Below are 53,993 nucleotides of genomic sequence, written 5' to 3'. Positions count from 1 at the left end.
ATTACGTGAGGTGATTGGTTGCTTGGATCGTTACGCCGCGTCGACGAGCACGAGCTCGGAGTCTTCGAGAGCCGTGATCTTCAGCTTGTCCTCGTCGCGGATCGCGGCGCCGTCGCGGGCGTTGACGCGCACGCCGTTGATTTCGACCGCGCCCGCCGCCGGCACGAGATAAAGGTGGCGCGACTTCTGAGCTGAATACTCAGCCGTTTCGCCGGCCTTCAGTGTGGTCGCCAGCACACGCGCATCGGCGCGGATCGGCAAGGCGTCCTTGTCGTTCTCGTCGCCGCTCGCGATGGTGACGAGCTTGCCGGAGCGGTCCGCCTTCGGAAACGGCTTCGAGCCCCAGGTCGGCTGGCCCCCGCGCGCCACAGGTTCGATCCAGATCTGGAAGATCCGGGTCTTGGTCGGCTCGAGATTGTATTCGGAGTGGCGGACGCCGCTGCCAGCGCTCATCACCTGCACGTCGCCCGCTTCGGTGCGGCCCTCGTTGCCGAGGCTGTCCTGATGGGTGATCGCGCCCTCGCGCACATAGGTGATGATTTCCATGTTGGCGTGAGGATGGGCGGGAAAGCCGGTGTCCGGCGCGATCTCGTCGTCGTTCCACACCCGCAAGGCGCCGTGACCCATGTTGTTCGGGTCGTAATGGCCAGCGAAGGAGAAATGATGCTTGGCCTTGAGCCAGCCGTGATCGGCGCCGCCGAGCTTTGCGAAAGGTCTGAGTTCGATCATCTGCGTAATTCCTTGTGTAATTCCTTGGGTTGAATGGGTGGCGCCTGGATCAGGCGCCGAACCCGCCGTCGACGTTGAGCACCGTGCCGGTGACGAAGGAGGCTTCCGGGCTAGCGAGGAACACGACGCCGGCGGCGACTTCCTCGGGGCGGCCGAAGCGCTGCAGCGCGTGCTGCTTGCGCTGCGTCTCGGCGAACTCGCCGCCGTCCTTCGGGTTCATGTCGGTGTCGATCGAGCCGGGCTGCACCACGTTCACGGTGATGCCGCGCGGGCCGAGGTCGCGTGCCGCGCCCTTGGTGTAGCCGACGACGGCCGCCTTGGTGGCGACGTAGTCGGCAAGGCCCGGGAACGAGGCACGGTCGGCGAGCATGGAGCCGACGGTAACGATGCGGCCGCCTTCGCCCATCAATTGCGAGGCCGCGCGGATCGCCGCGATCACGCCGTGCACGTTGATGGAATCCTGCCGTTCAAGCGCAGCCGTATGGGCGTTCGCATCGTCGATCGCGCCGCCCGCGGCAACGCCGGCATTGTTGACGAGGATGTCGAGATGGCCGAATTCCCTGGCGACGTCGTTGACGAGCTGCGTCACGTCCTTGGCCGAGGCCTGGTCGGCCTTGAAAGCGCGAGCCTTGACGCCGCGGGCCTTGAGCTCGGTAACGACCGCCTCGGCCTTTTCGGGCGAGGCGACATAGCTGATGGCGACATCCGCGCCTTCATTGGCGAGAGCGCGGGCCGAGGCCGCGCCGATGCCGCGCGAGCCGCCGGTGACGAGGGCAACCTTGCCTGAGAGCTTCTTGGTCATTGGATTTCTCCATTCCGTGGGTTTGCGATTGACCCTTGGATAAGCCTCCGCCTGTGGTATAGAAATAGAAACTGTTGAAACGCATTGTTTCCTTAAATATCCCAATTGGACCGGCTCCCATGGCAAAACTCCCCGATTTCGAGGCGCTCGCGATTTTCGCAAAAGTCGTGGAATTACGGTCGTTTGCAGGGGCCGCGAGCGAACTTGCGATGTCCAAGGCAACGGTGTCCAAGGCGGTCACGCGGCTGGAGGAACGGCTCGGCGCCCGGCTGTTCAACCGCACCTCGCGGCGGCTGGCGCTGACCGACGCCGGGCACAAGCTCGCCGAACGCGCCACGCGTCTGCTCGTCGACGGCGAGGCGGCCGAGAACGAGGCGCTGGCGCAATCGGTGGCGCCGCGCGGCCTGGTCCGGCTCGCCGTGCCCATGACGTTCGGGATCAAGGCGGTGGCGCCGCTGCTGCCGGAGTTCTTCGAAACCTATCCGGAGGTCTCGGTCGATCTGCATCTGAGCGATGCGACCATCGATCTGATCGGCGAGGGTTTTGACATGGCGGTGCGGATCGCGCGGCTGCCGGACTCTTCGCTGATTGCGCGGCGGCTCTTCACCATGCCGCGCTTCACGGTGGCCGCGCCGTCCTATCTCAAGAAGCATGGTCGGCCGACGCATCCGATGCATCTCGCCGAACACAAATGCTTCAGCTACGCCTATCTCTCGACGCCCAATGTCTGGAACTACACCAATTCGGCAGGCGAGCAGGCGAGCGTCCGTCCGGGCGGACAGCTTCGCGTCAACAACGGTGAAGCCGTGATGCCGGCGCTGATCGCCGGTCTCGGCATCGCCGAGCTGCCCGAGTTCATCGTCGGCGAGGCGATTTCGTCCGGCGAGGTTGAGGTGATCCTGAAAGACTGGAAGCAGGCCGAAGGTGCCGTGCATCTGGTGACCCCACCCGGCGGCCCGCGCCCCGCACGCGTCGAGGCGCTCGGTGACTTTCTCGCAGCGAAGCTGCCGGGCACCTGCAAGCGGCGGCCGAAGAAGGGTGTCAACAAAGCGGGGTAGATCCCTTGGTGGGCACGGCGCGTTGCGCCTTTGCCCACCCTACGTGATCTCGCTAGTCTATCCTGCAAACGGCTATCGTAGGGTGGGCAAAGCGAAGCGTGCCCACGCCTTTGCTTGATGGGATCGCAGATGTCTCGATATCGGCGCGCACAGGGCAGCACGTTCTTCTTCACGGTCGTGCTCGCCGACCGTTCAAGCACTCTTCTCGTTGATCAAGTTGATCGCCTGAGGCGAATTTATCAGACCGTCCAGCAGCGCCGCCCGTTCGAGACGGTCGCTATCTGTATCCTGCCCGACCATGTCCATGCCATTTGGTCGCTTCCAGACCACGACGTCGATTTTTCGTCGCGTTGGAATCTGATCAAAGGCGGCTTTTCCCGAGGGTTGGAGCCGCAGGAATCCTCGGCAAGCAAGCTTCTCAAGCGTGAGAAAGGCATTTGGCAGCGCCGGTACTGGGAGCACGCCATTCGCGACGACACCGATTTGGAGCGTCACGTTGATTACATTCACATCAATCCAGTGAAGCACGGTCTCGTCAGGCGTGTGCGCGATTGGTCTTTCAGCAGCTTTCATCGCTATGTTGAGCAGGGCACCCTTCCCGTGGATTGGGGAGGGGATGTGCGGGATATCGCGGGGCAATTCGGCGAATGATGGTGGGCACGCTTCGCTTTGCCCACCCTACGGCATCTCGCCTTGTCGTTCGACTACGACACCTTCACGCCGTTGATCGCGACAATGCGCAAGGCTGGCTTCAGCGTCCCCTCCAGCTGCGTCTTCAATTCGTGCACGCGTGGGTCGTTCGAGCGTGCCGCGCAGGCGGCGTATTGATGGACCGATTGCGCCAGCGCGCGCCGCGCTTCCGGTGTTCGCGTCAATTCGGGCTTTGAAAGCCGTAGGACGATCGCTGCGAGATTCACCAGCATCTCGTCCAGGGCGACGTCGATGGTCGCAAGATTCCGCATCACTCACTCCCTCAAGAGGGCAACAGCGGGTTCACGGATGCGTTCCTGACGGGGCCGGACATGGTCAATGCTTCGTTAATGCCTTGTTCTTGCCGCGTGGCACGCTAGGCTGGCGAAACAAAAGAAAATCGGGGGCGAGGGGACCATGATGGATCGACGCGATCTCTTGCGTGCCGCTGCGGCATTGCCGCTGTTGCGGGCTGCCTTACCTGACAAGGCCTTCGCGCAAGCCTATCCGGTGCGCAACATCACCATGATCGTGCCGTTTCCGGCCGGCGGACAGGCCGATCTCGCCGCGCGCCCGGTGGCGATGGCGCTGGAGCGGATTCTCGGCAAGCCCGTCATCGTCGACAACCGCGCCGGCGGCGGCGGCGGATCGGTCGGCAATGCCGCGGCGGCGCGCGCAGAGCCCGACGGCTATACGCTGCTGATGACACTGTCCTCGCTCGCGGTGCTCCCCGAGGCCGACCGGCTGTTCGACCGCCCCGTCGCCTACGAGGTCTCGCAGTTCATGCCGATCGCGCGCGTTCTGGCCGATCCCACGCTGCTCGCGGTGCCGGCCTCGGCGCCGTGGAAGACGGCGCAGGATTTCGTCGAAGATGCGAAGAGGCGGCCGGGCCAGATCACCTACGGCTCGTCCGGTCCTTACGGGACGCTGCATGTCGCGATGGAGATGTTCGCGAGCAGCGCCGATATCAAATTGCTGCATGTTCCGTTCCGCGGCGCGGGCCCGGCGCTGACCGCGCTGCTCAGCGGCACCGTGCAGGCGATAGCAGCCGCGCCCGGCACGCTGAAGCCGCAGGTCGACGACGGCAAGCTGCGCGTGCTCGGCAATTGCGGCGCACAGCGCATCGCGAGCTTCCCCGACGTTCCGACCTTCCAGGAGCTCGGCTACAAGGACGTCGAGATGTACATCTGGGCCGGGCTCTTTGCACCGAGTGCTCTTCCTGCGCCGGTCGCGAGCCGCCTGCGCGAAGCGATGGCGCAGGTGATGACGAGCCCGGATGTGCTCAGGAGCTTCGAGGCCTCGGGCAGTCTGGCCGCCTATCAGGACGCGCCGGCATTCTCGCAATTCGTGGCGACGGACAGCGCGCGGCTGATCGCGGCGGTGAAGAAGATCGGCCGGGTGGAATAGGTTCCCGCCGCACTTTCACATTTTTTTGTTGGTTCAGAACCTGACCGCGTCTCATTGATTGAAGACAAATCAAGGGAAACGAGAAGGATCGGGACATGCGAACAGAGCGAATTGCGCTGGGTCTGGCGCTTGCAGTCAGCGGCATCGTCGCGCAGGGCGCGGCGTCAGCCCAGGACTATCGCGGCACAATGGAACAGCAGATGGCGTGCACGCCGGATGTCTGGCGCCTTTGCAGCGACCAGATTCCGGATACGAACCGCATCGTGGCCTGCCTGCAGCAGAACACGCCGCAGCTTTCGAGCGCATGCCGGGCGGTGTTCCAGTCGAACAACCAGGCTCAGCCGCAGCAGCCGGTCCCGCGCGGCCGGGCTGTGCCGCCGCCGCGCTACAACAATGCGCCGCCGCCTGTCGCCGCGCCACCACCGCCGCGACCCTATTATGATGATGACAACGACTAGCGCGTGATCCGGAAAAGTGTGATCCGATTTTCCGAACAGGTCATGCTCAAGCAATAGCCTGAAGCGCGATGACAATTCATCGCGACATCTTCGCGCCTTGGGCGCGAAGATGCGGTCGCAACCGCCTCACTCCCGGCTCGTCTGGCGCTCGCCCTTGCTGTTCGACTCTGGTCGCTGCCGGAGCGCTGTCCGCAAGAGGGCACCGAAGAGTATTGCTGCGACCGGCCAGTGGAACCAGATCTTGTGCATGCCGGTGAAAACGTTGATCAGAATCAGAAAGCCCGAAACCGTGAGGGCCACTGCAACCGGGCGGGGCAGCTTCGCCAGCCAATCCGAGACGAAGCCCATCCAATTGGATGGCTCCTGCCTGTCGCCAATCCATCGCGCGCCGGTTTCCGAATTTGCAATTGCCCGCCCCTGGGGAGCGAGGCTTTCGTCAACCGGGAAGCTCCGTCGCCCAGCGCTTTGGCCGCTCACGGACACGCGATAGCTGGTCATGGGAGCAACGTTCTTCATTGGTCGCTGGCCGAGACAATCGAAGCCAACGGACAGTTTGTTGTGCACCTGATCGTAGACGGAACTCGAGATCACGACGCCGCCGGGTTCGGCGAGCTCTTGCAGCCGCGACGCGATATTGACCCCGTCGCCATAGATGTCGGACCCGTCCACCATCACGTCGCCGAGGTTGATGCCGATGCGAAACCGCATCGGGGGCGCGTGAGTTGGCTCCGAATCCTGGTTGGAAATTTCCTGCTGAATTTCGACCGCACATTGCACGGCCTCGACGACGCTGGCGAACTCGGCGATCACAGCATCGCCCCAAGTGTTCACGATCCGGCCGTCATGACGCTCTACCAGTCCCGCAAAGGCCGCGCGGTAGCGGCGCAGCGTCTCCAACGTTCCGGTCTCGTCTGCTTCCATCAGGCGAGAATAGCCCTGCACATCAGCGCACAGGACGGTGGTCAATCGTCGTTTCACCTTGTCGTCGGTCATGGTCCATATGGTAGCCTTCCTGACCGGCAATTGCATCAGGCATCGCATCTGGCCCCAACGCGGCTCAACGACCGGTCGTCCCGTCCCGAAACCGTCATAACCGGGCAACGAATTGCGGCCAGCCAGGTGCCAAAACCGATCTGGCGCCCTCCGCGCCGCGGTTCACGAGCACAGGCCGGAGCCGCCTTAAGGCCTGTGCTCGCAGACATCGACCCATTCGGCCGCGGTCAGCTCGGCCATCCGCTCGGGCGTGATACGCACGGCGCTATGGGTCGAGCCTGCGGCCGGCACCACCACGTCGAACGCCCTCAGCGATACATCGCAATAGATCGGCAGCGGCGACTTCAGTCCGAACGGGCAGACGCCGCCGACCTCGTGGCCGGTAATCTCGGCGACCTCCTCCAGCCCCAGCATCTTCGGCTTGCCGCCGAACGCAGCCTTGACCTTCTTGTTGTCCATGCGCGAGGTGCCAGCGGCGACGATCAGGATCACGCGCTCGCCGATGCGCAACGACAGCGTCTTGGCGATCCGACCGGGCTCGACGCCATAGGCTTCGGCGGCCAGCGGCACCGTGGCCGAGCTGATCGGGGATTCGATGACGGAGATGTCGGGGGCTCTCTCGGCGAAGAAGGCGCGAACGGATTGCAGGCTCATTCCAGTCAGCTCATTCCAAACTCATGGGCGGGCGGCGATGCTTAGGCGATCGTCGGCAGTTCCGAGAGCGCGCGGACACGATGATCCGGCGCGAACCCAAGCTCGTCCATCTGGGTCCGGATCGCCTTGAACATCGTCAGCGGTGCCACGAGTTCGTTCTCGACGCAAGCCAGCGCCATCGCCTCGGGCGTCACGCGCTCGATCCAGGCGACGTTCAGCCCGAACGACTTTGCGCCCGCGACGTCCCAGGGGTTGGACGAGACGAACAGAACCTCATCCGGCCTGGTGCCGAACGCCTCGCCGATCAGGGTGTAGGCCTCTGGAGATGGCTTGAAGACCTTCTTCGCATCCACGCTGATGGTGGCATCGAGCAGACGGTCGAGCCCGGAATTGCGCACGAGCGCATTCAGCATGTCCGGACTGCCATTCGAGAGGATGGCGAGTTTTCGCGGCTTCAGCGCCGCAAGCGCGGCGGCTGCATCGGGATAGAGATCGAGATGCAGATATTTCTCTATCACCCGCTCGAACGCTTCGCCTTCATAGGCGAGGCCGAGCAGGCGCAGCGTATAGGCGAGCGAGTCGCGCGTGATGGCGCCAAAATCCTGGTAGCGCCGCATCAGTGAGCGCAACCAGGTGTATTCGAGCTGCTTGATCCGCCAAACTTGCGTGATGATCTCGCCATAGCCCGGAAAAGCATCCTCGGTGATCTCCGCCACCGACTGGATGTCGTATAGCGTTCCGTAAGCGTCGAAGACGACGGCCTTGATGCTCATGGCTCGCTCCTTTGGGACTTTGCGGTGGCGCACGGACAATACCGAAACGGCCCGGTACTCGACAAGGTCGGAACCTTCTTCAAGCAATCGTCACCCCGTCGACCTCGCGCAGCAGATTGACACTGCCGCCGGCAGGCGTTTAATTCAGGCTACGGGGATTTGCGATCTCCCCGCGAGGCGACATGCCCAAGTATCGCGTCCTGGTCACCAAGGACGCCGCATGTCTTCTTTCATCTCGATCTCATCAGAGAAATTGTCCGGTCAATTGGTGCCGCCAGCGCGCCGACCTCGTCGATGTCCGTATCGATAGGGATCGCGCGGTCTATTTGCGCACGCGACAAGACGGCGAGCACCAAGAGCTAGCGAGCACGCGCGGGCAAGTCGGGGACGACGATGACCTGGAGGACTCCATGACGACGAATACCGACCGCCGAGACTTCATCAGGGGCGTGGGGGCCGCCGCGGCATCGACCGCAATACTCGCGGGGACGCAAGCCCTTGCGCAAGCCAATCAGCCAACAGGAGCCAGGCCAATGACATACCAGCCCAAGCCGATGCCGTTCGATCCGAAATCCATTGCCGGCATCTCGGAGAAGGTGCTCGTCAGCCACTACGAGAACAACTATGTCGGTGCCGTAAAGCGACTTAACGCGATCGGAACGCAACTCGCCGAGCTCGACTTCGCGAAAGCTCCGAACTTCGTCATCAACGGCCTGAAGCGCGAGGAGCTCGTCGCGTCAAACTCGATGATCCTCCACGAAATCTATTTCGACGGGCTTGGCGGTGCCGGCAAGCCGAGCACACCACTTGCCGACGCGATCGCGCGCGATTTCGGCAGCATGGAGCGGTGGCGCGCGGAGTTCTCCGCCATGGGCAAGGCCGAAGGCGGCGGCTCCGGCTGGGTGATTCTTTCCTACTCACCGCGCGACAAGCGGCTGGTCAATCAGTGGGCCGCCGACCACACGACGACGCTGGCCGGCGGACGCCCCGTGCTGGTGCTCGACATGTATGAGCACGCCTATCACATGGATTATGGCGCGGCGGCCGCGAAGTATGTCGACATCTACATGGAAGCGATCAAATGGGACAACGCTGCAACATTGTACGATCAATACAGGCGGGAAGCTTAGACGTCGTACAAAAAATGAGCGTAGCGCTGTTGGGGACGGCGTTGTTCCTATTGTTGGTCGGAGGAAACGCGATGGCAGAAACTGTAAATTTTGACAACGCAGCAACCGGCGCAGCGCCCGAAGGCTGGACTCTGACGATGACCGGTCGTGGCCAGCCCAAATGGACGGTCGAGGTGGAGCAGACGGCGCCAAGCAAACCGAACGTCCTGAAACAATCCGGTCAGGCGACGTTTCCAGTGGCGCTCAGGAACGGTACCAGCATCCTGGACGGGTTTGTCGAGGTCAAGTTCAAGGCGATCGCAGGCTCCGAGGATCGTGCGGCCGGTATTGTCTGGCGCGCAAAGGATGCCGACAATTACTATGTCGTGCGGGCCAACGCGCTCGAAGACAATGTTGTGCTCTACAAGACGATCAAGGGTGTTCGCAGCGCGCTCGATATCGTCGGCCGGAAAGGCGGCTATGGCGTCAAGGTATCGGTGCCATCAGGTCAATGGCATTCCCTGCGTTGCGAATTCGCAGGAAAGCTGTTCAAGGTAACGTATGACGGCAAGCCGATGTTCGAGGTCGAGGACGAATCGATCAGGGACGCCGGCATGATCGGCTTGTGGACCAAGGCCGACAGTGTCACCGTATTCGACGACCTGACATACGGTGCGCTGAACTAGGTTAAAGTCGGCGTCGACCCGCTCGCGTCGGAGAAACCATGCTCGCTCGAACCCTGCTTGCGGCCACCGTCCTGTTGATGCTCGCGCACCCGGCAAGGGCGCAGGAGCCGCTCGCGACCTACAAATCCCTGAGTCCCGAGCTGGCGCTTGATCTGGCCCGGGCATCGCTTGGCGATTGCCGATCACGCGGGTACCAGGTCGCCGTCGCGGTCGTCGATCGCTTCGGGGGGACACAGGTGATCCTTCGTGACAGGTTCGCAGGTGCTCACACCGTTTCAACGGCCTCGGGCAAGGCGTGGACCGCAGCAACATTCCGTACCAGCACCACCGAACTGAATGCCGTCAGCCAACCTGGCATGATGCAGGCCGGTATCCGCAACCTCCCCGGCACGGTCATTATAGGTGGCGGATTGATTGTCGAAGCGGGCGGTTCGCTGGTCGGAGCTGTCGGTGTGTCTGGGGCGCCGGGCGGTGATGCTGACGAAGCCTGCGCCAGGGCCGGAATCGACGCCATACGCGACAAGCTGGAGTTCTAGGGCCGCCTTGCCCGCCTGAGCGTGAGGGCTTCGGCAACCGGTCGAAGCCCTCAATGCGCGGTGGCGATGAATACGCGGTTAGATTCCCAGCAGTTTTCGCGCGTTGGCCTTCAGCACCTTCGGCCGGATCTCGTCGCGGATCTCGATCTTGGCGAAGTCCGACAGCCAGCGGTCCGGCGTGATCACCGGCCAGTCCGAGCCGAACAGCATTTTGTCCTGAAGGATCGAGTTGATGTAGCGCACCAGGATCGGCGGGAAATACTTTGGCGACCAGCCCGAGAGATCGATGTAGACGTTCGGCTTGTGGGTCGCGACCGACAGCGCCTCTTCCTGCCAGGGGAAGGAGGGATGGGCGAGGATGATCTTGAGGCCGGGGAAATCTGCCGCGACGTCGTCCATGTACATCGGGTTCGAATATTTCAGCCGCATGCCCATGCCGCCGGGCATGCCCGAGCCGACGCCGGTCTGACCGGTGTGGAACAGCGCGATCGCGCCGCCATTGTTGATCTCTTCGTAGAGCGGATAGGCCATGCGGTCGTTGGCGTAGAAGCCCTGCATGGTCGGATGGAATTTGAAGCCGCGCACGCCGTATTCCTCGATCAGCTTGCGCGCCTCGCGCACGCCGAGCTTGCCCTTGTGCGGATCGATCGAGACGAACGGGATCAGGACGTCGAGATGGTCGGAGGCAATCTCCAGCATCTCCTCATTTTTATAGCGCCGGAAGCCGGTCTCGCGCTCTGCATCGACCGGGAAGATCACCGCGGCGATGTTCTTGGAGCGGTAGTAGGCCGCGGTCTCCGGCAAGGTCGGCGGATGCTTGTGCGGCGACTTGAAGTAGTCCGCCATCTGCGCCTGGAAATCGTCATAGCCGTCGTCGGGATGGGTGCCGCAGGGCTCCTCGGCGTGGGTGTGGATGTCGATGGCGACGACATCGTCGATGTTGGGCAGCTTCAGCTTCGGCATTGGTTTCCTCCCGACGGGTTGCCGAATTGATTATATGATATAACGAATTTGGCAAGGCGTTGCTGGAAGCAAAACCGCCGCCCGCGAAAGTCGTTGCTGTGCTTGGCCTCTGGGGAGCCAGATCGGGCCGATCCGGCCGCTTCTACTGTGCATGGGGTTGTTTTCCAGAATTTGCTGGCCCGGAACCGGGCAGTTAACATTGACAGCCGGTCCTCCCATGCCTTAAGAACCGCCCCGTCCCGGGCGGTCGGTCCGCCAGCGGGAAAGATCTCATTTTGCCACATTCGCGCGTGCCGAAACGGTAGTGCCGAACACGGCCTTTCGAACGTTCAGGATTCTGCCATGAAGGTCCGTAACTCGCTGAAATCGCTGCGCGGTCGCCATCGCGCCAACCGCCTGGTCCGCCGCAAGGGCCGGGTCTATGTGATCAACAAGGTGCAGCGCCGCTTCAAGGCTCGCCAGGGCTGATATTGCCCTCGCGGTCGCCTCACGCGCGCCCCGCAACACCACGGCTCACACGAGTTTGACGCCGCCTTTGCTTTGCAAGGGCGGCTTTGCGCGTCTAGACTTTGACCATGGCAGTGAGATTCCCTTTCGTACGCACCCTGTGTGTTGCCCTTGTTCTGGGTACAGCTGGCCTTACTCCAGCCCTGGCGCAGAAGGAGCTTCCGGCCCCGCCCGGCAAGGAGCAGAAGAAGCTGCCGGAGGCGCCGGCCAAGCTGCCCAAGGTTGATCGCTCCAAAAATCTCGATTTCCTGTTCGGCGCGCTGAAGGCCGCGCCCGACGAGGCCAGCGCCAAGCATGTCGAGGCGCGGATCTGGGCGATCTGGATCCAGACCCCGAGCGACACCGCATCGCTGTTGATGGCGCGGGCCAAGACCGCGGTCGACGCGCAGAAGATCGACATCGCGATCAAGCTGCTGGATTCGGTCATCAAGCTCAGGCCCGACTACATCGAGGCCTGGAACCGGCGCGCCACGCTCTACTACATGCAGAATGACTACGGCCGCTCGCTAGCCGACATCCGCGAGGTGCTGATCCGGGAGCCCCGCCATTTCGGCGCGCTCGCAGGCCTCGGCATGATCATGCAGGAGGTCGGTGACGAGAAACGTGCGCTCGAGGCCTACCGCAAGGCGCTGGCCGTCAATCCGCACCTCGAGAAGATCCCCGATCAGGTCAAGGCGCTGACCGAGAAGGTCGAAGGCCGCGACATCTAGCGGACAAGTTGATCATTTCCCGAGTGATTGCAGCGTGCGCGGATTAACCACGATCACACGTGCAGCGTTCTCAGGGGTATTGTTGAAGCGCGCGCGGGCCTACCTGCATGGCAGGAGCACGGCCATGAAGCGTTTGATCTTTGCAGGTGTATTGCTGCTCGCGTCGGGCTCGGTGAGCCTCGCCGACGGCTTGTTCTGGGTGGTCGGCAATCGCGCCACCGGCAAATGCAACATCGTAACCAGCAATCCCGTGATCATCGGCGACATCTGGTTTGGCGACGGTCCCTACAAGTCCAGGGCCGATGCCAAGCTTGCCCGTTCGACGATCCGCGCCTGCCCCGCGGTCACGCCCGACGAGGAAAAGGACGAGGACGGAACGAACTAGCCTGCACCTAGTGCAGGACGCTGCCGGCGCGCTCGACAAGGCCGTGATCGGCGGCTGCGGCGTAGGCCTTTGCAAGCTCCGTCTCGAGATGCTCGTTGATCAGGAGCAGTGCCCGCACGGCACCGCGCAGGTCGCCGTTGCAGCTTGCCACGATCTCGTCGATCGCAGTGTCGTTGGATCTGAAGCTCATCGACATTCTCCGGTTCAAATCAGGACAAATCCTGCCGGCCTTTCCCGCATCCCCTGGGGCTTGCGAGGAGGATCGGCGCCCACCCGCGCCTAAATGGCGGAACCGACCGTGGCGATTATATGGAAACCGCGATGACGACTGCATGAAGCTGGCCCGAGGCTTGCGCGTTGCGTGGAACGCCATTGATTTTGTTGTGTTTTTCCTACTGAAATTATGCACATATCCACAGCCCCGGCATTTCAGGTGGAGCGCCGGGTCCCACGGAGCGAAACTGCCGCCCGCAAGTCTCGTAACTGCCAGGTGCCCTGGATCGCCCGGATTCCCTTCATGATCGTGATGTCAGTCGTGACCGCGCTGGTTCTGCTGGCGCTGGCCACGCAGGCCGGCGTCCTGGCCGTGCAACGCGCCTTTCCGCCTCAGGGCCGGATGGTCGAGGTCGACGGTGCTGTGCTTCACGTCGTCGATATTGGTCCGCGCGGTTCAGGCATGCCGATCGTGATGCTGCACGGCGCGAGCTCCAATCTCGAAGCGATGCGGCGTCCGCTCGGCGACCTCCTCGCCAAAGACCATCGCGTCATTTTGATCGACCGTCCCGGCCACGGCTGGAGCACGCGGATGCGGCGGCAGGATTCGACGCCGCAGATCCAGGCCCGGATGATCGACGAGGCGCTTCGTAAGCTCGGGATCGATCGCGCGGTCTTCGTCGTGCATTCCTGGAGCGGTGCGCTCGGCGCGCGGATCGCGCTCGATCATCCCGGTCGCGTCGCGGGTCTCGTCATGCTGGCGCCGGTGACCCATCCCTGGCGCGGCGGCGTCGGCCGCTACAACGAGATCATCGCAACGCCGGTGATCGGCCCGCTGCTCGCCTACACCATCACGCTGCCGATGGGGTATTTCGTCGCCGAGGCCGGCGCGCGCAGCGTCTTCCTGCCGCAAATCATGCCGGACGGCTTCGTGCAGGACTCCGCGACGCCGCTCTTGCTGCGCCCGCGCGAGTTCATCGCCAACGCCTATGACCTGGTGACGCTGAAGGAAGCTGTGACGGCGCAGGCTGCGCGCTATGGCGAGATCAAGGCGCCGGTCACGATCATCGCCGGCGAGCCCGACAAGACGGTGAAGACCGACATCCACGCGCGTCCCTTCGCCGCGATGGTGCCGGGTGCAAAGCTGATCGTGCTGCCCGATCTCGGCCACATGGTGCAGAACGCTGTGCCGGATCTGGTGAAGACGGAGATCGAGACGATGATCGGGAAAATCGTCCCGGCGCAGGCGGCCGCCGATTAAAGCGTTTTCGAGCGAAGTGGATACTGGTTCGCGTGAAGAAAACGCGCCAAAACAAGAAGCCCGAGCTTCGGTTATGATTCAATCAGAACCGAAGCTCGGGCGACCGCCGTTCACGCGCTTACTGCTTGATTTTCCCGTCCTTGTCGAACTGGGAGACGTAGGACCAGAGATTGTTGATCTCGTTCTCGTTCTTGACGCCGGCGAACGCCATCTTGGTGCCGGGGATCTTGGCCTTGGGGTCCTTGATGTATTCCTTGAACGTGGCTTCGTCCCAGGTGATGCCGGAATTCTTATTCGCATCCGAATAATTGTAGTCCGGCGCGGTGCCTGACTTGCGGCCGTTGAGGCCGTTGAGCTCGGGGCCGACCTTGTTCTTGGCGCCTTCGCCGATGGCATGGCAGGCTAGGCATTTGTTGAACGACGATTTGCCGGCCGCAACATCCTGCGCCATCGCGGCGGGTGCGGCGGCAGTCATGGTGAGGATCATCAGTGCGCCAAAAGTCAGTTTTGTCATCGGGTGCTCTTCGTCTCTTCCCTGGTGGGTCTAGGCTGGTCGGTCTTGCCTGGTCGGCAAACGACGGACCCGCCGGTTTTGGCAGGCCCGCCCGGCTTGGACAAGCCGCGAAACCATGACAGGTTTCATGCTGTCCTACTTGTCCCAGAGCGAACTCGCCGGAGATCGCCGCTCCGACTTTCGGATGGCCTACCCAAACAGGCGCGGACGTGGTTGATTTGCCGCGACAATTTGATCGTGGGCTGCGAGTCGGAAGGATATGTTATGGCCATCTTGATGCCCGCGAGCGACCAGGCCGTGCTGGCGCGCCGCGCTGAGATCGTGGCTGCATTGCGCGCAATCGTGCCCGGCGAGGGCGTGATCGACAGCGCCTCCGAGATGCGGGCCTACGAATCCGACGGGCTGACGGCCTATCGGCAGCCGCCGATGGTCGTGGTGCTGCCCGACACCACCGAGCAGGTCTCGCTCGTCCTGAAATATTGTGCCGGGCAGGGGATCAAGGTGGTGCCGCGCGGCTCCGGCACTTCGCTGTCCGGGGGCGCGCTGCCGCTGGAAGATGGCGTGCTGCTCGGGCTCGGCAAGTTCAAGCGGATCCGCGAGATCGATTTCGACAACCGCGTCGTCGTCACCGAGCCGGGCGTCACCAATCTCGCCATCAGCCAGGCGGTCGCGCATGCCGGCTTCTACTATGCTCCCGATCCGTCCTCGCAGATCGCCTGCTCGATCGGCGGCAATGTCGCGGAAAATTCCGGCGGCGTGCACTGCCTGAAATACGGCATGACCACCAACAACGTGCTCGGTTGCGAGATCGTGCTGATGAGCGGCGAGATCCTGCGCATCGGCGGCAAGTCGGCGGAGAACACCGGCTACGACCTGATGGGCGTCATCACCGGCTCGGAAGGGCTGCTCGGGGTCATCACCGAGATCACGGTGCGCATCCTGCAAAAGCCGGAGACCGCGCGGGCGCTGATGGTCGGCTTCGCGCAGGTCGAGGCCGCCGGCGAATGCGTGGCGCGCATCATCGGCGCCGGCATCATCCCCGGCGGCATGGAGATGATGGACAAGCCGGCGATCCACGCAGCCGAGGCCTTCGTCCACGCCGGCTATCCGCTCGACGTCGAAGCGCTGCTCATCATCGAGCTCGACGGTCCCAAGATCGAGGTCGACGAGCTGATCACGCGCGTCGAGACCATTGCGAATGCCTGCGGCTCGACCACCTGCCAGATCTCGACCTCCGAGGCTGAACGCAATTTGTTCTGGGCCGGCCGCAAAGCGGCGTTTCCGGCCGTGGGCCGCATCTCGCCCGACTATCTCTGCATGGACGGTACGATCCCGCGCGGCGCGCTGCCGAAGGCGCTCGCCCGCATCCGGGAGCTCTCGGAGAAGTACCAGCTCGGCTGCGCCAACGTGTTCCACGCCGGCGACGGCAATCTGCATCCGCTGATCCTCTACGATGCCAACAAGCCCGGCGAGATCGAGCGCGCCGAGGCCTTCGGCGCCGACATCCTGCGCGCCTGCGTCGAGTTCGGCGGCGTGCTCACCGGCGAGCACGGCGTCGGCATCGAGAAGCGCGACCTGATGCCCGACATGTTCACCGAGATCGACCTCAACCAGCAGCAGCGGCTGAAATGCGCCTTCGACGCGCAGGGCCTGCTCAATCCCGGAAAGGTGTTTCCGACCCTGCACCGCTGCGCCGAGCTCGGTCGCATGCATGTGCATGCCGGGAAGGTGGCATTCCCGGACATTCCGCGGTTCTGACGGTCGGATACCCGGCATGGCGGCGACATGGGACGTTCGGATCAGTGTGACGAAAGAAGCGCCGGGCAGGCCGCCGGCGAAGTCGCGCCTGCTGTTCATCGACAATATCCGCTGGTCGATGATCATCCTCGTGCTGAGCATGCACGCAGCCGACACCTACAGTCCGTTCGGCAATTGGTACTATGTCGACCGGCGGGAGACCGGCTTCGGCACGGCCCTCTTCTTCGGCATCTATCAGAGCTTCCTCCAGGCCTTCTTCATGGCCGCGCTATTCTTCATCGCCGGCTATTTCGCTGTCGGCGCCTTCGATCGGAAAGGACTTTCGAAATTTGCGCATGATCGGCTGATCCGGCTCGGCTTGCCGACTTTGCTCTACATGTTGGTGATCGGCCCGCTGACGCAGTATTTTCTGTCATGGACTTGGGGCAAGGGCGGTTTCGGCCATCAATGGCTGACCCATCTGATGGACGGCGAATGGCTTTCCGAGACGGGACCGATGTGGTTTTGCGCGGTGCTGCTGCTGGTCTCGCTCCTCTATGGCCTGATCCGCCAGACCGGATGGCGGGAGCCCGAGGTTGCGCTGTGCGGCACGGGGATTGTTCTGTTCGTTGCGGCCATGGCGGCACTCACCTTCGCCGTTCGCATCGCCGTCCACGCCGATACCTCCGTGCTCAACGTTCACCCCGGCGATCTCCCGCAATACGCTCTCATGTTCGCAGCCGGCGCCGTCGGCTATCGCGGCAATTGGATGCTTGGGCTTGCCGAGCGCTCCTGTTTCCGCTGGGGACTGTTCGCGCTGTCGCTCTCTGCGCCGCTGTTTGCAGCGCTCGTGCTGTTCGGGGGAGGCCTGCAGGGTGACACCGCGCTCTATGCAGGCGGCTTCAACGTCGTCAGTGCCGGGAAGTGCTTGTGGGAGGCGCTGGTCTGCGTCGGCATGGGTCTCTTGATGCTGGCCGTCTACCGCCGCTATTTCGACGCGCAAGGGCCGGTCGCCAAATGGCTCTCGGACAACGCCTTCGGCGTCTACCTGATCCATCCGCCGATCCTGGTCGGCTTCGCCCTGCTTCTGCACGCACTGCCGCTCTTCGCACTCACGAAGGCGCTCCTGCTGACCATGTTGGCCGCGATCGGCAGCTTGGCCGTCTCGGCACTGATCCTGCGCAGATCGCCGCTGCGCGCGATCATATAGTCGTATGCCGCGGTCCGGATCGAACCGCGGCATACGAGCTGGTGTTTACATGAGTGCGTATTGAGCCCGTTCGCGCTTCGCCAGCAGCGGCAGGGCTTCGCCGGCGATCCAGGTCTTGAAATGTGCGCTCTCCTGATGCGCCTTGAAAGCCGCCTCGTCGCGGAACAGCTCGTAGAACAGGAACTGGGCCGGATTGTCCCTGGCGCGCGAGATCAGGAACAGCTTGACGCCGTCCTCGCGCTGCGCCTCCGGCAGGAAGCGGTCGAGGATCGCGGCGACCTTGTCGGCCTCGCCGGGCTTGGCCTGCCATTGCGCGACGACGAGCAGGCCGCCGCCGTCGACGGCGTCGCTGAGGGATTTCTGCGTGGCATAGTGGTTCATGGTCCTTGCTCCTTGCTGCTGGGCTTGAGATGACGCCGCCGCCCATGGCGAGAGATAGATCGCCAGGACGGCGCCGAAGGCCCGGATCACCGACCTGCGGCTGAACGCGCGCGGCACCGGCCGCTGATGTGTCGATCGCATGCTTGTCTCCATCGGTTGGCCTCGATCGCGATCGGTGCAAGCTTGTAGCGAGGGCCTGCCGGCTTTGGTTCGCCGCTGATCGAAGTGTCGATGTCGTGAACGCTTCGATCATGATCGAAGCGTTGCGGTCGCCCGTGCAGGATCCCCGATCGCACCTGCGATGATCGCCGGCGTCACGCCGCATTTGATTTTGGCGGCGAATTTCGCTACCGCCTTTTCCCGTGGATACGCTCAGGGTCAGAGACGCCAAAGACGTCGAAGAGGTGGTGCGCGCGGCGATTGCCAACGAGCAGCCGCTCGAGATCATCGGTCATGGCAGCAAGCGCAGCATTGGCCACACGATGGCGACCAACGCCGTGCTCGACCTCTCCGCGCTGAATGCCGTCACCTCCTACGAACCCAACGAGCTGATCGTCACGCTCCAGGCCGGCGCCCCGCTGGCCGACGTGCTGTCGCTGATCGATGCCAAGAACCAGCAATTCGCCTTCGAGCCGATGAACACCGCGCCGCTGCTCGGCACGCCGGTATCAGGCACCATCGGCGGCATGATTGCGGCCGGCCTCGCCGGTCCGCGGCGGATCAAGGCGGGCGGGGCGCGCGATCACCTGCTCGGGGCGCACGCCGTCTCCGGTTTCGGCGACAGCTTCAAGACCGGCGGCAAGGTGGTGAAGAACGTCACCGGCTACGACCTCTGCAAGCTGCTGGCGGGGTCCTGGGGCACGCTGTCGGTGATGACCGAGGTCACGCTCAAGGTGATGCCGAAGCCGGAAGCGGAGCGGACGCTGCTGCTGCGCGGGCTCGACGATGCCGCCGCCAACAAGGCGATGACCGCGGCGCTCGGCTCGCCCTTCGACGTCTCCGCCGCCGCGCATCTGCCGAAATCGGCGTTCCGGGCGAAGACCGACGGGCTTGGCGACATCGCCAGCCAGGGCGAAGCGCTGACCGTGCTGCGGCTCGAGGGCATCACGGCGTCCGCCGCGCACCGCGCAGGCTCGCTGCGCGAATTGCTGGCGCCGTTCGGCACCGCGACGCTGGTCGAGGATGCGGCCTCCGCCGCATTGTGGGCCACGATCCGCGACGTCCTGCCGTTCGCGGCCGGCGGTGCAATTGGGGCCTGGCCGGTGTGGCGGATCGTTTGTCCGCCGGCTTCCGGCGCGGCGCTCGGGACCCAGCTGGTGCGCGAGACCGGTGGCGACATCATCTACGATTGGGGCGGCGGCTTGATCTGGGCCGCGCTGCCGCCGAAGGCCGATGCGCATGCCTCGGCCGTGCGCCGGCGCGCGGATGCGGTCGGCGGGCACGCCACGCTGATCCGGGCGGCCGAGGACGTCAGGCGCGGTGTGGACGTGTTCCATCCGCAGGCGCCCGGCGTCGCCGCGCTGAGCGATCGGGTCCGCGCCAGTTTCGATCCGAAAACAATTCTCAATCGGGGCCGGCTGACGCGGGGCGCTGCGGCATGAAGACCGAATTCTCACTGGCGCAGCTCGCCGACCCCGACATCGCCGAAGCCGACAAGATCCTGCGCGCCTGCGTCCATTGCGGCTTCTGCACTGCAACCTGTCCGACCTATGTGCTGCTCGGCGACGAGCTCGATAGCCCGCGCGGCCGCATCTACTTGATCAAGGAGATGCTGGAGAAGGACCAGACCCCGACGGCCGAGGTGGTCAAGCATGTCGACCGCTGCCTGTCGTGTCTGTCCTGCATGACGACCTGCCCCTCAGGGGTGAACTACATGCATCTCGTCGACCAGGCCCGGGTCCGGATCGAGCAGCGCTATCAGCGGCCGCTGACCGAGCGGCTGTTGCGCCAGGTGCTGGCCTTTGTCCTGCCGAATCCGCAGCTCTTCCGCACCAGCATGTGGCTGGCGCGGCTCGCCCGTCCGCTTGCCGTATTCCTGCCGACGCCGCGGCCGTCGGCGACGCCCGGCCTGATTCCGCGCCTCAAGGCGATGCTGGCGCTGGCGCCGAACCGTCTGCCGTCGCCGGGCCCGCTCCCGGGCAGCGTGTTCGCGGCACTCGGCAAGAAGCGCGGCCGGGTCGCGCTGTTGCAGGGCTGTGCCCAGCAGGTGCTGGCGCCGCGCATCAACCAAGCCGCCATCAGCCTCCTCACCCGCCACGGCATCGAGGTTGTCCTGGTCCGGGACGAGCAGTGCTGCGGCGCGCTGACCCATCATCTGGGCAACGACCAGGATGCGTTGGCGCGGGCCCGCGCCAACGTCGCGGCGTGGCGAAAGGAAGCGGCTGGCGAGGGGCTCGACGCCATCCTGGTGACGGCTTCCGGCTGCGGCACGGTGATCAAGGACTACGGCTATCTGCTGCGCGAGGACACGGCGTTCGCCGCCGATGCAGCGCAGGTGTCCGCGCTCGCCAAGGACATCACCGAATACGTTGCCGGCCTCGGGCTCGCGACCACTACGCGACAGGACAACATCGTCGTCGCCTATCACTCCGCGTGTTCGTTGCAGCACGGCCAGAAAATCACGGGCCTTCCGAAAGAATTGCTTTCCAAGAATGGATTCGTGGTGAAAGATGTGCCGGAGAGCCATTTGTGTTGCGGCTCGGCGGGGACCTACAACATTCTCCAGCCCGAGCTTGCGGGCCGGTTGCGCGACCGCAAGGTGGCCAACATCGCAAGCGTCAAGCCGGACATGATTGCCGCGGGCAATATCGGCTGCATGGTGCAGATTGCCAGTGGCACGTCAGTTCCGGTCGTACACACGATTGAGCTTCTTGATTGGGCTACGGGCGGGTCGCGGCCGGCACTGAACGCGTCGAGCTGAACTTTCCTCCCGAGGTGACGGCTGAAGGCGCCCGATCGACCATTGTTCGGCGGCAACAGGAGGACCACGATGGCGAAAGCGAAGAAGAAGAAAAGCAAGAAGGCCAAAAAGGCCAAGAAGGCTGTAGCGGCGAAGAAGACCGCGAAGAGGGCAGCCAAGAAGTCCGCGAAAAAGTCTGCCAAGAAGGCTGTGAAGAAATCTGCCAAGAAGGCCGCCCCGAAGAAGGCCGCCAAGAAGGCTGCGAAGAAGTCGGCCAAGAAGGCTGCCAAGCCGGCTGCGCCGAAGAAGGCCGCAAAGAGAGCGGCACCGAAGAAGGCGAAGGCAGCTCCTGCGCCGAAGCCGTCAGCGCCGGTGGCAGCTCCGGCTCCGGAGCCCGCCGCCGAGACAAGCTGGGCGATGCCTTCGTCTTCTGCGGAGCCGACGCCGGCCGAGGAGCAAAGTTAGGCCCCAAGGTTAGGGTCCAAGTCAGGTCCAAGGTGAGGGCAAAGGCTGGGTCCGTCCCGACGACAACGACCGACAACAGGAAGGCCGCGGCGGTGACGCTGCGGCCTTTTTGCATCGTCACAATGGTCGCGGTCGGGTTGTCGTTTCTCGCGTCAGTCCGATTCGTGGTGCAGGCACCACTGCACCGGCGGCTCCCGTATTAATCCGGGCGGCTCTGCGCACTTTGGAATGCAAATAATGTGATCGAGAAGCAACACAGGCGGACAACCTTCTGTGGAATCGTCAGAACGCCCAAAAAGTCGGCAGATGCCCGTGATTTTTGCTTCACGGTTCGCATCCTCCCAGCCAGATTGTCGCGGTAACGAAATTTTGCAGTCAGGTCGTACGGCCCGGGGGGCTTCCGGGAAACCGACTGTGTGGAACTGGTGATGGGGATTGAAATGAAAAAAGTGGCTTTGTTGGCAACGGCGCTGGCAATGGTGACGGGTTCGGCTTTCGCGGCAGACATGCCGGTCAAGGCTCTGAAGGCCCCGCCGCCACCCGCCTTTGACCCCTGGGATGTCGCCTTCGGCGCCGGCATCATGAGCGATTACATCTTCCGCGGCGTCACTCAGTCTAACCACAATCCGTCGGTCGCCGCCTATTTCGAGCCGCGCTACAACGTCAACAAGGACCTCCAGCTTTACGTCGGTGCGTCCGCGGAAAGCATCTCGTTCCCGAACCGCGCCGCGGCTGAAGTCGACATCTACGGCGGTATCCGCCCGACCTTCGGCATGTTCGCCTTCGACTTCGGTATCTGGGGCTACCTTTATCCGGGTGGAAGCTGCTTCGGTTCGCAGGGCACCCTCGCCCAGGGCAATTGCGGCACCGGCCTCGACAATTCGCAGGGCGCGATCGGCCTTCCGATCAACGGCAACTTCGCCAAGAAGGACGCAAGCTTCTACGAAGTCTATGCCAAGCTGAACCTCAACATCAACGATCAGTGGGTCGTTGGTTTCAACGAGTACTATTCGCCGAACTTCCTGAACCTCGGCGCCTGGGGTAACTACGCCTCGATCACCGCCAAGTGGACCGCGCCGAGCACCACGTTCGGTGCCAGCGGCGTCGGCATGTATGTGTCGGGTGAATTCGGCCGTCAGTGGCTCGGCACCTCGGACATCTTCTACGGTATTGCCGGCGACCCGCTGTACTCCAACGGCATCAAGGAGCCGAGCTACAACACCTGGAACATCGGCGTCGGCTTCACCTACAAGGTGTTCACGCTCGATCTGCGCTACTACGACACCGACCTCTCGAAGGGTAACTGCAACGCCTTCACCAGCGACTTCTCGGCCACCAACTCCAGCCCTGGTTTCGTGACGCCGATCAATGGCGGCGCGAACGCGGCCACGGCGTTCGGCTCCAACTGGTGCAGCGCGGCCGGCGTCGCCAAGCTCTCGGTCGACCTGACGGCGATGACCAACCTGAAGTAAGTTTCTTCCCGAGACGACCTAACGAGGGCGGCAGAGCGATCTGCCGCCCTTTTGCTTTGGACTTGTGGTTTGGGCTTGGGCTCGTCTGCGAGAGCGCGCGGCCTGCATGGTTCGAGACGCGCCGCAAGGCGGCGCTCCTCGCCGTGAGGGTTGAGGATCTTGCCGCGATTACAAACCTCATCCCGAGCAGCCCGCCGGAGGCGGGCGTCTCGAAGGATGGCTGCAACGAAGGTCCTGTCGAGGTTAGCCTCAGGCCTGGTGTGCCACCTCAACTCGCCGCGGTCGGCTCCTTCTCGGCCGCCGCACCGTCCTTGCCGAGAACGTGGATCTCACCGTCCTTCACCAATGCCACCTTGCGGGTGTGGAAGGCGTCGAGCGTCGAGCGGTGGCCGATCGAGACGATGGTGGCGTGCGGCAGCTTCTCCGTCAGCAGCCGGTACAGCCGGGCCTCGGATGGTTCGTCGAGCGACGCCGTGGCCTCGTCGAGGAACAGGTAATCCGGCACGTGCAGCAGGGCGCGCGCCAGCCCCAGGCGCTGCTGCTCGCCGAGCGACAGCGTCCGGTTCCAATGGCCTTCCTCGTCGAGCCGTTTTGCCAGCCGCGGCATGCCGACCGAGTTGAGCGCTTCCGCGATCTTCTCGGGCGTGATCGTGCCATGCGCGGCGGGGTAGATCACGGCGTCGCCGAGCGGGCCGATCGGAAAATACGGCCTCTGGGGGAGCATCATCAGCCTTGCCTTCTCGGGAATGGCGATTGCCCCGGTGCCGAAGGGCCAGATGCCGGCGATGGCCCGGAACAGCGTCGACTTGCCGGAACCGGAAGGTCCCGTCACCAGCACCCGCTCCGCCGGCTCGACCATGAAGGCATCCGCGCTGACCAGGGGTTCACCGTTCGGCAGCTTCACCAGCAACTGCCCAAGCGTGATTGCCTTGCCGTTCGAGGGCGCAACGCCGATGGTCGGCTCGCGCGCCGCGATGTTGGCAGCGGAGCTGACCGACATCTCGAAGCCGTCGAGACGGGCGACGATCGCGCGCCACTCGGCCAGCGAGCGGTAGGCCGTCACGAAGAAAGACAGCGCATCCTGCACGCTGCCAAACGCCGAGCCGGTCTGCATCATGTCGCCGAGCTGGATGCGTTTGGCGAAGTAGGCCGGAGCAACTACGACGTAGGGAAAGATCGTTGCAGCCTGACCGTAGCTTGCCGTGAAGGCGGTGAGGCGCTTGGTCCGGCTCATGATCGCGTACCAGTTGGCGATGACGAAGCCGAAGCGGCGCAGGAGATGCCCTTGCTCCGCGCTCTCACCTTTCAACAGAGCGATCTGCTCGGAATTTTCGCGCACGCGGATCAGGTTGAAGCGGAAGTCAGCCTCGAACCGCTGCTGCTCGAAATTGAGGTTGATGAGCGGTGCGCCGATCCAGTGCGTCAGCCCCGTCCCCAGGATCGCGTAGACCAGCGCGCACCAGACCAGAAAACCCGGGATGACGAAATCGGTGCCGTAGATGTGCAGGGGGGCCTTGTTGGACAGACCCCAGAGGATGACGACGAACGAGGCCAGCGTCACGATCGACGACAGCAGACCGAGGCCAAGGACGAGCGTTTGCTCGACGAAGTTCTTGACGTCCTCGGTAATGCGCTGGTCCGGGTTGTCGGCCGGGTCGCCCTTGAGCTGCATGCGGTAGTGCGTGGCGCTGTCGAGCCATTCGCCGAGATAGTGTTGAGTCAGCCATCGCCGCCAGCGAATCTGGAGCCACTGGTTCAGGTAAAGCTTGTAGACGGCCAGTGCGACGTAGGTGAAAGCAAGGCCGAGGAAGATCCAGACCTCCATGACGAACTCGTTGAGATCGTAGGCCTGGAGTGCGCTGTAGAACCGGTTCTGCCATTGATTGAGCAGCACGTTGATCGCCACCAGCGTCAGCTCCATCGCGATGACGACGCCGAGCAGGCCGCGGCCGGCCCATTTGTCCTCGGACCGGAAATAGGGGATGGCGATTCGCCAGACTGTCGCGAGCGTGGCGCTGATGTTCTTCACAGAGCTCTGTCTCCTGAGGGGATGTGCACAACGCCCATGGGCCAAATGGCTGAGGCAACGGCAGCGCGCTTAGACTAAAGTCGCAAGTTCAGCAATTTGCGTTGGCTTGTCGCAGCTTGCAACCCTAGCATGGGCACAACGGCGCGGGGTGGGGGCCTCCGGGACTTCGCGGGCTTGTGAGCGGACGGGAACCGCCGCACTCGCGAGGAATTCGCGTCCAGCTCGGGGGTTATCGCTTCCAGCGTCAAGCAGGTTCGGCTGTCCACGCGGGCCGCCTGCCGCAACAGGCGTGGGGGAGGAAGACCATGTGGAATCAAGTCTATGACCCGCTGCACAGTCCAGTGCTGTCGACGATCGCTGCGGCGGTGCCTGTCGTCACACTGCTGGTCCTGATCGCGAGCGGCCGCGTCAAGGCGCATATCGCGGCCATCATCGCTGTGATCCTGACCAACCTGATCGCTATCTTTATCTTCACCATGCCGACAGGCATGTCGCTTCGCGCTTCAGCCCTCGGCGTCGTCGCCGGCTTCTTCCCGATCGGCTGGATCGTGTTGAACGTTATCTTTCTCTATCAGATCACGGTTGCAACCGGCCAATTCGAGTTATTGAAGCGCGCGGTCGGCGGCGTCACGGAGGATCGGCGCCTGCAGCTATTGCTGATTGCGTTCTCCTTTGGTGCCTTCTTTGAAGGCGCCTCTGGCTTCGGTACGCCGGTCGCCATCACGGGCTCTGTCCTGATCGGGCTTGGCTTCTCGCCGCTCGCGGCCTCCGGTCTGTCGCTGATCGCCAACACCGCGCCGGTTGCCTATGGCGCGCTGGGCACGCCGATCCAGGGCCTTGCCTCGGTCACCGGGCTTGACCCCTACATCCTCGGCGCGATGGTCGGACGGCAGTTGCCGGTCTTCTCGCTGATCGTCCCGTTCTGGGTGGTGTGGGCGTTCGCGGGCTGGAAGGGCATGAAGGACATCTGGCCGGCGATCCTCGTCACCGGCGTATCGTTTGCGATCCCGCAATTCGTGATCTCGAATTACATCAATCCCTGGATCGTCGATATCGGCGCTTCGCTGATCTCGATGGGTTGTCTAATTCTGTTCCTTAGGGTCTGGCAGCCGCAGCAGCTTTGGCTGTCGCCGGCGCTGCGAGGCAGGGACGAATCGGCCGCGACCATGGCCAAGCCGGCGTCGATGGACAGAACCCCGCTCACGCAACGCGAACTCTGGACCGCCTTGCTCCCATGGATCATCGTCTGCGTCGTCATGTTGATCTGGGGCAACGGTGCGTTCAAGAGCTGGGCGAACTCCATCTTCACCGTGAACTATCCAGTTCCGGATCTGCACAACATGATCAATAAGGTACCGCCCGTGGCGGCGAAGCCGACTCCTGAGGGCGCGGTGTTCGCATTCACCTATCTGTCGTTCACCGGCACGGGCATGCTGATCGCGGCAATCATTTCCGCGGCTTTGGCCGGTTTTTCGCCGGCGAGGATGATCGTGGAATATGGCCGTACGATTAGGCTGTGCGCGATCTCGCTGATCACGATCTCGGCGATGCTTGCCATCGGCACGCTCACCCGTCTCTCGGGTGTCGACGCAACGCTCGGCCTCGCCTTCGCCGCAACTGGCGTGCTCTATCCCTTCTTCGGCACGCTGCTCGGCTGGTTGGGCGTGGCGTTGACCGGATCGGATACCGCCTCGAACATCCTTTTCGGCAACCTTCAGAAGATCACATCCGAGCAGCTCGGGCTGTCGCCGGTCCTGATGGCCGCGGCGAACTCGTCCGGCGGCGTGATGGGCAAGATGATCGACGCGCAGTCGATCGTGGTCGCCTCCACCGCCACCAACTGGTACGGCCACGAGGGCACCATCCTGCGCTTCGTGTTCTGGCATTCGATCGTGCTCGCCTGCCTCGTCGGTGTGCTCGTGACGTTGCAGGCCTATGTCTGGCCGTTCACGGCGATGGTGCTGAAGTAGCAGGCCACGCCACGCTTCAACGCAAATCCCCGCAGGGCTTCGCCGCCTTGCGGGGATTTTTGCATCCGAAGCATGATCCGGAAAAGTGCGAAGCGGTTTTCCGAAAAGATCATGCTCAAACAACAATCTGAAGCGCGATGACGATTCGTCCCAATCTCATCGCGCTTTAGCCTCCGCGAACCTTCTCAACGGCGTCGCCGTCTTATAGAAGGTGCCGCAAATCAGCTCGGTCGAGAGGTCTCATGGTTTCGCTCAAGCAGACGATGTGTTTGGCGGTTGCAATGCTGGCGATGTCCACGCTCGCGCGTGCAGAGGACGGTTTTCCGTTCGGTACCGAGATGACGCTGGAGGCCCTGCCGCAGCCGGGCTCGAAGCGGATTCCGAACATCGAGATCGGCAACAATGGCGAAGTCGTGCTGGAGCTCTGGTGCAAGGGCGGCAAGGGCCAGTTCTCGGTCGCCGGCAATACGGTGATCTTCGTCCCCGGCCAGATCCAGGACCGTTCCTGCCCGCCAGCCAGGGCGCAGGCCGACGACGAACTCGTCGCAGCGCTGGGCAGCGTTGAGACCTGGAAGCGTCAGGGCGACGTGCTGACGCTGATCGGCCCCAAGCCGCTGCGCTTCAGGACGACGGGGAATTGAGGCGCACTCGCTGTCGTGCCCCGGCTTGACCTGGCTTGACCGCGGCACCCAGTACGCCGCGGCCTCTCGATTCAACCACAACTGTCTCGGAGTACTGGATCGCCCGGTCCCGGCTCCGCCAAGGCTGCGCCGGGCCACGAGGGTGCTCGGCCGGCGAAGCTTTAGCGAAGACGGCAAGCCGGGCGATGACGGCGAGAGTGGGTGTCTGCGCCTACTTCCACACCGACTTGTCGGCGTCCCAGCGCTGGCCCTTCAGCTCCTTGGCGAGCGCCTCGATTGAGCCGTTGTCGTCGGGCTGATCGCCTTCCTCGTCGGCCGAAGCGTCATCCGAGAGGTTGAGCTTGGCGCCGCTGCTCTCATCGGCGGTCGTGGTCGAGGGGCTGCCGATCCAAAGCATCAGTTTGTCGGTCGCGCCGGGCTTGTCGGGCGAGATGAGGCCTGCAACTTCGATCGTGTCGGTGAGCTCGAGTGCCGGAAAATCCTGGTTCGGCCGCTTGAAGACGAGCTTGAGCTTGCCGGTGGCCGGGTTGAAGCCGTGCGAGACCTGCTTTGCTGCAAGTGTCCTGCTCAGCACGCCGGCGACGGCTGAGGCGAGCTTGTCCCGGCTGATCTTGTCGCCGTCGCGCCAATCGGCCGCGGCAAAGCGGATGGTGCGGTCCATCTCGGTCATGCCCGCGGTCCAGCCCGCCGCGGTGACGCCGGGCATCGCCTTGAACTTTGCCAGCAGCGCACCGGCGCGTTCCGGATCAACCGACATGTTGATGGTCTGCTCGCCGGCGCGCAGCGCGTCGCAGCCGACGGTCAGGCTCGCCAGCGTCACCTCGACGTCCTGGCCCTTCAGGCTCTTGAGGAACTCGGTCGCCGCATCCAGCTTGATCTTGACCGCGATCGCTTCCGGCGAGACGTCGGTGAAATCCTTCGGCTGCGGCGTGATGCCGTCGTCGGAGGTCTGGTTGTCCTGGAATTCCTTCTCGCTGAGATCGGAATTGTCGGGCGAGGTGACCTCGGTCACGGCCTGGCCGATCGCGATCTGGCCGCGGAACTCGAACGTGTCGCCGGCCTGTTTGCGCAGCAGCTTGACGGTGACGGGCGCCTTCTCGCCGAGGCTCTGCGTCGTACCCGTCAGGTTCTGGCCCGCGACCTGGAGATTGACGACGAAGCGGTCCTTGCGGTCGGAATTTTTTGCGATGGGATAGCAGACGTCGAGCACGGCCGCCGTCACCGTCTTGCCCTGCCGCGTCTCCTTCAGGATCACGTCGGCATTGCCGTCCATCAGGCCGTCGATCGAGGTGAAATAGCGGGTCTCCATCCCGCCCGGCGCCGTGGCCTTCGGCGACAGCTTCATCTGGGCGGATGCGACATCGGGCGAGACGGCAAGCAGGGCCGCCAAAAGGGCTGTCGAACAAACCAGAAGCGCACGCATCGATGAATCCTCGCGCAATCGAATCGGCGCGCCACCGTAGTGGGTTTTGGCCGCCGGTTGAATTGGAAAGCAGAAGGGGCAGGGTCGGCAAAAAAGAAGGCCGCCCGGAGGCGGCCTTCGCAACATTGTAACGGAACGGAGGCTTAGAAGCCGCCCATGCCGCCGCCGCCCGGCATGGCGGGCGGAGCTTCCTTCTTCGGCGTTTCGGCGACCATGGCCTCGGTGGTCACCAGCAGGCCGGCCACGGACGAGGCGTCCTGCAGCGCGGTGCGGACCACCTTGGCGGGATCGATGATGCCCTTCTCGACCATGTCGACATAGTCCTCGTTCTGGGCGTCGAAGCCGAAGGTCTCGGACTTGTTCTCCAGGATCTTGCCGACCACGATCGAGCCTTCCACGCCCGCGTTCTCGGAGATCTGGCGGATCGGGGCTTCCAGCGCCTTCAGCACGATGTTGATGCCGGCCTGGACGTCGGCATTGGCGTTGGTGAGACGGCCCACGGCCTTCTTGGCGCGCAGCAGCGCGACGCCGCCGCCGGGGACGATGCCTTCCTGCACCGCGGCGCGGGTGGCGTTGAGCGCGTCCTCGACGCGGTCCTTCTTCTCCTTGACCTCGATCTCGGTCGCGCCGCCGACGCGGATCACCGCGACGCCGCCGGCGAGCTTGGCGAGGCGCTCCTGGAGCTTCTCACGGTCGTAGTCCGAGGTGGTCTCCTCGATCTGGGCCTTGATCTGGCCGACGCGGGCCTCGATCTCCGGCTTCTTGCCGGCGCCCTTGACGATCGTGGTGTTCTCCTTGTCGATCACGACCTTGCCGGCACGACCGAGCATCTTCACGGTGACGTTCTCGAGCTTGATGCCGAGGTCTTCGGAGATGAGCTGGCCGCCGGTGAGGATCGCGAGGTCCTCGAGCATGGCCTTGCGGCGGTCGCCGAAGCCCGGCGCCTTGACGGCGGCGACCTTGAGGCCGCCACGCAGGCGGTTGACGACCAGGGTGGCCAGCGCCTCGCCCTCGACGTCCTCGGCGATGATGACGAGCGGCTTGCCCGACTGCACCACGGCTTCCAGCACCGGCAGCATGGCCTGCAGGCCGGACAGCTTCTTCTCGTGCAGGAGGATGTAGGCGTCCTCGAGCTCGGCGGTCATCTTCTCGGCGTTGGTGACGAAGTAGGGCGACAGATAGCCGCGGTCGAACTTCATGCCCTCGACGATGTCGACCTCGGTGTCGAGCGACTTGTTCTCCTCGACGGTGATGACGCCCTCGTTGCCGACCTTCTGCATCGCCTGGGCGATCATCTTGCCGATGGCTGCATCGCCGTTGGCCGAGATGGTGCCGACCTGGGCGACCTCGGAGGAGGCGGCGACCGGCTTGGCGCGCTTCTCGATGTCCTTGATGACGGCCGTAACCGCGGTGTCGATGCCGCGCTTGAGGTCCATCGGGTTCATGCCGGCGGCAACCGCCTTGGCGCCTTCGCGCACGATGGCCTGGGCTAGCACGGTCGCGGTGGTGGTGCCGTCGCCGGCGGTGTCGTTGGTCTTGGAGGCGACTTCGCGCAGCATCTGCGCGCCCATGTTCTCGAACTTGTCCTCGAGCTCGATCTCCTTGGCGACGGTGACGCCGTCCTTGGTGATGCGGGGTGCGCCGAAGCTCTTCTCGATGACGACGTTGCGGCCCTTCGGACCGAGCGTCACCTTGACGGCGTTGGCGAGAATGTCGACGCCGCGCAGCATGCGTTCGCGCGCGTCTCCGGAAAACTTGACGTCTTTGGCAGCCATTTCTTCAATCCCTCGTGTTTCGTGACGTGTCTACTGCTTGCGGAATGACCGAATGCCCGGATCGCGCGATCCGGGCATGACATTCAGCGGCTGTTCAGGCTGACGGCCTTAGGCCATGACACCCATGATGTCCGACTCCTTCATGATCAGGAGCTCTTCGTTGTCGATCTTGACCTCGGTGCCCGACCACTTGCCGAACAGCACGCGGTCGCCGACCTTGAGATCGATAGGGATCAGCTTACCGGCCTCGTCGCGGCCGCCGGGGCCGACGGCGACGACCTCGCCCTGGGACGGCTTTTCCTTGGCGGTGTCCGGAATGATGATGCCGCCCTTGGTCTTTTCCTCGGCGTCGATACGTTTGACCACGACACGGTCATGCAGCGGACGAAATTTGGATTTAGCCATGACGTTTCCCTTTGGAGGCTCGCTTCGGAAGGAATGGAAGTGGGTAGGGGCGGCGTCCGTCCACCCTCTTGCCGAGGATCGAACGGCGCGCTTAGCAATCGGGCTTTCCGAGTGCTAATAGTGCGCCCGGAAATATGGCTTGGCCGCGATCCTGTCAAGCAAGGGTGGTTAAGCGATTGGTGAGGCGGATATAGGATCGTGTCTAGAGAAACTTATTGGTCGCGCTGGCGTATAAAGGACGTCATTGCTCCGACAGCGGTTTTGCGCTTGGCTGCAGGAGGGATGCGGTCGGGGTCTCATTTGGGGGACGGTTTGCTCGGGGGAATGTCATGATCAGTTCAGCTCACGCACGCACGGTTGCCAATCTGGCGGCCGCCTCTTGCCTGGCGCTGCTGCTTGGCGCCTGCGGCGGCGGTATGAGCCTGCCGTCCTTCTCGTCGTCTTCGCCGCCGCCCGAGGCCGAGCCCGGCACCGGCCCGGAAATGCCGGCGAGCATCCGCGCCGACGAGATCGTCGGCCGCTGGGGTCTCGCCTCGTTCCAGAACCCGGCCGACCGCGCCCGCACCGAGGCCGCGGCCCGATCGCAGTGCAAAAATCCTTACGTGATCACCGCCGGTTCCTCCGGCGGCGTGATCATGCATCTCGCCGACCAGGCGACGCCGCAGGAGCTGCGCCTGAAGGGCTCGCCCAGCGGCAAGAACTACATCGGACCGGCGGGTCCCACCCCCGGCGAGCAGGACCGCGAGATCGTCTCCTTCGACGGCCGCGTCCTGATCACCCGCTTCATCGACAAGGACGCCGCCACCCGCTACGGCAACATGGTCTACGTCCGCTGCGCGCCGAGGGCGTGATCGGGGTTCGGCTCTAACCCGCGTCATTGCGAGCGTAGCGAAGCAATCCAGACTGTCTCGGCGGAGGCAGCCTGGATTGCTTCGTCGCTTCGCTCCTCGCAATGACGAGGAACAAAAAACGCCGGCTTTCGCCGGCGTTTTGTTTTTCCGTAGTGTCGCGCCCGATCAGTCGAACAGCGCGTCGATGTCGTCCTGCGAGGCGTGGCCGACGTCGCCGGCGAGCTTGGGGCCGTTGAGGAGCTTTTCGTCGTCGCTGCGGGTGTCGGCCGGCGCGGGCACATGGGCCTTGATCGCGTCGACGCCGCCCCAGATCTCCATCATCGCATTGATGTGCTGCTCGATGAACTTCATCGTGGTCATGACCTTGCTGATGCGCTGGCCGGTCAGGTCCTGGAAGTTGCAGGCTTCGAAGATCGAGATGACGCGTTCCTGGATGTCGTCGGCGAGCCGCTTCTGCTGGTCGGCCGATTGCACCTTGGACATCGCGCTGGCCGCCTGGTCGATCGATTCGGCGGCTTCGAGAATCTGCTGGGTCGCCTGCTCGGTACCGCCGACGACCGCGCCGAGCTCGCCATTGACCTTGGCCATTTCGCCGCCGTCGAAGCTCTTGCCGTGCAGCGTCGCGATCTCGCGCTTGGTGCGGTCGATGGCGTCGTGGATGAGGTCGAGCTCGACCTTCAGCTTCTCGCACTGCTCGATCTGCGCCCGGTAGGTATCGAGCATGGTACGAGCCTCGGAGAGCTCGTGGGCAGTGGAGGCGTCGATCGCCGCCATGGCTGCGCTGCCGGACAAGGGCACAGTGCCCTTCGCCATCTGTGCGCGGATCGCACGCAGCTCCGCCATGATCTCATTATGCATCGGCGCAGCCTCCTCAATCATTTCGGGGCTGGGCATCTCGCCGACAATAGCCTCTTCGACACGAAAACGTTTGCGGTGAATAGCCATCAGGAACTCCCCCCACCTCACTCACGCGTCTTTGTAGGCAGAAGCAATTTAACACGAGGTTCACAGCGGGAACTGTTGCGCGGCCGCACGCGACGGCACGAAAAGAAGCGATTAACCATGGGCCTGCGGCGTTCATCGAAAATAAACGCTGATCGCCAAATTGCACCCTCGCTCGCGACGTGGTGAATCGAAACGGCTGATACGTTTACCAAACAAAACGGCTTTTGCTCTTTATTGACCACGTCGCGGTCGCCGATCAGCCATCGGCTCTGCACGACGCATGTGATCTAGACGAAACAGTACAGAGTACGTCGATGTTCAAGAAAATGTCTGTCGCGCTGCTCGGCAGCGCTTGCACCTTCATTGCCGGCGCGAGCAGCGCCAGCGCCTTCGACAATAGTGTGCCGAACGATCCGCCTGCGGTGCTCTACCAGCCGCAGGTGCCGCCGGCGCCGGTGCGCGTCGCCTCCAATGCGAATATGGGCGGCGGCTTCATCGAGTTCCTGTTCGGTGACGGTCCCGGCCGCGGCCCGGCCTACGCGCCGCAGCAGCCGGTCTATCAGCAGCAGCCCGGCTATTACGACCAGCGCCGCCTGCCACCGATGGGCGAGCCGCAGATGCAGGGTGGATATCAGCAAGGCGCAGGTCTCCAGCAGGAGGCGGTCGATCCGCGCCAGCGTCCGTTCGATCCGAGATTCGAGAAGCAATCCGTCGACTATAGCGGCAAGGAAACTGCCGGTACCATCGTGGTCGATACGCCGAACAAATTCCTCTATCTGGTCGAGGGCAACGGCCGGGCGATGCGCTACGGCATCGGCGTCGGCCGTCCCGGCTTCACCTGGTCTGGCGTGAAGTCGATCACGGCCAAGCGGGAATGGCCGGACTGGACGCCGCCGGCGGAAATGATCGCGCGCCGGCCCGACCTGCCCCGGCACATGGAAGGCGGCCCGGAAAATCCGCTCGGCGCGCGCGCGATGTATCTGGGCTCGACGCTCTACCGCATCCACGGCTCCAACGAGCCCTGGACCATCGGCACCAACGTCTCCTCAGGCTGCATCCGCATGCGCAACGAGGACGTCATCGACCTCTATGGCCGCGTCAATGTCGGCACCAGGGTCGTGGTGATGTGAGCGCCTGACGTTCGACATGAAAACGGCCGCCTCCCGGGCGGCCGTTTTTGTTTGCAGCGCTATCGAGCAGCCTTACGCGTAATCGCTGCCGCCATCGTCTCCGCCGCCGAAATCGCTATCGTCGTCGGCCATGTCCATATTGCCGTCGTCGTGGTCGTTGTCGTCGTAGTTCTGATCGTTGTTGTTGTCCCGGTCGTTCGACGCCTGGTCGGCGAAGCCCTGGCGGGAACCGTCGTCGCGGTCGCGGTTGGAGCCGATGTCGTTGACACCGGCATCGCGCGCAAGCGAGCCGCCGGACTGGTCGCTGCCGCCCCAGGGACTTCCACCAGCACTGCGGTCGCCGAGCGCGTTGGTGTCGCCGAAGGCCTGCTGGTGCGATCCGCCCATCATGCCGCGGATGCTGGAGAGCAGCAGCGAACCGCCGACGACGCCGGCCGCGGCCGCCGCCGCGGTGCCGAGGAACGAGCCGCCGCCACCGCCCATCGGCGGGGCGCCATAGCCCTGACCCGGAGCTTGACCCGGGCCTTGGCCGTAGGCCTGTCCATAAGGGGGCGGCGCGCCGTAGCCGGGCTGCGTCTGCTGCATGGCCTGACCAGTGTTCCAGACCGACCGCGCGTCACGCGGCGGCACGTTCGGAACCGAGCCGCGCGAGGGGCCTCCGCCGAACAGGCTATCGCGCATGGTATCGAGGAAGCCGCCGGACTGCGCCTGCTCGGGCGCATGGGCCGCTTCCAGCTCCTGGATGCGGTTATGGGCGCGCTTCAGCGCTTCGTCCTGCAACAGCGTGGTCTGCACCAGCGCGTAGACCGCGCCAGGGGCCTTGCGCAGGCCATCGGAGATCGCGGCGATCGCATCGGGATCGCGCGGTGCATTTTCCAGTTTCGAAAGCCGGTCGAAAAGCTCGTCGACGAGCTGGCGTTCCTGCGGCGTCATGATCAGTCTCCCTCGCTCAAACCAAGCGCGAGGCAGATGTAGGGTTCCATTGTGGCCCCAACAGTGCCGGCCGGATTAAATTTCGGTATGCGACAAGCTGCCCGGCGGCATGTTTTCCGCCGGTTTCACCCCAGCGTGACGCCGCTGTCGGCGAGCAGGCGCGCAAACGCGTCGCCTGAGAGATAAGCGTGCTCGCGTTCGCGGACGTCCGTCATCGGATCGAGGCCGGTGAGGATGTCGTCGACGAAGCCGGGGTGGCACATCACGAGGCCGCCATCGGGGAGGCCTTGCAGAAACTGCCGCATCAACGCGCCGAAATCGGCCTCGCGCGTAAAATCATAGGCGCCGGCAAAGCCGGGATTGAAGCTGAGGCCGGCGCTGGCCGCGCGGCGGCGGAATTGCGCGCTCAGGATATCGAGCACCATGGCTTTCGGCGAGGCCAGCCGTTGAACGAGCGGCAGGTCGCGCCCGCCCTGGCGGACCCAGGCTTTGGGCGCGGCTTCGCTGACCGCATCGACAAAGCCGTCGCGCACCTGCGGATAGAGCTGCACATGCTGATGGCCGTCGACGAAGTCAGGCGCGCGCCCGAACGCTTCCGCGAACGCCGCCAGCTGCGCCTTGACCTCGTTGCGAACGAATTCGCGGTCGAGCCGGCGGGCAAGGCCGGCGCGCAGCAGCTTCGGGAACGGCATGAACATGTCGCCGTCCAGCGGTCGGAAATGCATGGTGAGCGGCCGGAACGGCGCCGACAATGTCACGTGCAGGCCGACCGCGCAGCGCGGGCTCGCTTTCGCCGCCGTCTGGAGTGCCTCGATCTCGCTGTGCTCGATCGCCGGTCCCACCATCATCACCGAGGTGGCATTGAGACGGCCGCGTTCGATCAGGTCGCGGATGGCGCGATTGACGCCCGGGCTGATGCCGTAATCGTCGGCGCAGAGCCAGATCCGCCGCAGGCCCGCGGCCGCGCTCATTCGGCGGCCGTCCTCTTCGAGGCGTCGTCGGCCTTCCCGGTCTCGAAATGCTTTTCGCTGTGCTCGGCGACGAAGTAGATCGGGCGCGCCTTCAGCTCGGACAGGATCTTGCCGATATATTCGCCGACGATGCCGATCATGATGAGCTGCACGCCGCCGATGGTCATCAGGCCGATCACGAGCGAGGGATAGCCGGGCACCTGCTTGCCCGTGGTCCAGACCTCCCAGAGGATCGAGAGGCCGAACAGGAAGGCGCCGCCGGCGAGGATCACGCCGAGCAGGCTGGCGAAGCGCAGCGGTGCCACCGAGAACGAGGTCACCCCTTCGATCGAAAGACCGAGCAGGCGCGCGGCGCTGAAGGTCGTCACACCATGGGTGCGCGGCGCCGGCTCGTAATCGACGCGGATCTGGCGGAAGCCGATCCAGCTCGCGAGGCCCTTGAAGAAGCGGTTGCGCTCCGGCAGCTGCCTGAGCGCTGCGACCGCGCGCGGCGACAGCAGGCGGAAGTCGCCGGCGTCTTCAGGGATCTTCTGGCGCGCGCCCCAATTGATCAGCGAATAGAACCCGCGCACGGCGACGCGGCGCAGGAAGGGCTCGTTGTCGCGATGCGCCTTGGCGGTATAGACGACGTCATAGCCGTCCTCGATCCAGTGCCGCACCAGCTGCTCGACCAGCATCGGCGGATGCTGGCCGTCGCCGTCCATGAACATCACGGCGCCGAGCCGGGCATGGTCGAGGCCGGCCATCAGCGCGGCTTCCTTGCCGAAATTGCGCGACAGCGACACCACCTGAACGTCGACCGCGTCGGCCGGCAGCGACCGGGCGATCGAGAGCGTCGCGTCCGCGCTGCCGTCGTCGACATAGACGACCTCGCAGGCGAGGCGATAGCGCTGCCGCAGCGTCTTGGCGAGATCGCAGATGCGCTGATGCAGGGCGGCGAGGCCCGCCGCCTCGTTGTAGACGGGGACGACAATCGACAACCCCTTCGCAGCGGCACTGGCCGCGGTGGTCGTCATGCCGGAAACGTCAGAGCCCAGCGTCATTGATCAAGGTTCCAGAGGCGTCCATGGTTCTCAGCAGCATATGGTAGCTGCCGTTTGCTGTCGCTACGCTGAACGGACCTGAGGCTCACTGCCGCAGGAATGCCTCGAGCTTCGCGAACAGCGGGTTCTCCCGGTCGAACACATAGTCGAGCGAAACCACCGAGACGGTCTCGGCGCCATGCTCGCGCAGGAAGCTCGCCAGCGCATAGAGCTGACCCGGCGGACAGTGCAGCGTCAGCATGCCCGACGAGGTCGGCCCGCCGAACGGGGCTTCGACGCCGAAGCGCTCGTGGGCTTCGCCGAGCAGGGCCGCGTCGCATTGCTTGAAGCGGGTGCGGACCTCGCGGTATTTGTTGGCCCGCGACCGTGCCGCGATGTGATCGAGGATGACGCGCGCGGTCTCCCGCGCCTGCGGTGTCCAGTCGGCATCCCTAGAGGCGACCAGATTGGCCTGGCTGCGCAGGATCACGCCGTCGTCGAGCACCCGCAGGCCATTGGCCGCGAGCGTCGTGCCGGTCGTGGTGATGTCGACGATCAGCTCGGCGCTGCCGGCCGCCGGCGCGCCTTCGGTTGCGCCCGCGCTTTCGACGATGCGGTAATCGGTGATGCCGTGGCTCTGGAAGAAGGTGCGGGTGAGGTTGATGAACTTGGTCGCCACCCGCATCCGCATGTGATGCTGCTCGCGGAAGCCGGTGGTGACGTCGTCGAGATCGGCCATGGTGCGGACGTCGATCCACGCCTGCGGCACCGCGACGACGACGTCGGCATTACCGAAGCCGAGCCCGTCGATCAGGGACACGCGCTTGTCGGCGTCCGCGATGTTCTCGCGCACCAGGTCTTCGCCGGTGACGCCGAGATGCGCAAAGCCGCGCGACAATTGCGAAGCGATCTCGCTCGCCGAGAGATAGGCGACCTCGACATTGTCGAGGCCTGCGAGCGTGCCGCGATAGTCGCGCGCGCCGCCGGCCTTCGACAGCTTGAGCCCGGCGCGGGCGAAGAACGCCTCGGTGTTTTCCTGCAGGCGGCCCTTGGAGGGAACGGCCAGGACGAATGGCGCGCTCATGACTTAAGCTCCCACCTTGCGGCCGATCCGGGTCAGCGCGTCGACCCAGACCGAGAAGCCGACCGCGGGGATCGGTTCGGCCGATCCGAGCTGGGTCATCAGCCCGTCATAGCGGCCACCGGCCACCAGCGGCTCGGCGCCGTTGCCCCTGTGATGCAGCTCGAATTCGAAGCCGGTATAATAGTCGAGGCCGCGTCCGAACGCGGTCGAGAAGCGCGTCTGCTTCACGTCGATGCCGCGCGCGGCCATGAAGCCGACCCGGCTTTCGAACTGGTCGACGGCAGCCGTGAGGTCGAGCTTCGCGTCCGTGGTGAGCGCGCGGAGCTCGGCGACGGCATCGTCGGGATTGCCTGCGATCGACAGGAAGCGCTTGAGCACCGCGATCGCCTCGCGCGGCAGCGCGCCGCCCTTCAGCGTCGACTGCTCGAGGAAACGGTCGGCGATCTCGGCCGTGGTGCGGCCCCCGACATTGGTGGTGCCGGCGATCGACATCAGATCGGTGACGAAGGCGAGCGCCGCCTTGCGGTCGGAGCCGGCGAGCGCGGCGAGCACACCCTCATATTCGCTGCGGGTCGCGGTGGTCGCGGCCGCCAGCTTCTCCAGATCTTTTTCCAGGCTGATCTTGCGGTTGAAATCCTTGACCAGGCGGCGGCGCCACACCGGATAGAGGTCGAGCGCATCGAGCAGGGCGTTGAACAGCGCCACGTCGCCGGTGCGGATCTCGACATCGCGGACACCGAAGGCGGCGGTCGCTTCCAGCGCCAGCGCCAGCATCTCGGCGTCGGCCGCGGCGCGGTCCTGGCGGCCGAACGATTCGATGCCGGCCTGAAGAAATTCGCTGGCCTGACCGCTGCGGTAGCGGAACACCGGGCCCAGATAGCTGAACCCGGCCGCCTGGCCGGCGCGGTTCGAGGTGAGGTAGTCGCGGGCGACGGGGATGGTCAGGTCCGGGCGCAGGCAGAGCTCCTCGCCGGACAGGTCCGTCGTCAGATACAGGCTCTTGCGGATGTCCTCGCCGGAGAGGTCCAGGAACGGCTCGGCCGGTTGCAGGATCGCGGGCTCGGCCCTGACATAGCCGGCCTGCGCGAACGACAAGAGCAGCGTATCCGCCCAGGCGGCGGAGCCGGCAGCATTTGAGGTGGCAGTCGCGGTCATAACAGGGGTCCATCGTCCCGGTGGAACCGGGCAGGGCGAGGGGGAGGCGAATTGGCGCAGGCCTTAGCATGGCCCGACAGCGGTTTCGACCTCCAAAGGATCAATCGCTTAATGGCTCTGGAGGTGGGACGCAGCGATCTGTCAGAAAGTATTTCAGGTATTTTAATACCTAGACCGGGGCTTGGCTTTCACTCAGTCTGGCCAGGGAGATCTCTGGGCGCATCGCCAAGCGATGCATCGGTGGAGGCCAAGGCAAGCCCTGCGGTTTCGGACACGGCGTGATCTGCGAGCTCCTCGGCAAGCTCGAGAATTCTCTGCCTCCTGCTCGGGTCCCTTATGCCGAGAAATGCCTTGATGAGCCCGAGCTCCTCGCGCCGCCGCCTGTCCGATGCAGCATCGTCGTCCATGGCCATGTCGTCCTGCGCGACACCTCAGTGCCCGTCGCTGATTTTTGTCCCCGCATGCGACTCAATGCAGCAACCGCACGCTCAACGTCACATTGAGAAATTGAGGAGGACAGGCAAGTCGTCGCATACTCATATTGGGTATGGCGGATGACCCGTTCGCTGCTGCCTTCGCTTACAATGTGAATGTTGGTTTTGATTCATGCGCAATGCATCAGATGTTATCCGGACAGTCTCGCGGCACACGCTGGCCTATATGCTGTTTTCGATCAGCGAGCTGTTCCGGCACTACGACGAATTCGATCCGCTGGACCTACTGATCGTTCATGCAATTCTCAACGCGAACGTCATCAATGTGATGAACGATCCGTCGCTGGAGGAGAGATTCTCGAGCATTCATGCGGTCGAGCCGGATGCGATCAAGCAAGGGGTGTCCCGCGCGGCGCTCTCTCGCTTCCTCAGCCTGCCGCTCGAGACGGTTCGCCGTCGCGTGACGGGACTTAAGAGACGAAAGATTCTCGCCGAAACCAAGACCGGGCTCATCGTGACCGAGCAGAACGCATTCAGGTTTGGCAACAATCACGAACTGCAGAAGACTAATATGCTGCTGCTCACAAAACTGCTTCGCGATCTCAAGCGCGCCGGCATCAACGGGCCGGATGATCTGCGTGCCCCCAAGGGCGCAGCATCGACAAGGAAGGCGAAGTAAGCGGCAGGATATGGATCAAAGCCTTCTCGATACTGCTCACGATGGAACGCAAAGAACAGCATTAGACGGCTTGCTGTCGTTCCAGGGTCTCAAGCCATCCGCGGCTCTCCAGCTCCAATCGTACGACATCGATCATTTCGGAGAGAGTGAGAGATATGCCGGCGCATCCAGCATGCCGCTGTCGGCCGGGGCGACTGCAATCAAGCGCGCCCGGCTCAGCCTGCCGATCCTGACGCTGCTTCTGGTAAAGACCTTCCCGCGGATCGTTCGCGGTTATGATCTGGCGCACGCCATCGCCGTGGCGGTGCCGATGGACCATGTGACCTCCACCCGCATCAACGGGCAATCAATTGGTAGCTCCATACTCGTTCTCAAGGGGAGATCCGATTGCCTGGTCTATGAGCCGGCGGGGCGTTTGTGGGCTGTCGCCTATTTCAGCCTGCCCGAGCGCGAGCCCTGGTCTCAGCTGGATGACGGCTATCATTTGCTGAGCCCGGCATCGGACCTACTTGCCTCCCTGCATGGCTCGATTTCCACGACGCTTGAAACCGCGGCACACGATCCAGACTTCCTGAACGAGCCGACGTCGCGAACGGCGGCCGAACAATCCCTGTTCGTCACAATGGATGCTGCCATTCGGTCCAACGTGAATCGCGGGCCCATGCACTCCACGACGGACAGCTATCAGCGGATCGTCGCAGAGATGGAACGATTGATCCGCCACGATCTCGCGATCTGGCACAAGACGACAGAATTGGCAGAGCGGGTGGGCGTGTCCGTTCGGACCCTCCAGAGTGCGACGCAGGCCATCTGCGGCATGAGCCCTCATCGCTACAGCCGGGTCTTGCGTCTCTGGTCGGTACGGAAGCAGCTGCGCACCGGCCCGGCTCGTCGCAGTGTGAAGGCCTGCGCAATCGGCCATGGCTTCTGGCATCTGAGCGAGTTCGCGGCGAGCTACAGGGCGGCTTTCGGAGAGCTGCCGTCCGAGACCCTGCATCGGTCGAAGCGCGAGGTCATCTAAAGCGCGAACCTGTAGAGCCGCCGTGCGTGAATCGACGTTAGGTTCGCTTGGTTAGGTTAGGTGCCGTCCCAATCGCCCAGCACCGCCTGCACCAGCGCCAGCGCCGCCACCGCGGCCGTGTCGGCCCGCATGATCCGGGGTCCCAGCGCCAGCCGCAGGATTTTCGGCTGCCGCAGCAGTAGCGCCCGCTCCTCCTCGGCAAAGCCGCCTTCGGGGCCGATCAGCACGTCGATGCCAAGCCTGCCCTGGTCGTGTCCGGCTTCGCGTGCGTCTTGCAGGCTCTGAACGGGGTTTTGGACCTCCGCCGCCTCGTCGCAGAAGATGAGCAGCCGGTCGGCAGGGCGCTGACTGAGATACCGGTCCAGCGGCACCGGCTCGGCCACCGTGGCGATGCTGAGGATGCCGCATTGCTCGGCGGCCTCGACCACATTGGCACGCATCCGCTCGGTGTTGACCCGGGAGGCCTGGGTGAAGCGGGTCAGGACCGGCTGAAGCGTGGCGGCACCCATCTCGATGGCCTTCTGGACCATGTAATCGAGCCGGGCATGCTTGAGCGGCGCGAAGACGTAAGCGAGGTCGGCGAACTGGTCCTGCGGGCGGGTCTGCTGGAGGATCACGAGGCCGTCCGGCCGCTTGCGGCCCTCAATCGCAGCCTGCCACTCGCCGTCGCGGCCGTTGAACGCCAAAACCTCGGCCCCGGCGGCAAGCCGCAGCACATTGCCGAGATAATTGCTCTGGTCGCGGTCGAGCGGAACCCGGGCGTCCTGGGCAAGGGGGACATCGACAAACAGGCGGGGGGCGCGAAAATCGTGGGAGGGCATCGTTCAAAGGTCCAATTTACCGCCGTTATTAACCGAAAGCCGCCATTTCGGGGGTAAATATTGCCGAATCGGTGCGTCGGCGCGCCGCGCTCTTGCCCTATTCGGCGGGTTGTTAAGGGCCGGCGGGAATCGTAAAATCGCGAGCACGCTGGTTGCGCTTCAATTGGGAAGGCGCCGAGCCCCGTAAGCTCCTGCCGGAGAGACTGCCTTGATGATCCGTCGTTTGATGGTTCCGATCACTGCCGCCATGGTCACCTTGGGCGCCGCGGGTGCCCACGCGCAGGGCTTCCCTGCGCCGCTGCCTGGCCAAGCCCCAACCAGTTCCGCGTTTCCGCCTGTGAATGGCTCGGCGCCGACCGCTTCGGTCGGTACAGCGCCCCAAGGATCGTTTCCCGTGAACGGCGCCGCGCCCGTCGGTGGCGCAGGTGCCTTCAGCGCCGCCCCGCCGACGCAAGGCGGTCCCGGCGAGGACTGCATGAAAACCTTCATGCCGCTGCGCGAGGAAGCCGAGAAGCGCGGCAAGCTGATCAAGGCCGCGAGTGATCGTCACGCCGCGCCGGAAGAAGCCTGCAAGCTGATCCGCAATTTCAGCCAGGCTGAGACCAAGATGATCAAGTACATCGAGGCCAACGCCTCGAAGTGCGGGATTCCGGCGCAGGTCAGTGCGCAGATGAAGGACGGCCACAAGAACACCGAGGCCATGGCGACGAAGGTCTGCAACGTCGCGCAGCAGATGCAGAACCAGCCGCGCGGTCCGGCCGGTCCGTCGCTGAGCGAGGTGCTGGGCTCGGGCTCGGCGCCTGAAGCCAATGCCGGCAAGAAGGGCGGCAGCACCTTCGATACGCTCAACGGCAACGTCCTCACCCGATGAGTGATACATCCGCCCGCGTTGCCGATTCCACCGGCAACTGGGTCGATACGCTCGCGCCGCAATGGGCGCGGCCTTATTTGCGCCTGTCGCGCTTCGATCGTCCGATCGGCTCCTGGCTCCTGTTGATGCCGTGCTGGTGGTCGGCGGCGCTCGCTGCCGGCATGGCGCACGACGTCCGCGGCCTGCCGCTCACCATCGTGCTGTTCTTCATCGGCGCCTTCGTCATGCGCGGAGCAGGCTGCACCTGGAACGACATCACCGACCGCGATCTCGACGACAAGGTCGAGCGCACCCGCTCGCGGCCGTTGCCGTCGGGCCAGGTGACGACCAGGCAGGCGCTGGCCTTCATGGTCGCGCAGGCGCTGACCGGTCTCGTGGTGCTGCTGCAATTCAACCGCTTCGCGGTCCTGACCGGCATCGCCTCGCTTTTGATCGTCGCGATCTATCCCTTCATGAAGCGCATTACCTGGTGGCCGCAGATCGTGCTCGGCCTCGCCTTCTCCTGGGGCGCGCTGATGGGATTTGCCGTCACCTTCGGCCGCATCGAATTGACCGCGTTGGTGCTCTATGCCGGATCGATCTCGTGGGTGATCGGCTATGACACGATCTATGCGCATCAGGACGCCGAGGACGACGCGCTGATCGGCATCAAGTCCACTGCGCGGCTGTTCGGCGCGCACACGCACCAGGCGCTGATCCTGTTCTACGGGCTCGCGGTGATGCTGATCGGCGTCGCGCTGGCCTCAGGCGATGCGCGCTGGCCGGCCTGGCTCGGGCTTGCCGCGTTCGCCGTGCATCTGGCGTCGCAGATCGTGCGGCTTGATATCAGCGACCCCCTGCTCTGCAAGCGCCTGTTCTTCTCGAACAAGTATGCGGGCTTCCTGCTGTTTGCGGGATTGCTGGTCGACGCGGTGCTGCGGGCGGCGTAGCTGTAGGGTGGGCGAAGGCGCTCCTGCGCCGCGCCCACCATCTTCCCGAGATTGAGACAAAAAATGGTGGGCACGCTTTCGCTTTGCCCACCCTACGGCACCGTGCTTGCCGTTCAATTCCTTGCGATGATCTCGCGTTCGCCGTGATGAACCGACAGCTCGCGCGTCATGGCGGTGCGCCGGCGCATCAGGAATTTCGGACGGCGGGCGCGGATCGCGTTGGCGCGGCGACGGCGCGGCGTGGGCTTGCGGGCACCTTCGTCGAGCTGCGGAAGCGCGAACAGTTCGCTCCAGATCGTCCAGGCCTCGGCGAGCTCGTCGCCGTCGGCGCTGACCAGCAGCGGAACGGACAGCGAGGGATCGCGATGCACGAGGACGAGGGTCTGCGCCTCGTCATTGCCGCGCAACGCAACGCCGGTGAAGTCGCTGACGCGGACGTTGATCGCCATCTGCATGCCGCGGACGGCACGGCGCAGCACGACACGCTCGCGATGAAGCTCGATCTGCCTGGTGTATCCGTCGGCGCGCGGATCGTGCGCATCGAAGCGGACCGGAAGGGAAAGAGGGTCGAGCCGCAAGCTGCGGCCCGACCCGGCGGGAGCGATCCCGCTTGTTGCTGTTTGACGCCTCACGGCTTTAGTTCTCCCCGCCGGGATTATGTTCCCGGTCGATGCGAGGACCTTAGCGCGCGCCGTTCCGAAACCACTTAAAAAGGCTGGTTAATCCAGCGTCACCGCCGCTCATGATTGACAAGACCTTGGCACGCATGATTGACGAGACGTTGCGCCGGACTTGCGAATCTGAGCTTTTTGCGGGCTGAAAACGCTTGAAGTCCGTACCAATTGGGCACATCTGGTGTTCAGGGCCGGTATCGCCCCGAAACCTCCCGCCGCAACAGGATTTCGTTTGTGAACCCTTCACCAAGCTCGACGCTTTCGCCCCAGGATTCATCCAAGGCCAATCGCGACCTGTTCGATCAGTCCGCGCTCTCCGATCTCGCGCAGCGGCTGGTCGAGGCGGCCAAGCGCGCCGGTGCGGATGCGGCCGATGCGGTCGCCGTGCGCGGCGTCTCGCAGGGCGTCGAGGTGCGTGACGGGCGCGTCGAGGAATCCGAACGCTCCGAGGGTGACGATGTCGGATTGCGCGTGCTGGTCGGCCAGCGCCAGGCGGTGGTCTCGACCAACGACGTCAGCGGCGATGCCGTGACCAAGCTTGCCGAGCGCGCGGTGGCGATGGCGCGCGTCGCGCCCGACGATAAATATGTCGGCCTCGCCGATCCCGCGCTGCTCGCGCGCGACTTCCCCGATCTCGATCTGCTCGATCCCGACGTGCCCGCGACCTCCGAGCTCGAGCGCCGCGCGCTCGAAGCCGAGGCTGCCGCGCTCGCCGTGAAGGGCGTGACCAAGTCCGGCGGCGCCTCCGCCTCCGCCGGCATGGGCGGCATGGTGCTCGTCACCAGCACCGGCTTCCATGGTTCTTATTTGCGTTCCAGCCAGGGCATTTCGGCGACCGCGATATCGGGCGAAGGCACCGGCATGGAGCGTGATTACGACTTCACCTCGGCGCCGCACGGCGCCGATCTCCTGTCGCCGGAAATCGTCGGCCGTTCCGCCGGCGAGCGCACCGTGGCGCGTTCCAATCCGCGCAAGGTCGAGACCTGCAAGGTGCCGGTCGTGTTCGATCCGCGCGTTGCGGGCTCGCTGGTCGGCCATGTCGTCGGTGCCATCAACGGCGCCTCGATCGCACGCAAGACCAGCTTCCTGAAGGACAAGCTCGGCCAGCAGCTGTTCGCCAAGAACATCCGCATCATCGACGATCCCCTGCGCAAGCGCGGCCTGCGCTCGCAGACCTTCGATGCCGAAGGCGTGGCGGTGAAGAAGATCGCGCTGATCGACGAGGGCGTGCTGACGACCTGGCTGCTCGACTGCGCCACCGCGCGCGAGCTCGGCCTTGCCACCACCGGCCACGCCCATCGCGGCGTCTCGTCCTCGCCGTCGCCGGGGCCGTACAATCTGCATCTCGAACCGGGCACGCCGACCCCGGCCGAGCTGATCGCCGACATCAAGCAGGGCTTCTACGTCACCGACCTGATCGGCTCCGGCGTCAACGGCGTCACCGGCGATTACAGCCGTGGCGCCTCCGGCTTCTGGATCGAGAATGGCGAGCTGACCTATCCCGTCAGCGAGGTCACGATTGCGGGCCATCTGTTCGAGATCTTCAAGTCGATGCAGCCGGCGAACAATCTCGAGTTCCGCTACGGCGTCAATGCGCCGACGGTGCGCATCGAGGGTTTGACGCTTGGCGGACGCTGACGCGCATTCAACTGACGAAACCATCCTGACGCGCGATGCGGCGCTGCTGCAAGACGCGGTGCGGGCGGCAGGCAGCCTCGCGCAGTCGATGTTCCGCACCGAGTTGAGGACGTGGACCAAGGGCGCGTCCTCGCCGGTGTCGGAAGCCGACATTGCCGTCAACGACCTGCTCGAAGCGCGCCTGCGCTCGGCGACGCCCGATTATGGCTGGCTGTCCGAGGAGAGCGCCGACGACGAGGTGCGACTGTCGCGGCGGCGGACCTGGGTGGTCGATCCCATCGACGGCACCCGCAATTATCTCGGCGGCCACGACGAATGGTGCGTCAGCGTCGCGTTGGTCGAGGATGCCTCGCCGGTGCTGGCTGCGGTGTTCGCGCCCGCGACCGACGAGTTCTTCTTCGCGGCCCGCGGGCAGGGCACGACGCTGAACGGCAAGGCCGTGCGGGCGGCGTCCGGATCCGCGCTCGACTTCTCCCGCGTCGCCGGCCCGAAGCCGATGGTCGAGCGGCTCAATATGGCCGGCGGCGACATCAAGCTGCATCCGCGAATCGGTTCGCTCGCGCTGCGTCTGTGCCGGGTCGCCGATGGCGTGCTGGATGCGGCTTTCGCCGGGGGCAACAGCCATGATTGGGACCTTGCGGCGGCCGATTTGATCGTGCAGGAAGCGGATGGTAGGATGAGCGACCTCTCCGGAGATCCCATCCTCTATAACCGCCGGGAAGTCACGCACGGGGTGCTGGTGGCAGCGGGTCGCGATCGTCATGCGGGCATCGTCGCGCATTTTCGAAATCGGCCCTTGCCCTGAGTGCGTCCGCCGTGCTTCTCGAACACTGCTTTGCCGGGCAGCCCGTTAGGAACAGAACCCATGCCAGATAGTGCCCCGCAACAATTGCTGCATCTCGTCATCGGCGGCGAACTGCTCGATCTCGAGCACAACACCTTCAAGAACCTCGACGACGTCGAGATCGTCGGCCTCTATCCGAACTATGCGTCCGCTCACGTCGCCTGGCGCGCCAAGGCGCAGAGCACGGTCGACAACGCGCAGATGCGCTACTTCATCGTCCATCTCCATCGGCTGCTCGACCCGAATCAAGAACCGGCACGTTGAAAAAACTGCTTCGCAATACGCTGCGAAGCAGCTGGCTTCAGCGTGCCGTCGGGGTTCTGGCGGCCGAATATCTGCGTCTGGTCTGGCGGACCAACACATTCACGTTCGATCCGCCTGACGTCTACGACATCGTCGAGCCGCAGATCCCCGCGATCTTCGCCTTCTGGCACGGCCAGCATTTCCTCACGCCCTTCATCAAGAACAAGGGCTCCTACCGGGCCAAGGTCCTGATCTCCAGGCATCGCGACGGCGAGTTCAACGCGATCGCCGTCGAGCGGCTCGGCATCGGCCTGATCCGTGGTTCCGGTGACCACGGCGGTGCCTTCCACCGCAAGGGCGGGGTGGGGGCGTTCAGGGAAATGGTGCAGACGCTCCAGGACGGTTGTAATGTCGCGCTGACCGCCGATGTCCCCAAGCGCTCGCGCGTGGCCGGGCTCGGCATCATCATGCTGGCACGGGAATCGGGGCGGCCGATCATGCCTTTCGCGATGGCGACCAGCCGCTTCATCCGGCTCAAGAACTGGGACCGCACCACCATCAACCTGCCGTTCGGGCGGGGCGCATTGGTCGGCATCAAGGAAATCCACGTGCCGCCGGATGCCGACGCCGCCACCATGGAAGCGCTGCGGCTGGAGCTGGAAGAGACCTTGAACGAGGCGACCCGCCGCGCCTATGCGCAACTCGGCCGCCCGGGGCCCCAAGATGGCTAACTCGCTGCCGATAACGCTGCGGATGTACCGGCGCCTGGCCTCGGGCCTGGTGCCGCTTGCGCCGGCGCTGATCAAGCGGCGGCTGAAGCAGGGCAAGGAGGATCCCGCCCGCGTCGGCGAGCGGCGGGGCCTGTCCCGGGACGTGCGTCCGCACGGCCCCCTGGTCTGGATTCATGGCGCCAGCGTCGGCGAGGTGCTCGCCGCAGCCGCGCTGATCGAGCGCCTGCGCGACCTCAATCTGCGCATCCTGCTCACCTCGGGCACCGTCACCTCCGCCGCCGTCGTCGCAAAGCGCTTTCCGCCCGACGTCATCCATCAATACGTGCCGTATGATTCCCCGCGCTATGTCGCGCGCTTCCTCGATCACTGGAAGCCGTCGCTGGCGCTGTTCATCGAGTCCGACCTCTGGCCGAACCTGATCCTGGCGGGCGCCGCGCGCCGCCTGCCGATGGTGCTGATCAACGGGCGGATGTCGCCGCGCTCCTTCCCGCGCTGGCGGCGGATGTACGGCACCATCTCGGCGCTGCTGTCGCGGTTCGACATCTGCCTGGCGCAATCGAAGACCGATGCGGAGCGCTTCTCCGCGCTCGGCGGCCGCGACGTCGTCACCACAGGCAATCTCAAGCTCGACGTGGCCGCGCCTCCGGCCGATCCCGCCAAGCTCGAGCGGCTGATGGCGATGACGCGCGGCCGCCCGATCATCGTCGCGGCCTCGACCCATCCGGGCGAGGACGAGATGCTGGTCGCGGCGCATCGCAGCCTCGTCGGTTTCTTCCCGCAGCTTCTGACCGTGATCGTGCCGCGGCATCCGGATCGCGGCGCCTCGATCGCGGGCGTGATCACGGCGTCGGGCCTGAAGCCGGCGTTGCGCTCGCGCGAGGAATTGCCGACGGCCGCGACCGACATCTATGTCGCCGACACCATGGGCGAGCTCGGCCTGTTCTACCGCCTCTCGCCGGTCGTGTTCATGGGCGGATCGCTGATCCGCCATGGCGGCCAGAATCCGATCGAGGCGATCAAGCTCGGCGCCGCGATCGTCCATGGCCCGCACGTCTTCAATTTTGCAGACGTCTATGAGGCGCTTGATAGCAGCGGCGGCGCGCGCCAGGCCGATACGCAGGAGGTGCTGGTCAAGCAGCTCGGCCAGTTGCTGGCCGATCCCGCCATGCGCGACGGGATGCAGCGCGCCGGTGCAGGCGTGGTCGAGGAGCTCGGCGGCGCGCTTGAGCGCACCATGACCGCGCTCGAGCCCTATCTCCTGCAGCTCACCATCGAGATGGGGGCCGCCAATGCGTGAGCCGGCCTTCTGGTACCGGCCGCGCTCCTTCAAGTCTCATGCGTTACGGCCTTTGGGTCTGCTGTATGGCGCGATCACCGAACGGCGCATGCTGCGCCAGGGCGTTGACGCCGGCATCCCCGTGATCTGCGTCGGCAACTACCATGTCGGCGGCGCCGGCAAGACGCCGACCGTGCTCGCATTGACGAAGCTGTTGCGCGAGCTCGGCGAGACGCCGGTGGTGCTCAGCCGCGGTTATGGCGGGCGCCTCAAGGGTCCGGTGATGGTCGACCGTGAGCGCCACACCGCGTCCGACATCGGCGACGAGCCGCTGATGATGGTGCGCGACGTTCCTGTCGTGGTCGCGCACGACCGTCTCGAAGGCGTCGCGCTCGCAAAGTCGCGGGGCGCGACCGTGATCCTGATGGACGACGGCTTCCAGAACCCGCGCCTGCTGAAGGACGCCTCCCTGATCGTGATCGACAGCGAACGCGGCCTCGGCAACGGCAAGGTGTTTCCGGCCGGTCCCTTGCGCGCGCCGCTGAAGGCGCAGCTCGCGCGCACCGATGCGCTGGTGCTGATCGGCAATGGCCATGCCGCCGACGATGTCGCGGCGGAGCTTGCGAAGCGCAACAAGCCGGAGCTGCGCGCGCGCCTGAAGCCGGATGCGGCCTCGGTCGCGCAACTCCTCGGCAAACGAGTGATTGCGTTCGCCGGCATCGGCGATCCCGAGCGTTTCTTCCGCAGCTTGCGCGCCTGCGGCATCGAGGTCGCGCGCACGCGCCCCTTCGCCGATCACCACATGTTTTCGCAGGACGAGATCGCCGCGCTCGCCGCGGAGGCGCAGCGCGAGCAACTCACGCTGGTGACGACGGAAAAGGATCTTGCGCGCCTGCGCGGCCGCGAAGGCGTGCCCGACGGCATCGTGCCGTTCGCGGTGCAGCTCGAATTCGATGATCCGGCAGCGCTCCGGCAATTGATCAGCGATCATCTCTACAAGGCGCGCGAGCGGCGGTTCGGCAGGCGATGATTTCTTGATGATTTCTTGATGATTTCTTGGCGTGGGCCAAGCGCTCCGCCGTAGCCCAACACCGCGCGCCATGCGATATGCGACGATTGACCGGGGCGACATGTCGCGGCGGATGAATCCTCTTCCGCACGTTCCGGAGTTGATGTAGCCTTGCATGAGAGCCGTCACCGGGACGTGCCGAACTCCCGGCAATCATCGGCGGCGTTTATGCCCACGGCGGGCAACGTACCTTCATCATTTCAGATGCGAGACCGTTACGACCAGCTCGTAACGGCAGGAGAGTTATTGCCAAAAGCTCAGAGGAGAACATGCCATGCATTTTTGCCTCACTGGACAATATACACCACGCGCTCTCAACGCCATTTTGGAAAATCCCACGACCAATCGCCAGGAGGCGGCGACAAAACTCATTGAAGCGGCCGGCGGCAAGCTGATTTCGATGTACAGCGTTGCTGCCGACGGTCCAGGCGTTCTGGTGATTTTCGATGTGCCCGATCCAAGCGCGGCGCCGGCCATTTCCGGTCTGACCGTCACGGCGGGCACCCTGCAGAACGTGAAACTGACCCGGCTGTTCACGCAGGACGAGATCAAGCAGGTCCGCCAGAACGCGGCGAAGCTGCGCTCTTCATATACTCCGCCCGGAGGCTGACATCCGGATCTCGTGCGATGCCGCCGCAATCGTATCAAGCGGCGGCAACGCTCACCTCACAGCAAGAAGCAGGTCTGCACGCTGAGGCGAGGCGAAGGCCTTCCTGCGTCCATCGACGGACGATGTGGTGTGGCGCGTGCTGCGTCCGGCGCCACAGGTCCGACTGAACATGTTTGCCAGCGGACCCGTTATAACGGCGTGCAATCCCGGCTCAGCGGTCAGTCCATTCACCAGGCTCCAACAGCCATCATTCCGATGATGGTCAGGCACGAGACGCAGGCCACCATGACAGTATAGCATTCGGGTGTATTCATCGCTTGCTCCCAAACTGCCACCAATTGCTTGGTCACTGCTACGCGGGAGAGTTCGCCGGTCTCGGGCCGCTTTAATTCGGCACGCCGCGACCGGTCTTGCGTTGTGCGTCCGTCCTCTCATCGTCACCCTGATCCGCAAGATGATGATGCGCTTCGGAGGCTTCAGAGCGTTGAGCTATGATCAGAAGCTGTTTCCGCATTTCAGCGAGGCGGGCGCGGCAATATTCACGATAGAGCATGTCTAGTATGGTGGGCATGATCACCCCCATCCTTTGACTTTCGATTTACAAAATATGCCACCGCGAATTTTCGAGGTGATGGTAGCCCGCCAGATGGCTCTTCGGTATGAGCCCGTTCACAGACTGCGCCAATTCCAAAGCTCAATGGCCGTTTGGTTGACTTGATTGTCTGTGCGATAAAAGAGCAGGGTTAATTACCTAACATGCAGTTTAGCAGCGCTCTGTTTCACCAAGACTTCGTCAAACAACTTGAGGGCGCCGAACCGCAACGAAAAATCCAACCACAGCGCGAAGTGACTTACCACTGAGTGCAAGCGCGATTCGATGCAACGCGGATCGGCACGCCGGAGATCATTTCGGCTGCGAAGCGCGCAGTGCAGGTGCGCGCGAACATCGTCTCCATCCTCATGCTGCGCGAAAAGCTGTCCCGCTCGTGCTACGCCGGCAGGACAGCTACGTTTTGCGCACCCTGCGGCACCTGCCATTCAGGCAACATTCATCGCAAGACGCCTATCGGTTCCCGACGATCAGGAGAATCCGATGAAACTGCCATCCGCAGCCGTCGCTGCCAGTCTTGTGTGTCTGATCATTGCGCCCGTGTTTGCGCAGACGGCGCCGCCGACGGCTCCCGCTGCGCCGAACAGCACGGTGCCAGTCCCGGCGACCAAGCGCGTCACGTGTCTTGCGACGACGCAAAGCCTGAAGGGACAGGACAAGCGCGACCAGATGCAGCTCTGCATGGCGCAGGCGCGGGTCGACTGCCTGAAGCAGGCGATCGATCAGAAGGTTGTCGGCGAGCCCAGGAAGAGTTTCATCAAGACCTGCGTGGGCGGCGATGGCACGGAGCAGCAATAGTCGCGTGCCGGTGGCCTCACGGCTGCGGCTTCAGCGCGCCCGGGAAATGCCGCTGCAGCACGGCGGCTGGCGTGGCGTAGGCCTCTTGCAGGTCCACGCTCCAGTACTTCAATTCGTCGAGCGGAATCCGCGTGTCGGTGATCGCGCAACGCACGAAGGTCCCCGGCGAGATCACGCGGAAATCGCCGTCGAGATATTGCACCTGCGCTTCGCCATGGCCCGAGGGGCCGAACTTGTTCAGCACGGTCGAACGTCTCCGTGGAAGGCCTCTCCGTGGAAAACCCTGGAGGGCACGATGTGTTGGACGGGATTTAGCATAGATAGGGTGGCTTGTCCGCCCGGTAAACCCACCGGTTTGTGATGTTTTGTCGCCGTTTCCGCATGATAGTGCTTCGCGCTAGGGATGGCCGGTTCCGGCATCTTCCACGGCAGAATCCGATGCGCCTTCGACTGACCGCCCTGTTCCTGATGCTGTTGATGTCGGCCGCGCATGCCGCGCCGGCGCCGCAGCAGGTCGACATTCCGCTGTCGTCGGGAATCCTGCATGCGCAGCTCTACAAGCCCGAAGGCGAGGGGCCGTTTCCGACCGTGATCGCGCTGCACGGCTGCGGCGGCCTTGGCAATCATTCAGAATCGGTACTGCCGCGCTATCGCGACTGGGCGCTGCAATTGCTGGGGGCCGGCAACGCCGTGTTGCTGCCGGACAGCTACGGCTCGCGCGAGCTCGGGCCGCAATGCCGCGTCAAGGAGAGCCATGTCAAGGCGCGCCGCGAGCGCGTTGCCGACGTCGCGGCATCGCGCGCCTGGCTGATGAAGCAGAGTTGGGTCGCGCGCGACCGCGTCAGCCTGATCGGCTGGGCCAACGGTGCCAGCGCGCTGCTCTGGGCGGTGCGTCCGCAGAGCGCCGCGCGCGAAGCCGGGCCGGATTTTCGTGCGGCGATCGCGTTCTATCCGGATTGCCGGATTTCCGCCGGCCTCGGCTGGAGTGCGCGGGTGCCGACGCTGGTGCTGATCGGCGCCAATGACGACGTCTCGTCGCCGCCGGCCTGCCGCCAGATGGTCGACGGCGCCCGCGGCCGCAGCGCGCTTACGCGCATCGTGGTCTATCCCGACGCTTATCACGATTTCGACCGCGCCAATACGCCGCTGCACGCAGCTGCCGGCACCACCGACGCTGCCGCGCCCGAGCACGGCCATCTCGGCACCGATGCGCAGGCACGCGCGGAGTCGCAGCGGGAAGTGGCGGAGTGGCTGGCGCGGTGAGGATATCGTAGCCCGGATGGAGCGCAGCGAAATCCGGGACGGTCGCAGCGCGTGGCACGATCCCCGGATTGCGCTACGCTCCATCCGGGCTACGCATTCAGTCCGAGCGGGGCCGCCCGAGGAACAAATCTGGCGGACAGCCCCGCATCGACCACCGCCCTGCACGGAGTATGGCCGACCGTGAATCTACGTATCGCGTGTGGCGGCGGTTTCAGCAGGTGACGGCGCCTTAGTTCGACCACGATGTCGATTAAACGCAGTCCTCATGCGCAACCGCTTCGTCCTGTTCTCATCCGCACTGATCGTCTTCACCGTCGCGATCTTCCTGTTCGAAGCCCACGCCGGCGCGCCGATGATCGCGCCGGAACATTGCGGCTTCTGGACCACGATCGACGCGGGATTGTCCTGCCGGTAGGACGGGGCTGCGCGTCCCACACTCACTGTCATCGCCCGGCTTGATGTTTAGCCCGGACAGATCACTGACGGGTGTTCGGAGACATAGCTGACACATCAACATTGGCTGGATTGGTCCGATT

The 53,993-nt window shown here is 64.3% G+C and carries 59 protein-coding genes; 35 read left to right on the top strand and 24 right to left on the bottom strand.

The window, feature by feature from the left end:
- Window positions 1-30 precede the first annotated feature (30 nt).
- The gene (locus tag AC5ZFO_RS25995) at window positions 31-729 is read right to left on the bottom strand and encodes a pirin family protein (RefSeq protein ID WP_282521926.1); all 699 of its coding nucleotides are present in this window, start codon (window positions 727-729) and stop codon (window positions 31-33) included.
- A 49-nt stretch (window positions 730-778) separates the two neighbouring features.
- Window positions 779-1,531, bottom strand: a complete 753-nt coding sequence (locus AC5ZFO_RS25990) for an SDR family NAD(P)-dependent oxidoreductase (RefSeq protein ID WP_282521927.1) — start codon at window positions 1,529-1,531, stop codon at window positions 779-781.
- A gap of 119 nt (window positions 1,532-1,650) precedes the next feature.
- On the opposite strand from AC5ZFO_RS25990, the gene AC5ZFO_RS25985 reads away from it, so the two are divergent.
- Window positions 1,651-2,589, top strand: a complete 939-nt coding sequence (locus tag AC5ZFO_RS25985) for a LysR family transcriptional regulator (protein ID WP_028147962.1) — start codon at window positions 1,651-1,653, stop codon at window positions 2,587-2,589.
- 129 nt (window positions 2,590-2,718) lie between these two features.
- Entirely contained in the window at window positions 2,719-3,240 is a 522-nt protein-coding gene (locus AC5ZFO_RS25980; RefSeq protein ID WP_282521928.1) for an REP-associated tyrosine transposase, read from the top strand.
- 53 nt (window positions 3,241-3,293) lie between these two features.
- On the opposite strand, the gene AC5ZFO_RS25975 is transcribed toward AC5ZFO_RS25980, so the two are convergent.
- Window positions 3,294-3,551, bottom strand: a complete 258-nt coding sequence (locus AC5ZFO_RS25975) for a hypothetical protein (protein WP_166344774.1) — start codon at window positions 3,549-3,551, stop codon at window positions 3,294-3,296.
- 148 nt (window positions 3,552-3,699) lie between these two features.
- Here AC5ZFO_RS25975 and AC5ZFO_RS25970 point away from each other — a divergent pair, with 148 nt between their 5' ends.
- Entirely contained in the window at window positions 3,700-4,686 is a 987-nt protein-coding gene (locus AC5ZFO_RS25970; RefSeq protein ID WP_282522120.1) for a tripartite tricarboxylate transporter substrate binding protein, read from the top strand.
- 95 nt (window positions 4,687-4,781) lie between these two features.
- Complete coding sequence (locus AC5ZFO_RS25965; protein ID WP_282521929.1) at window positions 4,782-5,144, top strand: cysteine rich repeat-containing protein; 363 nt, start codon at window positions 4,782-4,784, stop codon at window positions 5,142-5,144.
- Window positions 5,145-5,270: 126 nt separating this feature from the next.
- On the opposite strand, the gene AC5ZFO_RS25960 is transcribed toward AC5ZFO_RS25965, so the two are convergent.
- From AC5ZFO_RS25960 to AC5ZFO_RS25950, 3 genes are all read right to left on the bottom strand, one after another.
- Complete coding sequence (locus AC5ZFO_RS25960) at window positions 5,271-6,137, bottom strand: adenylate/guanylate cyclase domain-containing protein (RefSeq protein WP_496122791.1); 867 nt, start codon at window positions 6,135-6,137, stop codon at window positions 5,271-5,273.
- Window positions 6,138-6,323: 186 nt separating this feature from the next.
- A complete protein-coding gene (locus AC5ZFO_RS25955) occupies window positions 6,324-6,791 on the bottom strand; it encodes a YbaK/EbsC family protein (RefSeq protein ID WP_282521931.1) in 468 nt (155 codons plus the stop codon).
- Between the two features lie 41 nt (window positions 6,792-6,832).
- Window positions 6,833-7,564 carry a haloacid dehalogenase type II gene (locus AC5ZFO_RS25950; RefSeq protein WP_282521932.1) on the bottom strand — a complete coding sequence of 244 codons (732 nt, stop codon included), beginning with the start codon at window positions 7,562-7,564 and terminating at the stop codon, window positions 6,833-6,835.
- Window positions 7,565-8,097: 533 nt separating this feature from the next.
- Here AC5ZFO_RS25950 and AC5ZFO_RS25945 point away from each other — a divergent pair.
- From AC5ZFO_RS25945 to AC5ZFO_RS25935, 3 genes are all read left to right on the top strand, one after another.
- On the top strand, window positions 8,098-8,694 hold the full coding sequence (locus AC5ZFO_RS25945; protein WP_028147969.1) for a superoxide dismutase: 597 nt from the start codon (window positions 8,098-8,100) through the stop codon (window positions 8,692-8,694).
- Window positions 8,695-8,765: 71 nt separating this feature from the next.
- The gene (locus AC5ZFO_RS25940) at window positions 8,766-9,359 is read left to right on the top strand and encodes a hypothetical protein (protein WP_282521933.1); all 594 of its coding nucleotides are present in this window, start codon (window positions 8,766-8,768) and stop codon (window positions 9,357-9,359) included.
- A gap of 38 nt (window positions 9,360-9,397) precedes the next feature.
- Entirely contained in the window at window positions 9,398-9,895 is a 498-nt protein-coding gene (locus AC5ZFO_RS25935) for a GlcG/HbpS family heme-binding protein (RefSeq protein WP_282521934.1), read from the top strand.
- Between the two features lie 78 nt (window positions 9,896-9,973).
- On the opposite strand, the gene AC5ZFO_RS25930 is transcribed toward AC5ZFO_RS25935, so the two are convergent.
- Window positions 9,974-10,858, bottom strand: coding sequence for an amidohydrolase family protein (locus AC5ZFO_RS25930; RefSeq protein WP_496122790.1), 885 nt, complete (start codon window positions 10,856-10,858; stop codon window positions 9,974-9,976).
- Between the two features lie 342 nt (window positions 10,859-11,200).
- On the opposite strand from AC5ZFO_RS25930, the gene ykgO reads away from it, so the two are divergent.
- The 3 genes from ykgO to AC5ZFO_RS25915 all read left to right on the top strand — a co-directional run bounded on the left by ykgO (window position 11,201) and on the right by AC5ZFO_RS25915 (window position 12,460).
- On the top strand, window positions 11,201-11,326 hold the full coding sequence (ykgO, locus tag AC5ZFO_RS25925; RefSeq protein ID WP_006611362.1) for a type B 50S ribosomal protein L36: 126 nt from the start codon (window positions 11,201-11,203) through the stop codon (window positions 11,324-11,326).
- Window positions 11,327-11,433: 107 nt separating this feature from the next.
- Window positions 11,434-12,075 carry a tetratricopeptide repeat protein gene (locus tag AC5ZFO_RS25920; protein WP_282521936.1) on the top strand — a complete coding sequence of 214 codons (642 nt, stop codon included), beginning with the start codon at window positions 11,434-11,436 and terminating at the stop codon, window positions 12,073-12,075.
- A gap of 124 nt (window positions 12,076-12,199) precedes the next feature.
- Entirely contained in the window at window positions 12,200-12,460 is a 261-nt protein-coding gene (locus AC5ZFO_RS25915) for a hypothetical protein (protein WP_028147974.1), read from the top strand.
- Window positions 12,461-12,467: 7 nt separating this feature from the next.
- Here AC5ZFO_RS25915 and AC5ZFO_RS25910 read toward each other — a convergent pair whose 3' ends face one another.
- A complete protein-coding gene (locus AC5ZFO_RS25910) occupies window positions 12,468-12,650 on the bottom strand; it encodes a hypothetical protein (RefSeq protein ID WP_282521938.1) in 183 nt (60 codons plus the stop codon).
- Window positions 12,651-12,977: 327 nt separating this feature from the next.
- Between AC5ZFO_RS25910 and AC5ZFO_RS25905 the strand changes: the two genes are divergently transcribed.
- Entirely contained in the window at window positions 12,978-13,934 is a 957-nt protein-coding gene (locus AC5ZFO_RS25905; protein WP_496122789.1) for an alpha/beta fold hydrolase, read from the top strand.
- Window positions 13,935-14,052: 118 nt separating this feature from the next.
- On the opposite strand, the gene cycA is transcribed toward AC5ZFO_RS25905, so the two are convergent.
- On the bottom strand, window positions 14,053-14,448 hold the full coding sequence (gene cycA, locus AC5ZFO_RS25900; RefSeq protein WP_282521940.1) for a cytochrome c-550 CycA: 396 nt from the start codon (window positions 14,446-14,448) through the stop codon (window positions 14,053-14,055).
- 264 nt (window positions 14,449-14,712) lie between these two features.
- Here cycA and AC5ZFO_RS25895 point away from each other — a divergent pair, with 264 nt between their 5' ends.
- A complete protein-coding gene (locus AC5ZFO_RS25895; RefSeq protein ID WP_282521941.1) occupies window positions 14,713-16,206 on the top strand; it encodes an FAD-linked oxidase C-terminal domain-containing protein in 1,494 nt (497 codons plus the stop codon).
- Between the two features lie 16 nt (window positions 16,207-16,222).
- Window positions 16,223-17,395 carry an acyltransferase family protein gene (locus AC5ZFO_RS25890; protein ID WP_282521942.1) on the top strand — a complete coding sequence of 391 codons (1,173 nt, stop codon included), beginning with the start codon at window positions 16,223-16,225 and terminating at the stop codon, window positions 17,393-17,395.
- A 45-nt stretch (window positions 17,396-17,440) separates the two neighbouring features.
- On the opposite strand, the gene AC5ZFO_RS25885 is transcribed toward AC5ZFO_RS25890, so the two are convergent.
- Window positions 17,441-17,917 carry a putative quinol monooxygenase gene (locus tag AC5ZFO_RS25885; protein ID WP_282521943.1) on the bottom strand — a complete coding sequence of 159 codons (477 nt, stop codon included), beginning with the start codon at window positions 17,915-17,917 and terminating at the stop codon, window positions 17,441-17,443.
- 221 nt (window positions 17,918-18,138) lie between these two features.
- On the opposite strand from AC5ZFO_RS25885, the gene AC5ZFO_RS25880 reads away from it, so the two are divergent.
- From AC5ZFO_RS25880 to AC5ZFO_RS25865, 4 genes are all read left to right on the top strand, one after another.
- A complete protein-coding gene (locus AC5ZFO_RS25880) occupies window positions 18,139-19,377 on the top strand; it encodes an FAD-binding protein (RefSeq protein WP_282521944.1) in 1,239 nt (412 codons plus the stop codon).
- A complete protein-coding gene (glcF, locus tag AC5ZFO_RS25875) occupies window positions 19,374-20,696 on the top strand; it encodes a glycolate oxidase subunit GlcF (RefSeq protein ID WP_282521945.1) in 1,323 nt (440 codons plus the stop codon). The genes AC5ZFO_RS25880 and glcF overlap by 4 nt, the downstream gene beginning before the upstream one ends.
- Before the next feature lie 69 nt (window positions 20,697-20,765).
- Window positions 20,766-21,140, top strand: a complete 375-nt coding sequence (locus tag AC5ZFO_RS25870; RefSeq protein WP_282521946.1) for a histone — start codon at window positions 20,766-20,768, stop codon at window positions 21,138-21,140.
- 440 nt (window positions 21,141-21,580) lie between these two features.
- Window positions 21,581-22,612, top strand: coding sequence for a TorF family putative porin (locus AC5ZFO_RS25865; RefSeq protein ID WP_282521947.1), 1,032 nt, complete (start codon window positions 21,581-21,583; stop codon window positions 22,610-22,612).
- Between the two features lie 268 nt (window positions 22,613-22,880).
- On the opposite strand, the gene AC5ZFO_RS25860 is transcribed toward AC5ZFO_RS25865, so the two are convergent.
- A complete protein-coding gene (locus AC5ZFO_RS25860) occupies window positions 22,881-24,641 on the bottom strand; it encodes an ABC transporter ATP-binding protein/permease (protein WP_282521948.1) in 1,761 nt (586 codons plus the stop codon).
- A 305-nt stretch (window positions 24,642-24,946) separates the two neighbouring features.
- On the opposite strand from AC5ZFO_RS25860, the gene AC5ZFO_RS25855 reads away from it, so the two are divergent.
- A complete protein-coding gene (locus AC5ZFO_RS25855) occupies window positions 24,947-26,611 on the top strand; it encodes an L-lactate permease (protein ID WP_496122788.1) in 1,665 nt (554 codons plus the stop codon).
- Between the two features lie 242 nt (window positions 26,612-26,853).
- Complete coding sequence (locus AC5ZFO_RS25850; protein ID WP_282521950.1) at window positions 26,854-27,252, top strand: META domain-containing protein; 399 nt, start codon at window positions 26,854-26,856, stop codon at window positions 27,250-27,252.
- A gap of 211 nt (window positions 27,253-27,463) precedes the next feature.
- Here AC5ZFO_RS25850 and AC5ZFO_RS25845 read toward each other — a convergent pair whose 3' ends face one another.
- From AC5ZFO_RS25845 to AC5ZFO_RS25835, 3 genes are all read right to left on the bottom strand, one after another.
- Complete coding sequence (locus AC5ZFO_RS25845) at window positions 27,464-28,675, bottom strand: hypothetical protein (RefSeq protein ID WP_282521951.1); 1,212 nt, start codon at window positions 28,673-28,675, stop codon at window positions 27,464-27,466.
- 143 nt (window positions 28,676-28,818) lie between these two features.
- Window positions 28,819-30,450 carry a chaperonin GroEL gene (groL, locus tag AC5ZFO_RS25840; protein ID WP_282521952.1) on the bottom strand — a complete coding sequence of 544 codons (1,632 nt, stop codon included), beginning with the start codon at window positions 30,448-30,450 and terminating at the stop codon, window positions 28,819-28,821.
- A gap of 108 nt (window positions 30,451-30,558) precedes the next feature.
- Window positions 30,559-30,855, bottom strand: coding sequence for a co-chaperone GroES (locus AC5ZFO_RS25835; protein ID WP_014491914.1), 297 nt, complete (start codon window positions 30,853-30,855; stop codon window positions 30,559-30,561).
- A gap of 329 nt (window positions 30,856-31,184) precedes the next feature.
- Between AC5ZFO_RS25835 and AC5ZFO_RS25830 the strand changes: the two genes are divergently transcribed.
- Window positions 31,185-31,706 carry a hypothetical protein gene (locus AC5ZFO_RS25830; RefSeq protein WP_074122687.1) on the top strand — a complete coding sequence of 174 codons (522 nt, stop codon included), beginning with the start codon at window positions 31,185-31,187 and terminating at the stop codon, window positions 31,704-31,706.
- A gap of 165 nt (window positions 31,707-31,871) precedes the next feature.
- Here the strand turns inward: AC5ZFO_RS25830 and AC5ZFO_RS25825 are convergent, their stop codons facing one another.
- Window positions 31,872-32,651, bottom strand: a complete 780-nt coding sequence (locus AC5ZFO_RS25825) for a protein phosphatase CheZ (protein ID WP_063985625.1) — start codon at window positions 32,649-32,651, stop codon at window positions 31,872-31,874.
- A gap of 314 nt (window positions 32,652-32,965) precedes the next feature.
- Here AC5ZFO_RS25825 and AC5ZFO_RS25820 point away from each other — a divergent pair, with 314 nt between their 5' ends.
- Window positions 32,966-33,781 carry a L,D-transpeptidase gene (locus AC5ZFO_RS25820; RefSeq protein ID WP_282521953.1) on the top strand — a complete coding sequence of 272 codons (816 nt, stop codon included), beginning with the start codon at window positions 32,966-32,968 and terminating at the stop codon, window positions 33,779-33,781.
- 72 nt (window positions 33,782-33,853) lie between these two features.
- On the opposite strand, the gene AC5ZFO_RS25815 is transcribed toward AC5ZFO_RS25820, so the two are convergent.
- The 6 genes from AC5ZFO_RS25815 to AC5ZFO_RS25790 form a co-directional block, all read right to left on the bottom strand.
- Window positions 33,854-34,714: a DUF2076 domain-containing protein gene (locus tag AC5ZFO_RS25815; RefSeq protein WP_282521954.1), complete on the bottom strand. Its 861-nt coding sequence runs from the start codon at window positions 34,712-34,714 to the stop codon at window positions 33,854-33,856.
- A 125-nt stretch (window positions 34,715-34,839) separates the two neighbouring features.
- Entirely contained in the window at window positions 34,840-35,685 is an 846-nt protein-coding gene (locus AC5ZFO_RS25810; protein ID WP_282521955.1) for a ChbG/HpnK family deacetylase, read from the bottom strand.
- Entirely contained in the window at window positions 35,682-36,728 is a 1,047-nt protein-coding gene (locus AC5ZFO_RS25805) for a glycosyltransferase family 2 protein (protein ID WP_282521956.1), read from the bottom strand. The genes AC5ZFO_RS25810 and AC5ZFO_RS25805 overlap by 4 nt, the downstream gene beginning before the upstream one ends.
- Window positions 36,729-36,813: 85 nt before the next feature.
- Window positions 36,814-37,791 carry an ATP phosphoribosyltransferase gene (gene hisG, locus AC5ZFO_RS25800; protein ID WP_282521957.1) on the bottom strand — a complete coding sequence of 326 codons (978 nt, stop codon included), beginning with the start codon at window positions 37,789-37,791 and terminating at the stop codon, window positions 36,814-36,816.
- 3 nt (window positions 37,792-37,794) lie between these two features.
- A complete protein-coding gene (locus AC5ZFO_RS25795; RefSeq protein ID WP_282521958.1) occupies window positions 37,795-38,946 on the bottom strand; it encodes an ATP phosphoribosyltransferase regulatory subunit in 1,152 nt (383 codons plus the stop codon).
- A gap of 188 nt (window positions 38,947-39,134) precedes the next feature.
- Complete coding sequence (locus tag AC5ZFO_RS25790; protein WP_282521959.1) at window positions 39,135-39,353, bottom strand: hypothetical protein; 219 nt, start codon at window positions 39,351-39,353, stop codon at window positions 39,135-39,137.
- 199 nt (window positions 39,354-39,552) lie between these two features.
- On the opposite strand from AC5ZFO_RS25790, the gene AC5ZFO_RS25785 reads away from it, so the two are divergent.
- Both AC5ZFO_RS25785 and AC5ZFO_RS25780 read left to right on the top strand, forming a co-directional pair.
- Window positions 39,553-40,059, top strand: a complete 507-nt coding sequence (locus tag AC5ZFO_RS25785) for a hypothetical protein (RefSeq protein ID WP_496122787.1) — start codon at window positions 39,553-39,555, stop codon at window positions 40,057-40,059.
- Window positions 40,060-40,231: 172 nt separating this feature from the next.
- Window positions 40,232-41,080, top strand: coding sequence for a helix-turn-helix domain-containing protein (locus tag AC5ZFO_RS25780; protein ID WP_496122786.1), 849 nt, complete (start codon window positions 40,232-40,234; stop codon window positions 41,078-41,080).
- A gap of 56 nt (window positions 41,081-41,136) precedes the next feature.
- On the opposite strand, the gene AC5ZFO_RS25775 is transcribed toward AC5ZFO_RS25780, so the two are convergent.
- A complete protein-coding gene (locus tag AC5ZFO_RS25775) occupies window positions 41,137-41,901 on the bottom strand; it encodes a 16S rRNA (uracil(1498)-N(3))-methyltransferase (RefSeq protein WP_282521962.1) in 765 nt (254 codons plus the stop codon).
- A 211-nt stretch (window positions 41,902-42,112) separates the two neighbouring features.
- Here AC5ZFO_RS25775 and AC5ZFO_RS25770 point away from each other — a divergent pair, with 211 nt between their 5' ends.
- Window positions 42,113-42,772: a hypothetical protein gene (locus tag AC5ZFO_RS25770; RefSeq protein ID WP_166083821.1), complete on the top strand. Its 660-nt coding sequence runs from the start codon at window positions 42,113-42,115 to the stop codon at window positions 42,770-42,772.
- Window positions 42,769-43,701, top strand: coding sequence for a 4-hydroxybenzoate octaprenyltransferase (gene ubiA / locus AC5ZFO_RS25765; RefSeq protein ID WP_282521963.1), 933 nt, complete (start codon window positions 42,769-42,771; stop codon window positions 43,699-43,701). The genes AC5ZFO_RS25770 and ubiA overlap by 4 nt, the downstream gene beginning before the upstream one ends.
- A gap of 113 nt (window positions 43,702-43,814) precedes the next feature.
- Here ubiA and AC5ZFO_RS25760 read toward each other — a convergent pair whose 3' ends face one another.
- Window positions 43,815-44,333: a DUF6101 family protein gene (locus AC5ZFO_RS25760; RefSeq protein WP_282521964.1), complete on the bottom strand. Its 519-nt coding sequence runs from the start codon at window positions 44,331-44,333 to the stop codon at window positions 43,815-43,817.
- A gap of 276 nt (window positions 44,334-44,609) precedes the next feature.
- On the opposite strand from AC5ZFO_RS25760, the gene AC5ZFO_RS25755 reads away from it, so the two are divergent.
- The 8 genes from AC5ZFO_RS25755 to AC5ZFO_RS25720 all read left to right on the top strand — a co-directional run bounded on the left by AC5ZFO_RS25755 (window position 44,610) and on the right by AC5ZFO_RS25720 (window position 52,194).
- Window positions 44,610-46,013 carry a TldD/PmbA family protein gene (locus AC5ZFO_RS25755; RefSeq protein ID WP_282521965.1) on the top strand — a complete coding sequence of 468 codons (1,404 nt, stop codon included), beginning with the start codon at window positions 44,610-44,612 and terminating at the stop codon, window positions 46,011-46,013.
- Window positions 46,000-46,818, top strand: a complete 819-nt coding sequence (locus AC5ZFO_RS25750) for a 3'(2'),5'-bisphosphate nucleotidase CysQ (protein WP_282521966.1) — start codon at window positions 46,000-46,002, stop codon at window positions 46,816-46,818. The genes AC5ZFO_RS25755 and AC5ZFO_RS25750 overlap by 14 nt, the downstream gene beginning before the upstream one ends.
- 60 nt (window positions 46,819-46,878) lie before the next feature.
- Window positions 46,879-47,121, top strand: coding sequence for a DUF4170 domain-containing protein (locus AC5ZFO_RS25745; protein WP_014491932.1), 243 nt, complete (start codon window positions 46,879-46,881; stop codon window positions 47,119-47,121).
- A complete protein-coding gene (locus AC5ZFO_RS25740; protein ID WP_282521967.1) occupies window positions 47,118-47,831 on the top strand; it encodes a lysophospholipid acyltransferase family protein in 714 nt (237 codons plus the stop codon). Before AC5ZFO_RS25745 ends, AC5ZFO_RS25740 begins: the two co-directional genes overlap by 4 nt.
- A complete protein-coding gene (locus tag AC5ZFO_RS25735) occupies window positions 47,794-49,128 on the top strand; it encodes a 3-deoxy-D-manno-octulosonic acid transferase (protein ID WP_282521968.1) in 1,335 nt (444 codons plus the stop codon). The genes AC5ZFO_RS25740 and AC5ZFO_RS25735 overlap by 38 nt, the downstream gene beginning before the upstream one ends.
- Entirely contained in the window at window positions 49,121-50,137 is a 1,017-nt protein-coding gene (gene lpxK / locus AC5ZFO_RS25730) for a tetraacyldisaccharide 4'-kinase (RefSeq protein WP_282521969.1), read from the top strand. Before AC5ZFO_RS25735 ends, lpxK begins: the two co-directional genes overlap by 8 nt.
- Before the next feature lie 313 nt (window positions 50,138-50,450).
- Complete coding sequence (locus AC5ZFO_RS25725; protein WP_282521970.1) at window positions 50,451-50,786, top strand: GYD domain-containing protein; 336 nt, start codon at window positions 50,451-50,453, stop codon at window positions 50,784-50,786.
- A gap of 1,093 nt (window positions 50,787-51,879) precedes the next feature.
- The gene (locus AC5ZFO_RS25720) at window positions 51,880-52,194 is read left to right on the top strand and encodes a hypothetical protein (RefSeq protein WP_282521971.1); all 315 of its coding nucleotides are present in this window, start codon (window positions 51,880-51,882) and stop codon (window positions 52,192-52,194) included.
- Window positions 52,195-52,210: 16 nt separating this feature from the next.
- On the opposite strand, the gene AC5ZFO_RS25715 is transcribed toward AC5ZFO_RS25720, so the two are convergent.
- Window positions 52,211-52,438, bottom strand: coding sequence for a DUF2093 domain-containing protein (locus AC5ZFO_RS25715; RefSeq protein WP_014491939.1), 228 nt, complete (start codon window positions 52,436-52,438; stop codon window positions 52,211-52,213).
- Between the two features lie 194 nt (window positions 52,439-52,632).
- Here AC5ZFO_RS25715 and AC5ZFO_RS25710 point away from each other — a divergent pair, with 194 nt between their 5' ends.
- Window positions 52,633-53,457, top strand: a complete 825-nt coding sequence (locus AC5ZFO_RS25710; RefSeq protein WP_496122785.1) for a dienelactone hydrolase family protein — start codon at window positions 52,633-52,635, stop codon at window positions 53,455-53,457.
- A 265-nt stretch (window positions 53,458-53,722) separates the two neighbouring features.
- Window positions 53,723-53,872, top strand: a complete 150-nt coding sequence (locus AC5ZFO_RS25705) for a hypothetical protein (protein ID WP_008130160.1) — start codon at window positions 53,723-53,725, stop codon at window positions 53,870-53,872.
- Window positions 53,873-53,993 lie beyond the last annotated feature (121 nt).

It is taken from the genome of Bradyrhizobium sp. Unk1, assembly GCF_059512345.1.
This window is presented reverse-complemented; position numbering and strand designations above follow the sequence as displayed.

Excerpts from the sequence above, each read along its gene's own strand:
- AC5ZFO_RS25775 (WP_282521962.1), bottom strand. The coding sequence starts at position 41,901 with ATGCCCTCCCACGATTTTCGCGCCCCCCGCCTGTTTGTCGATGTCCCC.
- groL (WP_282521952.1), bottom strand. The coding sequence starts at position 30,450 with ATGGCTGCCAAAGACGTCAAGTTTTCCGGAGACGCGCGCGAACGCATG.
- AC5ZFO_RS25710 (WP_496122785.1), top strand. The coding sequence starts at position 52,633 with ATGCGCCTTCGACTGACCGCCCTGTTCCTGATGCTGTTGATGTCGGCC.
- AC5ZFO_RS25990 (WP_282521927.1), bottom strand. The coding sequence starts at position 1,531 with ATGACCAAGAAGCTCTCAGGCAAGGTTGCCCTCGTCACCGGCGGCTCG.
- AC5ZFO_RS25815 (WP_282521954.1), bottom strand. The coding sequence starts at position 34,714 with ATGACGCCGCAGGAACGCCAGCTCGTCGACGAGCTTTTCGACCGGCTT.
- AC5ZFO_RS25810 (WP_282521955.1), bottom strand. The coding sequence starts at position 35,685 with ATGAGCGCGGCCGCGGGCCTGCGGCGGATCTGGCTCTGCGCCGACGAT.
- AC5ZFO_RS25820 (WP_282521953.1), top strand. The coding sequence starts at position 32,966 with ATGTTCAAGAAAATGTCTGTCGCGCTGCTCGGCAGCGCTTGCACCTTC.
- AC5ZFO_RS25835 (WP_014491914.1), bottom strand. The coding sequence starts at position 30,855 with ATGGCTAAATCCAAATTTCGTCCGCTGCATGACCGTGTCGTGGTCAAA.
- AC5ZFO_RS25915 (WP_028147974.1), top strand. The coding sequence starts at position 12,200 with ATGAAGCGTTTGATCTTTGCAGGTGTATTGCTGCTCGCGTCGGGCTCG.
- AC5ZFO_RS25920 (WP_282521936.1), top strand. The coding sequence starts at position 11,434 with ATGGCAGTGAGATTCCCTTTCGTACGCACCCTGTGTGTTGCCCTTGTT.
- AC5ZFO_RS25950 (WP_282521932.1), bottom strand. The coding sequence starts at position 7,564 with ATGAGCATCAAGGCCGTCGTCTTCGACGCTTACGGAACGCTATACGAC.
- AC5ZFO_RS25720 (WP_282521971.1), top strand. The coding sequence starts at position 51,880 with ATGAAACTGCCATCCGCAGCCGTCGCTGCCAGTCTTGTGTGTCTGATC.
- AC5ZFO_RS25985 (WP_028147962.1), top strand. The coding sequence starts at position 1,651 with ATGGCAAAACTCCCCGATTTCGAGGCGCTCGCGATTTTCGCAAAAGTC.
- lpxK (WP_282521969.1), top strand. The coding sequence starts at position 49,121 with ATGCGTGAGCCGGCCTTCTGGTACCGGCCGCGCTCCTTCAAGTCTCAT.
- AC5ZFO_RS25970 (WP_282522120.1), top strand. The coding sequence starts at position 3,700 with ATGGATCGACGCGATCTCTTGCGTGCCGCTGCGGCATTGCCGCTGTTG.
- hisG (WP_282521957.1), bottom strand. The coding sequence starts at position 37,791 with ATGAGCGCGCCATTCGTCCTGGCCGTTCCCTCCAAGGGCCGCCTGCAG.
- AC5ZFO_RS25770 (WP_166083821.1), top strand. The coding sequence starts at position 42,113 with ATGATCCGTCGTTTGATGGTTCCGATCACTGCCGCCATGGTCACCTTG.
- AC5ZFO_RS25995 (WP_282521926.1), bottom strand. The coding sequence starts at position 729 with ATGATCGAACTCAGACCTTTCGCAAAGCTCGGCGGCGCCGATCACGGC.
- AC5ZFO_RS25945 (WP_028147969.1), top strand. The coding sequence starts at position 8,098 with ATGACATACCAGCCCAAGCCGATGCCGTTCGATCCGAAATCCATTGCC.
- AC5ZFO_RS25870 (WP_282521946.1), top strand. The coding sequence starts at position 20,766 with ATGGCGAAAGCGAAGAAGAAGAAAAGCAAGAAGGCCAAAAAGGCCAAG.
- AC5ZFO_RS25865 (WP_282521947.1), top strand. The coding sequence starts at position 21,581 with ATGAAAAAAGTGGCTTTGTTGGCAACGGCGCTGGCAATGGTGACGGGT.
- AC5ZFO_RS25965 (WP_282521929.1), top strand. The coding sequence starts at position 4,782 with ATGCGAACAGAGCGAATTGCGCTGGGTCTGGCGCTTGCAGTCAGCGGC.
- AC5ZFO_RS25735 (WP_282521968.1), top strand. The coding sequence starts at position 47,794 with ATGCGCAACTCGGCCGCCCGGGGCCCCAAGATGGCTAACTCGCTGCCG.
- AC5ZFO_RS25790 (WP_282521959.1), bottom strand. The coding sequence starts at position 39,353 with ATGGACGACGATGCTGCATCGGACAGGCGGCGGCGCGAGGAGCTCGGG.
- AC5ZFO_RS25825 (WP_063985625.1), bottom strand. The coding sequence starts at position 32,651 with ATGGCTATTCACCGCAAACGTTTTCGTGTCGAAGAGGCTATTGTCGGC.
- AC5ZFO_RS25855 (WP_496122788.1), top strand. The coding sequence starts at position 24,947 with ATGTGGAATCAAGTCTATGACCCGCTGCACAGTCCAGTGCTGTCGACG.
- AC5ZFO_RS25780 (WP_496122786.1), top strand. The coding sequence starts at position 40,232 with ATGCCGCTGTCGGCCGGGGCGACTGCAATCAAGCGCGCCCGGCTCAGC.
- AC5ZFO_RS25960 (WP_496122791.1), bottom strand. The coding sequence starts at position 6,137 with ATGACCGACGACAAGGTGAAACGACGATTGACCACCGTCCTGTGCGCT.
- glcF (WP_282521945.1), top strand. The coding sequence starts at position 19,374 with ATGAAGACCGAATTCTCACTGGCGCAGCTCGCCGACCCCGACATCGCC.
- AC5ZFO_RS25705 (WP_008130160.1), top strand. The coding sequence starts at position 53,723 with ATGCGCAACCGCTTCGTCCTGTTCTCATCCGCACTGATCGTCTTCACC.
- AC5ZFO_RS25935 (WP_282521934.1), top strand. The coding sequence starts at position 9,398 with ATGCTCGCTCGAACCCTGCTTGCGGCCACCGTCCTGTTGATGCTCGCG.
- AC5ZFO_RS25980 (WP_282521928.1), top strand. The coding sequence starts at position 2,719 with ATGTCTCGATATCGGCGCGCACAGGGCAGCACGTTCTTCTTCACGGTC.
- AC5ZFO_RS25940 (WP_282521933.1), top strand. The coding sequence starts at position 8,766 with ATGGCAGAAACTGTAAATTTTGACAACGCAGCAACCGGCGCAGCGCCC.
- AC5ZFO_RS25805 (WP_282521956.1), bottom strand. The coding sequence starts at position 36,728 with ATGACGCTGGGCTCTGACGTTTCCGGCATGACGACCACCGCGGCCAGT.
- AC5ZFO_RS25890 (WP_282521942.1), top strand. The coding sequence starts at position 16,223 with ATGGCGGCGACATGGGACGTTCGGATCAGTGTGACGAAAGAAGCGCCG.
- AC5ZFO_RS25745 (WP_014491932.1), top strand. The coding sequence starts at position 46,879 with ATGCCAGATAGTGCCCCGCAACAATTGCTGCATCTCGTCATCGGCGGC.
- AC5ZFO_RS25905 (WP_496122789.1), top strand. The coding sequence starts at position 12,978 with ATGATCGTGATGTCAGTCGTGACCGCGCTGGTTCTGCTGGCGCTGGCC.
- AC5ZFO_RS25850 (WP_282521950.1), top strand. The coding sequence starts at position 26,854 with ATGGTTTCGCTCAAGCAGACGATGTGTTTGGCGGTTGCAATGCTGGCG.
- AC5ZFO_RS25885 (WP_282521943.1), bottom strand. The coding sequence starts at position 17,917 with ATGCGATCGACACATCAGCGGCCGGTGCCGCGCGCGTTCAGCCGCAGG.
- AC5ZFO_RS25910 (WP_282521938.1), bottom strand. The coding sequence starts at position 12,650 with ATGAGCTTCAGATCCAACGACACTGCGATCGACGAGATCGTGGCAAGC.
- AC5ZFO_RS25930 (WP_496122790.1), bottom strand. The coding sequence starts at position 10,858 with ATGCCGAAGCTGAAGCTGCCCAACATCGACGATGTCGTCGCCATCGAC.
- ykgO (WP_006611362.1), top strand. The coding sequence starts at position 11,201 with ATGAAGGTCCGTAACTCGCTGAAATCGCTGCGCGGTCGCCATCGCGCC.
- AC5ZFO_RS25795 (WP_282521958.1), bottom strand. The coding sequence starts at position 38,946 with ATGACCGCGACTGCCACCTCAAATGCTGCCGGCTCCGCCGCCTGGGCG.
- cycA (WP_282521940.1), bottom strand. The coding sequence starts at position 14,448 with ATGACAAAACTGACTTTTGGCGCACTGATGATCCTCACCATGACTGCC.
- AC5ZFO_RS25975 (WP_166344774.1), bottom strand. The coding sequence starts at position 3,551 with ATGCGGAATCTTGCGACCATCGACGTCGCCCTGGACGAGATGCTGGTG.
- AC5ZFO_RS25785 (WP_496122787.1), top strand. The coding sequence starts at position 39,553 with ATGCGCAATGCATCAGATGTTATCCGGACAGTCTCGCGGCACACGCTG.
- AC5ZFO_RS25895 (WP_282521941.1), top strand. The coding sequence starts at position 14,713 with ATGGCCATCTTGATGCCCGCGAGCGACCAGGCCGTGCTGGCGCGCCGC.
- AC5ZFO_RS25725 (WP_282521970.1), top strand. The coding sequence starts at position 50,451 with ATGCATTTTTGCCTCACTGGACAATATACACCACGCGCTCTCAACGCC.
- AC5ZFO_RS25830 (WP_074122687.1), top strand. The coding sequence starts at position 31,185 with ATGATCAGTTCAGCTCACGCACGCACGGTTGCCAATCTGGCGGCCGCC.
- AC5ZFO_RS25845 (WP_282521951.1), bottom strand. The coding sequence starts at position 28,675 with ATGCGTGCGCTTCTGGTTTGTTCGACAGCCCTTTTGGCGGCCCTGCTT.
- AC5ZFO_RS25955 (WP_282521931.1), bottom strand. The coding sequence starts at position 6,791 with ATGAGCCTGCAATCCGTTCGCGCCTTCTTCGCCGAGAGAGCCCCCGAC.
- ubiA (WP_282521963.1), top strand. The coding sequence starts at position 42,769 with ATGAGTGATACATCCGCCCGCGTTGCCGATTCCACCGGCAACTGGGTC.